The sequence below is a fragment of the Mycolicibacterium doricum genome, from assembly GCF_010728155.1.
GTDB lineage: Bacteria > Actinomycetota > Actinomycetes > Mycobacteriales > Mycobacteriaceae > Mycobacterium > Mycobacterium doricum.
This window is the reverse complement of the sequence record NZ_AP022605.1, coordinates 853,367-909,389: the sequence shown is the minus strand read 5'-3', so window position 1 is coordinate 909,389 and position 56,023 is coordinate 853,367. Positions and strand designations below refer to the sequence as shown.

54 protein-coding genes and 4 pseudogenes are annotated in these 56,023 nt (G+C 68.0%); 22 read left to right on the top strand and 36 right to left on the bottom strand.

Annotated features, from left to right (window positions below; genetic code table 11):
• Positions 1–338: 338 nt before the first annotated feature.
• From G6N07_RS21165 to G6N07_RS04560, 5 genes and pseudogenes are all read right to left on the bottom strand, one after another.
• Positions 339–657 (bottom strand): annotated as a pseudogene (locus tag G6N07_RS21165) (lipase family protein); the annotation flags it as partial.
• Between the two features lie 193 nt (positions 658–850).
• Positions 851–2,329, bottom strand: coding sequence for an adenosylhomocysteinase (gene ahcY, locus G6N07_RS04575; RefSeq protein WP_085190129.1), 1,479 nt, complete (start codon positions 2,327–2,329; stop codon positions 851–853).
• Between the two features lie 43 nt (positions 2,330–2,372).
• A complete protein-coding gene (locus G6N07_RS04570) occupies positions 2,373–3,047 on the bottom strand; it encodes a TetR/AcrR family transcriptional regulator (RefSeq protein WP_085190130.1) in 675 nt (224 codons plus the stop codon).
• Positions 3,044–3,226 (bottom strand): rubredoxin, encoded by a 183-nt coding sequence (locus G6N07_RS04565; RefSeq protein WP_085190132.1) that lies wholly within the window; start codon positions 3,224–3,226, stop codon positions 3,044–3,046. Before G6N07_RS04565 ends, G6N07_RS04570 begins: the two co-directional genes overlap by 4 nt.
• Before the next feature lie 215 nt (positions 3,227–3,441).
• Positions 3,442–4,926: an amino acid permease gene (locus G6N07_RS04560; protein WP_085190134.1), complete on the bottom strand. Its 1,485-nt coding sequence runs from the start codon at positions 4,924–4,926 to the stop codon at positions 3,442–3,444.
• Between the two features lie 74 nt (positions 4,927–5,000).
• On the opposite strand from G6N07_RS04560, the pseudogene G6N07_RS04555 reads away from it, so the two are divergent.
• Positions 5,001–5,576: pseudogene (locus tag G6N07_RS04555) on the top strand (oxidoreductase); the annotation flags it as partial.
• Positions 5,577–5,582: 6 nt separating this feature from the next.
• On the opposite strand, the gene manA reads toward G6N07_RS04555, so the two are convergent.
• From manA to G6N07_RS04535, 4 genes are all read right to left on the bottom strand, one after another.
• Positions 5,583–6,812, bottom strand: a complete 1,230-nt coding sequence (gene manA / locus G6N07_RS04550; RefSeq protein WP_085190136.1) for a mannose-6-phosphate isomerase, class I — start codon at positions 6,810–6,812, stop codon at positions 5,583–5,585.
• A 4-nt stretch (positions 6,813–6,816) separates the two neighbouring features.
• Positions 6,817–7,905: a TobH protein gene (locus tag G6N07_RS04545; RefSeq protein ID WP_085190138.1), complete on the bottom strand. Its 1,089-nt coding sequence runs from the start codon at positions 7,903–7,905 to the stop codon at positions 6,817–6,819.
• Entirely contained in the window at positions 7,902–9,299 is a 1,398-nt protein-coding gene (locus tag G6N07_RS04540) for a phosphomannomutase/phosphoglucomutase (protein WP_085190140.1), read from the bottom strand. Before G6N07_RS04540 ends, G6N07_RS04545 begins: the two co-directional genes overlap by 4 nt.
• 84 nt (positions 9,300–9,383) lie before the next feature.
• Positions 9,384–9,806 (bottom strand): DUF3499 domain-containing protein, encoded by a 423-nt coding sequence (locus G6N07_RS04535; RefSeq protein WP_085190306.1) that lies wholly within the window; start codon positions 9,804–9,806, stop codon positions 9,384–9,386.
• A 133-nt stretch (positions 9,807–9,939) separates the two neighbouring features.
• Between G6N07_RS04535 and G6N07_RS04530 the strand changes: the two genes are divergently transcribed.
• Positions 9,940–10,362: a metallopeptidase family protein gene (locus tag G6N07_RS04530; protein WP_085190304.1), complete on the top strand. Its 423-nt coding sequence runs from the start codon at positions 9,940–9,942 to the stop codon at positions 10,360–10,362.
• 33 nt (positions 10,363–10,395) lie between these two features.
• Here the strand turns inward: G6N07_RS04530 and G6N07_RS04525 are convergent, their stop codons facing one another.
• Positions 10,396–10,683 carry a WhiB family transcriptional regulator gene (locus G6N07_RS04525; protein WP_372507531.1) on the bottom strand — a complete coding sequence of 96 codons (288 nt, stop codon included), beginning with the start codon at positions 10,681–10,683 and terminating at the stop codon, positions 10,396–10,398.
• 417 nt (positions 10,684–11,100) lie between these two features.
• Here G6N07_RS04525 and cofD point away from each other — a divergent pair, with 417 nt between their 5' ends.
• The 3 genes from cofD to G6N07_RS04510 are packed head-to-tail and all read left to right on the top strand — an operon-like array spanning position 11,101 to position 14,011.
• Positions 11,101–12,096 (top strand): 2-phospho-L-lactate transferase, encoded by a 996-nt coding sequence (gene cofD / locus G6N07_RS04520; protein WP_085190144.1) that lies wholly within the window; start codon positions 11,101–11,103, stop codon positions 12,094–12,096.
• A complete protein-coding gene (locus G6N07_RS04515; protein WP_085190146.1) occupies positions 12,093–13,460 on the top strand; it encodes a coenzyme F420-0:L-glutamate ligase in 1,368 nt (455 codons plus the stop codon). Before cofD ends, G6N07_RS04515 begins: the two co-directional genes overlap by 4 nt.
• On the top strand, positions 13,457–14,011 hold the full coding sequence (locus G6N07_RS04510) for an NUDIX hydrolase (protein WP_085190158.1): 555 nt from the start codon (positions 13,457–13,459) through the stop codon (positions 14,009–14,011). Before G6N07_RS04515 ends, G6N07_RS04510 begins: the two co-directional genes overlap by 4 nt.
• Here G6N07_RS04510 and G6N07_RS04505 read toward each other — a convergent pair.
• From G6N07_RS04505 to rfbD, 3 genes are read right to left on the bottom strand one after another with little or no spacing between them, the layout of a single operon-like run.
• Positions 13,993–15,069, bottom strand: a complete 1,077-nt coding sequence (locus G6N07_RS04505) for a mannose-1-phosphate guanylyltransferase ManB (protein WP_085190160.1) — start codon at positions 15,067–15,069, stop codon at positions 13,993–13,995. The genes G6N07_RS04510 and G6N07_RS04505 overlap by 19 nt on opposite strands.
• Before the next feature lie 3 nt (positions 15,070–15,072).
• Positions 15,073–15,972 carry a glycosyltransferase family 2 protein gene (locus G6N07_RS04500; RefSeq protein WP_085190162.1) on the bottom strand — a complete coding sequence of 300 codons (900 nt, stop codon included), beginning with the start codon at positions 15,970–15,972 and terminating at the stop codon, positions 15,073–15,075.
• 46 nt (positions 15,973–16,018) lie between these two features.
• On the bottom strand, positions 16,019–16,894 hold the full coding sequence (gene rfbD / locus G6N07_RS04495; RefSeq protein WP_085190164.1) for a dTDP-4-dehydrorhamnose reductase: 876 nt from the start codon (positions 16,892–16,894) through the stop codon (positions 16,019–16,021).
• Positions 16,895–16,973: 79 nt separating this feature from the next.
• Here rfbD and G6N07_RS04490 point away from each other — a divergent pair, with 79 nt between their 5' ends.
• Together G6N07_RS04490 and G6N07_RS04485 are read left to right on the top strand one after the other, a co-directional pair.
• Positions 16,974–18,443 carry an LCP family protein gene (locus tag G6N07_RS04490; RefSeq protein WP_085190166.1) on the top strand — a complete coding sequence of 490 codons (1,470 nt, stop codon included), beginning with the start codon at positions 16,974–16,976 and terminating at the stop codon, positions 18,441–18,443.
• Positions 18,431–19,162, top strand: coding sequence for a TIGR03089 family protein (locus tag G6N07_RS04485; RefSeq protein WP_085190168.1), 732 nt, complete (start codon positions 18,431–18,433; stop codon positions 19,160–19,162). Before G6N07_RS04490 ends, G6N07_RS04485 begins: the two co-directional genes overlap by 13 nt.
• A 74-nt stretch (positions 19,163–19,236) precedes the next feature.
• Here G6N07_RS04485 and G6N07_RS04480 read toward each other — a convergent pair whose 3' ends face one another.
• The 4 genes from G6N07_RS04480 to G6N07_RS04465 are packed head-to-tail and all read right to left on the bottom strand — an operon-like array spanning position 19,237 to position 22,971.
• The gene (locus G6N07_RS04480; protein WP_085190169.1) at positions 19,237–20,043 is read right to left on the bottom strand and encodes a biotin--[acetyl-CoA-carboxylase] ligase; all 807 of its coding nucleotides are present in this window, start codon (positions 20,041–20,043) and stop codon (positions 19,237–19,239) included.
• Positions 20,044–20,074: 31 nt separating this feature from the next.
• On the bottom strand, positions 20,075–21,241 hold the full coding sequence (locus tag G6N07_RS04475; RefSeq protein ID WP_085190171.1) for an acyl-CoA dehydrogenase: 1,167 nt from the start codon (positions 21,239–21,241) through the stop codon (positions 20,075–20,077).
• 30 nt (positions 21,242–21,271) lie between these two features.
• Positions 21,272–21,832: a 5-(carboxyamino)imidazole ribonucleotide mutase gene (purE, locus tag G6N07_RS04470; RefSeq protein WP_085190173.1), complete on the bottom strand. Its 561-nt coding sequence runs from the start codon at positions 21,830–21,832 to the stop codon at positions 21,272–21,274.
• Positions 21,790–22,971, bottom strand: coding sequence for a 5-(carboxyamino)imidazole ribonucleotide synthase (locus G6N07_RS04465; RefSeq protein ID WP_235849707.1), 1,182 nt, complete (start codon positions 22,969–22,971; stop codon positions 21,790–21,792). The genes purE and G6N07_RS04465 overlap by 43 nt, the downstream gene beginning before the upstream one ends.
• A gap of 141 nt (positions 22,972–23,112) precedes the next feature.
• Here G6N07_RS04465 and G6N07_RS04460 point away from each other — a divergent pair, with 141 nt between their 5' ends.
• On the top strand, positions 23,113–23,790 hold the full coding sequence (locus G6N07_RS04460) for a GtrA family protein (RefSeq protein ID WP_085190310.1): 678 nt from the start codon (positions 23,113–23,115) through the stop codon (positions 23,788–23,790).
• Here the strand turns inward: G6N07_RS04460 and G6N07_RS04455 are convergent.
• Both G6N07_RS04455 and G6N07_RS04450 read right to left on the bottom strand, forming a co-directional pair.
• On the bottom strand, positions 23,745–24,263 hold the full coding sequence (locus G6N07_RS04455) for a PH domain-containing protein (protein ID WP_085190175.1): 519 nt from the start codon (positions 24,261–24,263) through the stop codon (positions 23,745–23,747). The genes G6N07_RS04460 and G6N07_RS04455 overlap by 46 nt on opposite strands.
• A 45-nt stretch (positions 24,264–24,308) precedes the next feature.
• Complete coding sequence (locus G6N07_RS04450; protein ID WP_085190177.1) at positions 24,309–25,799, bottom strand: sugar transferase; 1,491 nt, start codon at positions 25,797–25,799, stop codon at positions 24,309–24,311.
• A gap of 294 nt (positions 25,800–26,093) precedes the next feature.
• On the opposite strand from G6N07_RS04450, the gene G6N07_RS04445 reads away from it, so the two are divergent.
• Genes G6N07_RS04445 through G6N07_RS04425 form a run of 5 tightly spaced genes read left to right on the top strand, consistent with a single transcriptional unit; the run spans position 26,094 to position 30,053 of the window.
• Entirely contained in the window at positions 26,094–27,731 is a 1,638-nt protein-coding gene (locus G6N07_RS04445; RefSeq protein WP_085190179.1) for an acyl-CoA carboxylase subunit beta, read from the top strand.
• Positions 27,732–27,765: 34 nt separating this feature from the next.
• Positions 27,766–28,044 carry an acyl-CoA carboxylase subunit epsilon gene (locus tag G6N07_RS04440; protein WP_085190181.1) on the top strand — a complete coding sequence of 93 codons (279 nt, stop codon included), beginning with the start codon at positions 27,766–27,768 and terminating at the stop codon, positions 28,042–28,044.
• 27 nt (positions 28,045–28,071) lie between these two features.
• The gene (locus tag G6N07_RS04435) at positions 28,072–28,704 is read left to right on the top strand and encodes a Maf family protein (protein ID WP_085190182.1); all 633 of its coding nucleotides are present in this window, start codon (positions 28,072–28,074) and stop codon (positions 28,702–28,704) included.
• 42 nt (positions 28,705–28,746) lie between these two features.
• Complete coding sequence (locus G6N07_RS04430; protein ID WP_085190184.1) at positions 28,747–29,643, top strand: sulfurtransferase; 897 nt, start codon at positions 28,747–28,749, stop codon at positions 29,641–29,643.
• Positions 29,640–30,053 (top strand): SufE family protein, encoded by a 414-nt coding sequence (locus G6N07_RS04425; protein WP_085190186.1) that lies wholly within the window; start codon positions 29,640–29,642, stop codon positions 30,051–30,053. Before G6N07_RS04430 ends, G6N07_RS04425 begins: the two co-directional genes overlap by 4 nt.
• 44 nt (positions 30,054–30,097) lie before the next feature.
• On the opposite strand, the gene G6N07_RS04420 is transcribed toward G6N07_RS04425, so the two are convergent.
• Entirely contained in the window at positions 30,098–30,385 is a 288-nt protein-coding gene (locus G6N07_RS04420) for a hypothetical protein (protein WP_133055530.1), read from the bottom strand.
• Positions 30,386–30,824: 439 nt separating this feature from the next.
• Between G6N07_RS04420 and G6N07_RS04415 the strand changes: the two genes are divergently transcribed.
• Positions 30,825–32,633 (top strand): acetyl/propionyl/methylcrotonyl-CoA carboxylase subunit alpha, encoded by a 1,809-nt coding sequence (locus tag G6N07_RS04415; protein ID WP_085190190.1) that lies wholly within the window; start codon positions 30,825–30,827, stop codon positions 32,631–32,633.
• 822 nt (positions 32,634–33,455) lie between these two features.
• Here the strand turns inward: G6N07_RS04415 and G6N07_RS04410 are convergent.
• Entirely contained in the window at positions 33,456–33,788 is a 333-nt protein-coding gene (locus G6N07_RS04410; protein WP_179959924.1) for a hypothetical protein, read from the bottom strand.
• Between the two features lie 223 nt (positions 33,789–34,011).
• Between G6N07_RS04410 and G6N07_RS04405 the strand changes: the two genes are divergently transcribed.
• The 3 genes from G6N07_RS04405 (at position 34,012) to G6N07_RS04395 (ending at position 35,683) form a co-directional block, all read left to right on the top strand.
• On the top strand, positions 34,012–34,542 hold the full coding sequence (locus G6N07_RS04405; protein WP_085190192.1) for an HD domain-containing protein: 531 nt from the start codon (positions 34,012–34,014) through the stop codon (positions 34,540–34,542).
• Entirely contained in the window at positions 34,539–35,252 is a 714-nt protein-coding gene (locus tag G6N07_RS04400) for a GntR family transcriptional regulator (RefSeq protein WP_085190194.1), read from the top strand. Before G6N07_RS04405 ends, G6N07_RS04400 begins: the two co-directional genes overlap by 4 nt.
• Positions 35,253–35,359: 107 nt before the next feature.
• The gene (locus tag G6N07_RS04395; protein ID WP_085190312.1) at positions 35,360–35,683 is read left to right on the top strand and encodes a hypothetical protein; all 324 of its coding nucleotides are present in this window, start codon (positions 35,360–35,362) and stop codon (positions 35,681–35,683) included.
• 127 nt (positions 35,684–35,810) lie between these two features.
• Here the strand turns inward: G6N07_RS04395 and G6N07_RS04390 are convergent.
• A pseudogene (locus G6N07_RS04390) lies at positions 35,811–37,119 on the bottom strand (ISL3 family transposase).
• A 533-nt stretch (positions 37,120–37,652) separates the two neighbouring features.
• On the opposite strand from G6N07_RS04390, the gene G6N07_RS04375 reads away from it, so the two are divergent.
• Positions 37,653–38,168 (top strand): STAS domain-containing protein, encoded by a 516-nt coding sequence (locus G6N07_RS04375; RefSeq protein WP_235849689.1) that lies wholly within the window; start codon positions 37,653–37,655, stop codon positions 38,166–38,168.
• On the opposite strand, the gene G6N07_RS04370 is transcribed toward G6N07_RS04375, so the two are convergent.
• Together G6N07_RS04370 and G6N07_RS04365 are read right to left on the bottom strand one after the other, a co-directional pair.
• Entirely contained in the window at positions 38,139–38,930 is a 792-nt protein-coding gene (locus G6N07_RS04370) for an RNA polymerase sigma factor SigF (RefSeq protein WP_085190196.1), read from the bottom strand. The genes G6N07_RS04375 and G6N07_RS04370 overlap by 30 nt on opposite strands.
• The gene (locus tag G6N07_RS04365) at positions 38,927–39,361 is read right to left on the bottom strand and encodes an ATP-binding protein (RefSeq protein WP_085190197.1); all 435 of its coding nucleotides are present in this window, start codon (positions 39,359–39,361) and stop codon (positions 38,927–38,929) included. The genes G6N07_RS04370 and G6N07_RS04365 overlap by 4 nt, the downstream gene beginning before the upstream one ends.
• 302 nt (positions 39,362–39,663) lie before the next feature.
• Here G6N07_RS04365 and G6N07_RS04360 point away from each other — a divergent pair.
• Positions 39,664–40,685 (top strand): annotated as a pseudogene (locus G6N07_RS04360) (DNA topoisomerase IB).
• Positions 40,686–41,023: 338 nt separating this feature from the next.
• Here G6N07_RS04360 and G6N07_RS04355 read toward each other — a convergent pair.
• The 8 genes from G6N07_RS04355 to G6N07_RS04320 are packed head-to-tail and all read right to left on the bottom strand — an operon-like array spanning position 41,024 to position 49,852.
• On the bottom strand, positions 41,024–41,977 hold the full coding sequence (locus G6N07_RS04355; protein ID WP_085190199.1) for a glycosyltransferase family 9 protein: 954 nt from the start codon (positions 41,975–41,977) through the stop codon (positions 41,024–41,026).
• The gene (locus G6N07_RS04350) at positions 41,968–42,675 is read right to left on the bottom strand and encodes an SDR family oxidoreductase (RefSeq protein ID WP_085190201.1); all 708 of its coding nucleotides are present in this window, start codon (positions 42,673–42,675) and stop codon (positions 41,968–41,970) included. Before G6N07_RS04350 ends, G6N07_RS04355 begins: the two co-directional genes overlap by 10 nt.
• A gap of 16 nt (positions 42,676–42,691) precedes the next feature.
• Positions 42,692–44,098 carry a PfkB family carbohydrate kinase gene (locus G6N07_RS04345; RefSeq protein WP_085190203.1) on the bottom strand — a complete coding sequence of 469 codons (1,407 nt, stop codon included), beginning with the start codon at positions 44,096–44,098 and terminating at the stop codon, positions 42,692–42,694.
• Entirely contained in the window at positions 44,091–44,678 is a 588-nt protein-coding gene (locus G6N07_RS04340; RefSeq protein WP_085190205.1) for a D-sedoheptulose-7-phosphate isomerase, read from the bottom strand. The genes G6N07_RS04345 and G6N07_RS04340 overlap by 8 nt, the downstream gene beginning before the upstream one ends.
• Entirely contained in the window at positions 44,675–45,694 is a 1,020-nt protein-coding gene (locus G6N07_RS04335; protein WP_085190207.1) for a glycosyltransferase family 9 protein, read from the bottom strand. The genes G6N07_RS04340 and G6N07_RS04335 overlap by 4 nt, the downstream gene beginning before the upstream one ends.
• Entirely contained in the window at positions 45,691–47,196 is a 1,506-nt protein-coding gene (locus G6N07_RS04330; RefSeq protein ID WP_085190209.1) for an HAD-IIIA family hydrolase, read from the bottom strand. The genes G6N07_RS04335 and G6N07_RS04330 overlap by 4 nt, the downstream gene beginning before the upstream one ends.
• Positions 47,193–48,848, bottom strand: coding sequence for a carbamoyltransferase family protein (locus tag G6N07_RS04325; RefSeq protein WP_085190211.1), 1,656 nt, complete (start codon positions 48,846–48,848; stop codon positions 47,193–47,195). Before G6N07_RS04325 ends, G6N07_RS04330 begins: the two co-directional genes overlap by 4 nt.
• 11 nt (positions 48,849–48,859) lie before the next feature.
• Entirely contained in the window at positions 48,860–49,852 is a 993-nt protein-coding gene (locus tag G6N07_RS04320; protein ID WP_372507532.1) for a UDP-glucuronic acid decarboxylase family protein, read from the bottom strand.
• A gap of 73 nt (positions 49,853–49,925) precedes the next feature.
• Here G6N07_RS04320 and G6N07_RS04315 point away from each other — a divergent pair, with 73 nt between their 5' ends.
• On the top strand, positions 49,926–50,810 hold the full coding sequence (locus G6N07_RS04315; RefSeq protein ID WP_085190216.1) for a glycosyltransferase family 2 protein: 885 nt from the start codon (positions 49,926–49,928) through the stop codon (positions 50,808–50,810).
• 5 nt (positions 50,811–50,815) lie between these two features.
• On the opposite strand, the gene G6N07_RS04310 is transcribed toward G6N07_RS04315, so the two are convergent.
• Together G6N07_RS04310 and G6N07_RS04305 are read right to left on the bottom strand one after the other, a co-directional pair.
• On the bottom strand, positions 50,816–52,051 hold the full coding sequence (locus tag G6N07_RS04310) for a glycosyltransferase (RefSeq protein WP_085190316.1): 1,236 nt from the start codon (positions 52,049–52,051) through the stop codon (positions 50,816–50,818).
• Between the two features lie 20 nt (positions 52,052–52,071).
• A complete protein-coding gene (locus tag G6N07_RS04305; protein ID WP_085190218.1) occupies positions 52,072–53,040 on the bottom strand; it encodes a glycosyltransferase in 969 nt (322 codons plus the stop codon).
• A 250-nt stretch (positions 53,041–53,290) separates the two neighbouring features.
• Here G6N07_RS04305 and mbp1 point away from each other — a divergent pair, with 250 nt between their 5' ends.
• Positions 53,291–53,527, top strand: coding sequence for a microaggregate-binding protein 1 (mbp1, locus tag G6N07_RS04300; protein WP_085190220.1), 237 nt, complete (start codon positions 53,291–53,293; stop codon positions 53,525–53,527).
• A 74-nt stretch (positions 53,528–53,601) separates the two neighbouring features.
• Here mbp1 and usfY read toward each other — a convergent pair whose 3' ends face one another.
• Positions 53,602–53,910: a protein UsfY gene (usfY, locus tag G6N07_RS04295; protein ID WP_085190222.1), complete on the bottom strand. Its 309-nt coding sequence runs from the start codon at positions 53,908–53,910 to the stop codon at positions 53,602–53,604.
• 142 nt (positions 53,911–54,052) lie between these two features.
• On the opposite strand from usfY, the gene G6N07_RS04290 reads away from it, so the two are divergent.
• Positions 54,053–54,709 carry a restriction endonuclease gene (locus G6N07_RS04290; RefSeq protein ID WP_179959947.1) on the top strand — a complete coding sequence of 219 codons (657 nt, stop codon included), beginning with the start codon at positions 54,053–54,055 and terminating at the stop codon, positions 54,707–54,709.
• Here the strand turns inward: G6N07_RS04290 and lat are convergent.
• Entirely contained in the window at positions 54,603–55,925 is a 1,323-nt protein-coding gene (lat, locus tag G6N07_RS04285) for an L-lysine 6-transaminase (RefSeq protein ID WP_085190226.1), read from the bottom strand. The two genes, G6N07_RS04290 and lat, sit on opposite strands and share 107 nt — an antisense overlap.
• Between the last annotated feature and the right edge of the window lie 98 nt (positions 55,926–56,023).

Below are 56,023 nucleotides of genomic sequence, written 5' to 3'. Positions count from 1 at the left end.
TTAATGTGGGCCCTCAATACCCCCGGGTTCTGGGCACGAAACGGCGTTCACACACGTCGTAAGATCCGCGTCAGTCACCGGTTCAGAACCGCCCCCCGCAACTCGACGCCGTCGGCACGCCTTCGCACCGGTCGGCGTGTCCACTGCATCGTCGGTTCCCCACCGACGTGCATCGGCAGCGCGTGGTTTATGACCGCCTTGTTCAAGAATGACGGCTGCTCGTTGGTCCGCGCCTCGACATCGGTGCCCTGCGCACACCAGCCAGTCCCGGCCGGGTTGCATCGCGGGCGCCCACGGCCTCAGCGAATCGAATGGTTTGGCGTTGATCGTGTTCAGACCGGGGTGCCGAACCCTCCGTAGTCCGTCATGACGATCGCGAACTCCCGCGCCACCATCGTCGCGATGAACGACTCCTTTTGTGCGGTTCGAAGTATGTTCCGCTGACGGCCACCGGGTTGCCCCGACCGTCGTTGCTGCCGTACATCATTCGCGTACCGTTCGCCATGATCATGCCGACCGCGGCCGGACGGGTTGGCGCATCAGGCACGACGGCTCGGTGCGGATGAGATCGCCGGGACCGCCGGGCGGTAGACGGTTGGGCGGCGTGTAGAACGCCTGGTACTCGTCTTCGGTGATGTACGGGTAATGGTCGTCGATCGTCGGCGGCGGTGCCGGATGCCGATACGGCGATGACGAAGACTCCGAACGGCGAGGAAAACCCGAATCTCCCGACCCATCCGCGATGGGTAACAAACCGGCTCGCATTCGTAACGTCCCCCGTCACGATTGCGGGCGCGGAGAATGGAGAGCCCCGAGGCACACAACGTGTGCCGGGCTCTCCATACGGGTTCTAGTACCGGTAGTGCTCCGGCTTGTACGGGCCTTCCACATCGACGTTGATGTACTCCGCTTGCTCCTTGGTGAGCTTGGTAAGCGTGCCACCGAGCGCCTCGACGTGGATGCGGGCGACCTTCTCGTCGAGGTGCTTCGCCAGTCGATACACCGCGTTGTCGTACTCGTCATTCTTGGTCCACAGCTCGATCTGCGCGATGACCTGGTTGGAGAAGCTGTTGCTCATCACGAACGACGGGTGGCCGGTCGCGTTGCCCAGGTTGAGCAGACGGCCTTCGGACAGCACGATGATCGACTTGCCGTCCTCGAACGTCCACTGGTCGACCTGCGGCTTGATGTTGAGCCGCTTGGCGCCCGAACGCTCCAGCGCGGCCATGTCGATCTCGTTGTCGAAGTGGCCGATGTTGCCGAGGATTGCCTGCTCCTTCATCGCCTTCATGTGATCCAGGGTGATGATGTCCTTGTTGCCGGTCGAGGTGATGACGATGTCGGCGTTGCCGATCGCCTGCTCGACGGTCACCACGTCGAAGCCGTCCATCAGCGCCTGAAGCGCATTGATCGGGTCGATCTCGGTGACCTGCACGCGGGCGCCCTGGCCGGCCAGCGACTCCGCGCAGCCCTTGCCGACGTCGCCGTAACCGCAGATCAGCACCTTCTTACCACCGATCAGCACGTCGGTGCCGCGGTTGATGCCGTCGATCAGCGAGTGGCGGGTGCCGTACTTGTTGTCGAACTTGCTCTTGGTGACCGAGTCGTTGACGTTGATGGCCGGGAACGGCAGCTCGCCGGCTTTCTCGAACTGGTAGAGCCGCAGCACACCGGTGGTGGTCTCCTCGGTGACGCCGTGGACCGACTCGGCGATCTTCGTCCACTTGGTCTTGTCGGTCTCGAACCGCTCACGCAGCAGGCGCAGGAAGATTTTGTACTCGGCGGAGGCTTCAATGTCATCGTGCTCAAGGGACGGGACCACGCCGGCCTTCTCGAACTGGGCGCCGCGCAGCACCAGCATGGTGGCGTCACCACCGTCGTCGAGAATCATGTTGGCCGGTTCGTTCGGCCAGGTCAGCATCTGCTCGGCGGCCCACCAGTACTCCTCGAGCGTCTCGCCCTTCCAGGCAAACACCGGAATGCCCTGCGGCTCCTCGGGGGTGCCGTTCGGGCCCACGACGACGGCCGCCGCGGAGTGGTCCTGGGTGGAGAAGATATTGCACGACGCCCAGCGGACCTCGGCGCCGAGCGCGGTCAAGGTCTCGATCAGCACCGCGGTCTGCACGGTCATGTGCAGCGAACCGGAGATCCGGGCGCCCTTGAGCGGCTGCACGTCGTGGTATTCGCGGCGCAACGCCATCAAGCCCGGCATCTCGTGCTCGGCCAGCCGGATTTCCTTGCGGCCGAATTCGGCCAGCGACAGATCGGCGACCTTGAAGTCGATGCCATTGCGGACATCGACTGTCAACCGCTGCTCAGTGGTGGTCATGTTGGTTTCCTTCTCGTGCGCGCGTCGGAATTACTTAGCTTAGTTACACATAGCCATCGGGGCGGTGCAACTTCGCCAACCGCGGACCCTGCTCGATAACACCGTAGCGCTCCGCGAAGGGTGTCATGAGCCTGGCCAGGTCGCCGGCCACGTCGTGGTCGGCTTCCGGCGGCATCGAGACGTAGCTCATCGCCAGCCGGACGATCGCGCGCGCCAGGATTCCGGCGTCCTCGTCGCTGGCCTCGACCCAGCTGTGCCGGAAGGTCGACGTCAACCGGTCTGAACACCGCGTGACGATCGGCCCACTTTCGGTGGTGATGATCTGCAACAGGTCCGGCTTGGTCTCTCCCGACAGCAGCGAGGTCACCAGCGGATCAGCGGCCGACTCGGTGAAGAAGGCCCGGAACCCCTCCAGGAAGGCCGCGTAGATCTCGCCGACGTTTGTTTCGATAGCGTCGTCGACCGCGTCGACGAGGCGGTCCGCCAGGCGCAGCGCGTACCCCTGGGCCAACCCGTGCCGGGAGCCGAATTCGTTATAGATGGTCTGGCGGCTAATTCCAGCGGCCTTGGCCACGTCGCTCAGCGTGATGGACGACCAGTCGCGGGCGCACAGCAGTTCTCGCATCCCCTCGAGGATCGACTCGCGCAACAGTACCCGCGAAGCCTCGGCGTAGGGCACGCGTGCGCGGGAGATTGCACGCGTGACCCTAGCCGTCATCCCCGGGCGACCTCCACCATCTCGAAATCGGACTTCGCCGCACCGCAGTCCGGGCAGCTCCAGTCGTCGGGGATGTCATCCCAGCGGGTACCCGGGGCGATGCCGTCCTCAGGCCATCCCTTGGCCTCGTCGTACTCGAATCCGCACTGCACGCAGACGAACAACTTGTAGTCCATGATGTTTCCTCTCTATCAGGTTCGGGGGTCAGATGGGTTCGAAGTCAAGCTTCTAGCGCACCGCACAGTCCGGGCAGCCCAGTCGTCGGGATTCCCGCTCCATGACATAGCTCCTGCGAAAGGCTTCCCGCGGCGAGCGAGTCACAAGCCACCTCCGAACGGATCGCACGACGATGCCTTGACCATAGAAGTAATTTTGTCCGCTGTCTAGACACTGCTCATGTCTTTGTAAAATTATCGTTGGCAGCCCGTTCCCGCCGGCCGAGCAGCGAATGCCGACGGCCATAGAGCACGTAGACGACCACGCCGATCGCCATCCAGACGAGGAACCGAATCCACGTCAGGCCGGTCAGGTTCAACATCAGCCACACACAGGCGATGATCGCGGCGATCGGCAGCAGCGGCACGAACGGCACCTTGAACCCACGGTTGAGGTCCGGGCGGGTGCGCCGCAGCGCGATCACCCCGGCTGACACCAGGACGAACGCGAACAGCGTGCCGATGTTGACCATCTCCTCGAGCTTGCCGATCGGGAACACCGTCGCGGCGATCGCCACGACCGCGCCGACGATCAGGGTGATGCGCACCGGCGTGCCGTGCTCACCGGTCTGCGCCAGTGGACGCGGCAACAGTCCGTCGCGTGACATCGCGAAGAGCACCCTCGTCTGACCAAGCATCAGCACGATCACCACGGTCGTGAGACCGGCGAGTGCGCCGATGGAGATGACGGTCGCGGCCCAGTCCACGCCGTTGGCCTCGAAGGCTGTCGCCAGGTTCGCCCCGTCGCCCGCGGCCCGCAGTTCGGTGTAGGAAACCATGCCGGAAAGGACTACGGCGACGGCCACGTACAGGACGGTCACGATCGCCAGCGATGACAGGATTCCGCGGGGCACGTCGCGCTGCGGGTTCTTGGTCTCCTCCGCGGTGGTGGCCACGATGTCGAAGCCGATGAACGCGAAGAACACGATCGACGCACCGGCCAGCAGACCGTACCAGCCGTAGGCGCTGCCCTCCGCACCGGTGATCAAGGAGAACAGTGACTGCTCCGAACCGGTGCCGCCCCCACTGGATTCGGCGGGCGGGATGAACGGAGAGTAGTTGGCCGCTTTGATGAAGAACGACCCGACGATGACCACGAACAGTACCACCGCGACCTTGACGACGGTGATGACGAGGCTGACCTCCGCGGAGAGTTTCGTACCACGGGCCAGCAGCATGGTGACGATGGCGACGATCACCAGTGCTCCCCAGTCCACCTCGAACCCGCCGAAATCGGCGACCCCGCCGCCGAAGCCGAACACCGTGCCCAGATAACTCGACCAGCCCTTGGCCACCACCGCGGCGGCCACCGCGAACTCCAGGATGAGATCCCACCCGATGATCCAGGCGCTGAACTCGCCGAAGGTGGCGTACGAGAACGTGTACGCGCTGCCCGCGACGGGGACCGTCGAGGCGAATTCGGCGTAACATAACGCCGCCAGCCCGCACGCAATCGCGGCGATCACGAACGAGATCGAGATGGCCGGGCCGGTGAGGTTGCCGGCCGTCGAGGCGGTGATGGTGAAGATGCCGGCGCCGATCACCACCGACACGCCGAACACCGTCAGATCCCACCAGCTGAGGTCTTTGCGAAGCCTCGTCCCCGGTTCGTCGGTGTCGGCGATCGACTGCTCGACGGATTTCGTGCGCCATCTGCCGGCCATGACGTTCCCTTTCGGCTGGGTCGCGGTGCGATCAGGGCCTGGATTGGGGGACAGTACCGAAGTACTGTGCACCGATGGGGCGGAGTACTAAACACGCGATCGTCGTCGGAGGCAGCACGCGTGGATGTGCGCAGCACGCGTGCTGCCCGAGTTCTACGACCACGTGACCGTGTACGAACGCGACGACCTACCGGACCGGCCGGCTAACCGCGCCGCAGTGCCGCAGGGTCGCCATGTCCATCTCCTCATGCCGCGCGGCGCCCAGGAGTTCGAGCGCCTTTATCCCGGCCGGCTCGACGGCATGGTTGCCGAGGGTTGCCGATCCTGGAGAACCGCCCCGACTGCATCCACTTCGGCGCGGCGGGACACGTGCTGGGCACCCGGCACACCCTTGCGCGAGGAGTTCACCGCATACGTCCCGAGCCGGCCGCAGCTGGAATGGCAGATCCGCCGGCGCACGATCCGGTTGCCCAGCAGGTCACCGGTGTGCTCCTCGACGCCGAGGGTGACCACGAGAAGGTGGCGGCCGACCTCGCCGTCGACGCCGCCGGTCGCGGCACGCGGCTACCGGCATGGTTGGCGCAATGGGCGTTGCAGCGCCCACCCGCGGACACCGTCGACGTGGGCCGATCTCTTACGCCACCCAGCAGTAACGCTTAGACCCCGACGGTGACGCGGAAGACGGTAGTGGGTGCCGCGGCGAGCAGCTGGATCGGTGCGTCGTCGGCGGCCACCCAGGCCGCCGCACCTCGCTGCAGCGTCAACGTGTCGCCACCCTTGGCGCGCACCTCCGCGCCGCCCTCGGTGCACAGCAGCACCTGGGGGCCGTCGTGCGGTGACGGTGCGTCCACCTCGTGGCCGACGGTGTCACCGTGCAGGCGCAGCACCGAGACCGCGAACTCCGGCGCCGGGGTGCGGTAGTCGAATTCGATTCCCTTCCTGACGGTTGCGGGCCGCAGCACCAGGTCGGGGGTCGGTGTGAAATCGAGTACACGCAACAGTTCGGGGACGTCGACGTGCTTGGGCGTCAACCCGCCACGTAACACGTTGTCGGAGTTGGCCATCACCTCGACACCGACACCGTGCAGGTAGGCGTGCAGATTACCGGCGGGCAGGTAGATCCCCTCCCCCGGACTCAACGTGATGCGATTGAGCAGCATGGCTGCCAGCACTCCGGCGTCCCCGGGATAGCGTTCGCCGAGTTCGAGCACCGTCTTGACCTCGGCCGCGAATTCGGTGTGACCGGATCGGATGTAGTCGATCGCACCGTCGAGCACCGCGGGCACCAGCACGTCGAGATCCGGCTGAGGCGCGGTGATCCACGTGGTGAACAATGCGCGTAGACCGTCGGGTTCTGACTGTCCGTGCAACAGGTTGACGAACGGATCCAATTCGGGCACCCCGAGCGCCCGCATCAACTCGACGGTGCGCGGGACCGGACGGAACCCGGCCAGCGCCTCGAACCGGTCGAGCGCGACGAGCAACTCGGGTTTGTGGCTGCGGTCGCGGTAGTTGCGCATCGGCGCCGACACCGGGATGCCGAGCCGCTCCTCGCGGTCGTAGCCCTCGCGGGCCTGCTGGTCGCTGGGATGAGCCTGCAGCGACAACGGTTCATCGGCCGCGAGTACCTTCACCAGGAACGGCAGCGCCTCGCCGAATCGGTCGATGACTGCGGCGCCCAGCTGGCCGTCGGGGTCGGCGCGCAGCGCGGCGAGCAGCGAGACCTCACCGCCCGCGTCCTGCAGATAGGCCGGATCCCCGGGGTGTGCACCGAACCACAGCTCGGCCTCGGGATGGGCTGTGGGACTCGGCCTTCCGGTGAACTCGGCAATCGCCGTCCGCGAACCCCAGGCATAGGTCCGCACCGCTCCCCTCAGCAGATGCACTTGATCAACCTCGAACCAGTCTCAGGTAGACCGCGGTCATCTCCAACCGCACCGCCAGTTTCGCCAATTGCTGTTCCACCCCCGCGCCGGTCGCAGCCCCTCCTGGCTCCGATCCGTCGGGAACATCTTCGGCGTTGACCACGTCGACGTCGTCGTATCCGCTGACCCGCGCGGTCACCGTCGGGCTCTCGGCATCGGTGGTCAGCACCAACGTCCGCAGGCGCCGCGGCAGCGGCCCGTCGAGTTCCTCGTCGTGGAACAGCGCCGCTCCGGCAGTGCCGTCCCCGGCCGACCCGAACCCGCTTCGCAGCGCCCGCAGGACGTCGCCGAGGCCCACCGCGGTCACGGTTTCCTGCGCGACCCGCAGCAGCACGGCCGCGCCGTGCCGAGCCAGCGCCAGTGTGGTCGCGTCGTCACCTGCGAGGACGACGTCGCGCCCCCAAATGCGGTCCGCCAGCGCCTTCGCCGGGTTGGTGAACAGATCGCGGCCCGCGCTGTTGCGCAGCGCCTCGGCGTCGAGTTGATCGGCGAGTTCGCCGAGATCCACCCGCAGACCGGGGTCCACGACCTGCAGGACGGCCAGGCCGGCGGCGAGATAGCGCGACAACCCGAAGTCGTCCGGCACCCACAGACGAGGTGCGAGCGCGACCGCCCGCCCGGCCGTGGCATCACGCAGTGGTCCTTCGTAGGGCGCGACGACCACGACGCGGGCGCCGCGGCGCACACCTGTTGCGGCCGCCGACACCAGAGCGGGATCGGCCGGATCGTCACCGGCCACCACGATCGCGTCCAGCGCGCCGATCCAGGGCGGCGCCTCGGCCACCGTGACGATCGGAGCGGCGACGACGGCGCCGAACGCGGCGGCCAGCACGGCTCCGGCGGTTTCGGCGGTGCCGCGGCCCGCCACCCAGATCACCGTGCGCGGCGGCTGGCCCGAGCGCAACGACTCGAGCAGGCCCTCGTCGAGCGCGGCCGCCGTGGCGCGCACCTGCGCACCGGCCATCGCGGCCGCCCTCAGCAGACCGTCGCGGTCGGCCGCCAGCAAGGCCTCACCGTCGTCGAGGTCCACCACGGCAGCCGATGATCCGGTCACGTCGACGCCCTGCCCTGTTGCGCGATCTGGGCTTGCACCGTCGCGGAGATCTGCACGACCACCTCGTCGACCTCCTCGGCGGTATGCGCTTCGACGTTGAGGCGCAGCAACGGTTCGGTGTTGGAAGTGCGCAGGTTGAACCATCGACCACCGCCGAGGTCGACCGTCACCCCGTCAAGGTGGTCGATCGAGTGGATGCGGGTGCCGAACGATTCGAGCACCGCCTCCACACACCGCGGCGCGTCGGCGACGGTGAAGTTGATCTCCCCCGACGCCTCGTAGCGTTGGTAGTCGGCCATGAAATCCGACATCGGGCGGTCCTGGTCACCCAGCGCGGCCAGCACGTGCAGGGCGGCGAGCATTCCCGAGTCCGCACCCCAGAAGTCACGAAAGTAGTAGTGCGCCGAGTGTTCCCCGCCGAAGATCGCGCCCGTCTCGGCCATCAGCCCCTTGATGTAGGAATGCCCGACGCGCGAACGGACCGCCGTGCCGCCGCGCTCGGCCACGAGTTCGGGCACCGCGCGTGAGGTGATCAGGTTGTGGATGACCGTCGCGCCGATCTCCCGGCCCAGTTCGCGCCCGGCCACCAACGCGGTCACCGCCGACGGCGAGACGGCCTGCCCCTTCTCGTCGACGACGAAACAGCGGTCGGCGTCACCGTCGAAGGCCAGTCCGATGTCGGCGCCGGTTTGCAGGACGAAGGACTGCAGACCGACCAGGTTGGCGGAGTCCAGTGGGTTGGCCTCGTGGTTGGGGAAGGTGCCGTCGAGTTCGAAGAACAGCGGCAGCAGCGTGATCGACTCGATGGGGCCGAGGACCGCGGGCGTCGTGTGACCGGCCATCCCGTTGCCGGCGTCGACAGCCACGCGAAGGGATCGCCGCCTGGGTATCTCCACTAGAGATCGCAGAAATGCGCCATAGTCGGTCAGCACATCGCGCTCCGATGCGCTGCCGCGGGGACCGTGGTGGGCGGGCACGCCGTCTATGACCTGCTCGGCGATCTGCCCCAGCCCGGTGTCCCGCCCGACCGGTTTGGCGCCGGCGTGGCACAGTTTGATGCCGTTGTAAGCGGCGGGATTGTGGCTCGCGGTGAACATCGCACCGGGACAGTCCAGCAACCCGGAGGCGAAGTAGAGCTGATCGGTCGACGCCAGCCCGATGCGGACGACGTCGAGACCCTGGGCCAGCACACCGTGAGCGAAGGCCTCGGACAACGCCGGCGAACTAGACCGCATGTCGTGACCGATGACGATCTGGTTCGCGCAGTGTGCGACCAGCCGTGCGAAGGCTCCACCGACGTCGGCCACCAACGCCTCGTCGAGTTCCTCGCCAACCAGGCCACGAACGTCATACGCCTTGATGACGCGATGCACCGCCGCAGCCGGCCGAGACATACAACTCCTTGGAATCGGGGACGTTTCCGTCAGCCTATCCGCACCGGAGGATTCGTTCGCGAAGCTATGACGCCCTATTTGGGCCTATTCGGCGGGGTCGGGAAGCACGCGCAGGTGACCGCGCCGGCGGCCGGTCGGTTCGGGCCGCAACACCGGTGGTGCCAGCAACGCTCGACTCTGGGCGCCGCTCGTAGGATCGGAGAACCCGGGGACGACTCCCCCGCTGGCGGGTGCCGCCGAATCGCGTCCTTCTCGGACCGCGTCGGCCAGGGCGACGAGTTCGTCGTCGTCGGAGTGCGATGGCAGTGGCCCGGCGTGCCGGACGAGTTCCCACCCGCGCGGCGCGGTGATCCGGCTGGCGTGGCCCACGCACAGGTCCCACGAGTGCGGTTCGGACACGGTGGCCAGTGGACCGACGACAGCGGTGGAGTCGGAGTAGACGAACGTCAGCGTCGCCACCGCATAGTGGGGGCACCCGGGCCTGCAGCAGCGACGGGGAACATTCACGAACGGAAGGCTATCGCGGGACGAATGCCGCGCGGTGCCGGACACGCGCAGCGGCAGACGCGCCGATAGCCAACCGTTACGATCGGTGACCGTGGCCGAGGGCAACCGCTGGATCTCCCGCCGCGGTCGAGAGATGCGCGGCCCGCTGCTGCCGCCGACGGTGCCTGGGTGGCGCAGCCGAGCCGAGCGGTTCGACATGGCGGTGCTGGAGGCATACGAGCCGATCGAGCGGCGGTGGCAGGACCGGGTGTCCGGATTGGACGTCGCGGTCGACGAGATCCCGCGCATGGCGCCGAAGGATCCCGAGAATGTGCAGTGGCCGCCCGAAGTGGTGGGCGATGGGCCGGTAGCACTGGCCCGGTTGATACCGGCCGGCGTCGATGTCCGCGGCAACTCCACGCGGGCGCGGATCGTCTTGTTCAGGAAGCCGATCGAGCGTCGGGCCAAGGACTCCGACGAACTCGCCGAGCTGTTGCATGAGGTGCTCGTGGCTCAGGTGGCCACATATCTGGGGGTCGAACCCTCCGTCATCGACCCGACGATCGACGACGAGTAAGGCGGGGCACCCAACAGAGGAGCCAGGTTGGGGTCAGATGATGCCGCGTTTGAGGCGACGGCGCTCGCGCTCGGAGAGCCCGCCCCAGATTCCGAAGCGCTCGTCGTGGGCCAGCGCGTAGTCCAGGCACTCGTCCCGGACCTCGCAGCCGTGGCAGATCCGCTTGGCCTCGCGAGTCGACCCACCCTTCTCGGGGAAGAACGCCTCGGGATCGGTCTGAGCGCACAGCGCGCGCTCCTGCCATAGATCGTCGGCGTCCTCCGGCTCGGTGTCGACGTGTTCCGGAACCAGACTCAGCTGAGGCCGACCGATGGCCCCCATCGGTGCGGCTCCCGTGCCGTTCTGTGACGCCCTGCCGACGGAGCCGAGTAGCCGGCTGTCGAACCGCACCACGCGATCGAATTCGCCTTGCTCAAAAGACATTTCCCGCCCCTCCTCACTCAGTGTCGTAGATCCACGTGGCCCCACGAGGTGCTGGAGGGCCGACTCAATTCGAACATGTGATCGAATCTCGGTCTGCGACACCGAAATCGGCTGGCAAACCCGGGAAATGACACTGGTGTGATTACACACCGGTGAAACGCTGCGGTCAAGCGCTGGAACAGGAATTCATACCACCTCGTGACGGTTCCGCGGCGCGTCGGAAATCTCGGCGTGTCCGGCACGTGACCCCGGCATCCGCCCGGCCGCGAGGAGCGGTGCGACCTCGTCGAAGGCGAGCGCCTAGTCTCGTTCGGTGTGAAGGTGACGGTTCTGGTCGGCGGCGTCGGGGGGGCACGCTTTCTGCTCGGCGTGCAGCACCTGCTCGGTCTGGGCCAGTTCGCCCGGGACGGCGAACCGGACTCCGATGGCCACGAGTTGACCGCAGTGGTCAACGTCGGTGACGACACCTGGATGTTCGGGGTGCGGATCTGCCCGGACCTCGACACGTGCATGTACACCCTGGGCGGCGGTATCGACCCCGACCGCGGATGGGGGCACCGCGACGAAACCTGGCATGCCAAGGAGGAACTCGCCGCCTACGGCGTCCAGCCGGACTGGTTCGGACTCGGCGACCGCGACCTGGCCACCCATTTGGTGCGCAGCCAGATGCTGCGCGCAGGATATCCGCTGTCACAGGTCACCGAGGCGTTGTGCGACCGATGGAAACCCGGTGCCCGCCTGCTGCCCGCCAGCGACGACCGCAGCGAAACGCATGTGGTGATCACCGACCCGGACACCGGTGAGCGCCGTGCCATCCACTTCCAGGAGTGGTGGGTCCGATACCGCGCGAAGGTCCCCACCCACAGCTTCGCCGTCGTCGGCGCCGACAAGGCCACCACCGCCCCCGGCGTCACCGCGGCCATCGCCGACGCGGACGTCGTGCTGGTGGCCCCGTCCAACCCGGTGGTCAGCATCGGCTCCATCCTCTCCACCCCCGGCATCCGCGGCGCCCTCCGGTCGACACCGGCCAAGATCATCGGCTACTCGCCGATCGTCGCCGGAAAACCGTTGCGTGGCATGGCCGATGAGTGCCTGTCCGTGATCGGCGTCGCATCCACCTCCGAAGCGGTAGGCCGCCACTACGGCGCCCGGTCCGGCACCGGGATCCTCGATGCATGGCTCGTGCACGAGGGTGACAGCGCGCAGATCGACGGCGTGGAGGTCGCCGAGGTGCCGCTGTTGATGATGGACCCAGCCACCACCGCCGAGATGGTCCGCGCCGGCATCCGATTGGCCGGGGTGCCGCTGTGACCGAAAACGGCGGTTCCTCCGCGGGCACCGAACACGGCTCAGCCACGGTGGTCGAACTCCTGCCGGTGCCCGGGTTGCCGGAGTTCCGGCCCGGCGACGACCTGGCCGCCGCACTGGCGGCCGCCGCACCGTGGCTGCGCGACGGCGATGTCGTGGTGGTCACCAGCAAGGTGGTGTCCAAGTGCGAGGGCCGCATCGTCGCCGCACCGGAGGCACCTGAAGAGCGAGACGCGTTGCGCCGCAGACTGATCGACGCCGAAGCCGTGCGGGTCCTCGCCCGGAAGGGACGCACCTTGATCACGGAGAACGCCATCGGCATCATCCAGGCGGCCGCCGGGGTCGACGGTTCCAACGTCGACACCACCGAACTCGCCCTGCTGCCGGTCGATCCCGACGGGAGCGCCGCGCGCCTACGGACCGGCCTCGCCGAACGACTCGGCGTCACGGTCGGCATCGTGATCACCGACACGATGGGTAGGGCCTGGCGCAACGGTCAGGTCGATGCCGCGATCGGCGCTGCCGGCCTGAGCGTGCTGCACGGATACGCCGGCGCCCGCGACCCGCACGGCAACGAGCTTCAGGTCACCGAAGTCGCCGTCGCCGACGAGATCGCCGCCGCCGCGGACCTGGTCAAGGGCAAGCTCACCGGCATCCCCGTCGCCGTGGTGCGCGGACTGACGTTGACCGACAACGGATCGACGGCGCGCGATCTGCTGCGCCCCGGCGAGGACGACCTGTTCTGGCTGGGCACGGCGGAGGCGATCGCCCGGGGCCGCGCCGAGGCTCAACTGCTGCGCCGCTCGGTACGGCGCTTCAGCGCCGATCCGGTGGCACCTGAGATCGTCGAGGACGCCGTCGCCGAAGCGCTCACCGCTCCCGCGCCGCACCACACCAGGCCAGTCCGCTTTGTCTGGGTGACCGATCCCGCCGTCCGCACCCGGCTGCTCGACCGGATGAAAGACCGCTGGCGCGATGACCTGCTGGCCGATGGCCGGGCCGTAGCCGCCGTCGAACGCCGCCTGAGTCGCGGCGAAATCCTCTACGATGCACCCGAACTCGTCATCCCGTTCCTGGTACCCGACGGTGCGCACGAGTATCCGGACGCGGCCCGAACCGCGGCCGAGCACACCATGTTCACCGTGGCGGTGGGGGCCGCCGTCCAGGCATTCCTCGTCGCACTGGCGGTGCGGGAGGTGGGCAGTTGCTGGATCGGCTCGACGATCTTCGCCGCCGATGTGGTGCGTGAGGAACTGGAGCTGCCCGCGGAATGGGAGCCGATGGGCGCCGTCGCGGTCGGCTATCCCGCCGAACCGCACGGCCCGCGGGAGCCGGTGTCGCCCGACGGACTTCTGGTGCGCCGGTGAGCCTGCATGGGTCCGCGGTACGCATCTTGACCGAATGGGTCGCTCCCGACCCAGCACAGGATTCCCTGCGCCACGCCGTGCTGGCGTTCCTCGCCGCCCGCCCCGACGGCTGCCTGCGCGCCTGCGTGCCCGGCCATGTCACCGCGTCGGCGCTGGTGCTGGACCACACCGGCAGCCACGCGGTGCTCACCCTGCACCCGCGCTTCGGCCGCTGGCTTCAGGTGGGGGGGCACTGCGAAGCCGACGACCAGGACGTCGCCGCCGCCGCACTCCGCGAAGCCACCGAGGAATCCGGCGTCGAGGGGCTGGTGATCGATGCACAGCTCGCGGCCGTGCACGTGCACCCGGTGACCTGCTCGCTGGGCGTGCCCACCCGTCATCTCGACCTGCAGTTCCTGGTGCGCGCGCCGGAGGGTGCACAACTCGCCCGCTCGGAGGAGTCCCTGGATCTGCGGTGGTGGCCGCTCGACGCGCTGCCGGCGGACACGGATTTCGGACTGGCGCAGTTGGCCGCGCAGGCACGAAGGCGGGGTCAGACGTCGGTCGAGTAGCGGATCCCGCCGTCGGGGATCACCACTCCCGGCCACACCCGGGCCCCGCGCAACAACTCGCACCGCGCGCCGATGTCGGCGCCGTCGCCGATCACGGCGTCGCGGATGAGGGCCCGCGGACCGATCCGCGCGCCGAAGCCGATGATGGACCGTTCGATCACCGCACCGGCCCCGACGTCCACGCCGTCGAAGATCACCGCCCCGTCGAGGCGAGCCGCCTTGATCTCTGCGCCGCGGCCCACCACGGTGCCGCCGATCAGCAGCGCACCCGGCGCCACCGACGCACCGTCGTGGACCAGTGACTCACCGCGGTGGCCCGGCAGCGCCGGCGACGGCGCGATGCCGCGAACCAGATCTGCTGAGCCCCGCACGAAGTCCTCGGGGGTCCCCATGTCGCGCCAGTACGTCGCGTCGACATAACCGCACACGCGCAGCCCGTCCGACAACAGGCCGGGGAAGACCTCCCGTTCGACCGAGACGGCGCGGTCTCGCGGGATGCGGTCGATCACCGAGCGTTTGAACACATAGCAGCCCGCGTTGATCTGGTCGGTCGGCGGATCCTGCGTCTTCTCCAGGAACGCGGTCACCACGCCGTCGGCGTCGGTCGGCACGCATCCGAACGCGCGTGGGTCGCCGACCCGGACCAGGTGCAGGGTGACGTCGGCGCCCTTGCTCAAATGACTGTCCAGCAGAGCGCGCAGGTCGCATCCGGACAGCACGTCGCCGTTGAACACCATCGCGGTGTCGTAACGCAGTTTGTCGGCCACGTTGGCGATCGCGCCGCCGGTGCCCAGCGGCTCTGACTCGAACACGTACTCAATCTGCAGGCCCAGCTTCGAACCGTCGCCGAACTCGGTCTCGAAGACGTCCGCCTTGTACGACGTCCCGAGCACCACGTGTTCGATGCCTGCCGCGGCGATGCGGGACAGCAGGTGGGTGAGGAACGCCAACCCGGCCGTCGGGAGCATCGGTTTGGGCGCCGACAGCGTCAGCGGGCGCAGGCGGGTGCCCTGCCCACCCACCAGTACGACGGCGTCGACCTGCGCCGGATTCACCATTGCCTACCCCCCTCTGGCCTGATTTCGCCGAGCTTTGCGCACCACCAGACCTGCTCGCACCGCCAGTGCACTCTTCATGGCTCCCCGCAGCGGCGCCTGCCACCGGCGCGGGTACCGATCAGACAAGAAAGTGTAGGTGCTGCGGTGATGGGCGGCCAGGTTGCGGGCCGGGTCCCGCCCGGTCGAATGCCCCTTGTCGTGCAGGATCTCCGCCGACGGCACGTAGACGTTGAGCCAACCGGCCTTACCGAGGCGATCGCCGAGGTCGACGTCCTCCATGTACATGAAGTACCGCTCGTCGAATCCGCCGATCTGCGCGAACGCCGAGCGGCGCAGCAACAGGCAACTCCCCGACAACCAGCCCACCGGGCGTTCGCTGGGCTCGGCTCGATCCTGGCGGTAGGCCGCGGTCCACGGATTGGACCGCCAGAACGGCCCGACCACCGCATGCATCCCGCCGCGGACGAGGCTGGGCAGGTGGCGCGCCGACGGATACACCGAGCCGTCGGGATCGCGGATCAGCGGACCCAGCGCTCCGGCCCGCGGCCACCTATCCGCCGCCTCCAGCAGCAAATCGATCGACCGGGGGCCCCACTGCACGTCCGGGTTGGCGACGAGCAGGAATTCCGACCGGTCGGGGTCGACACCGCGTGCCGATTCCCGCTCGATCGAGGCGACCGCCCGGTTGATCGCGGTGCCGTAGCCCAGGTTGGCGCCCGTGCGCAGCAGTTGGATGTTCGGATACCGCTGGACCGCCTGCTCCGGCGCACCGTCGGTGGACCCGTTGTCGGCTATCACGACCGAGAGGGGTCGATCGGTGGCGTGCGCCAGCGTGGCAAGGAACCGGTCGAGGTGCGGGCCGGGCGAGTACGTCACCGTGATGACGACCAATTCGTCACTCATCGGGCGACCACCCGTTCACGCAGCACGCGTAGAGGGTAGCGGCACGTCACCGATCCCCGGGCAACGCCGTTTCCAATGCCGCGAGCAGCGCCTTACGCCACGGGCGGAGCGGCGTCAGGCCGCGGGCCGTCGACGCCGCACCGCACAACGCCGAGTACGCGGGCCGGCGCGCCGGGCGCGGGAAGCGGTCGCTGCCGACCGGCCGCACCCGCTCTGGGTCGGCGCCGAGCGTCTCGAAGACCGCGCGGGCCTGGTCGAAGCGGCTGGCCTGACCGTCGTTGGCGGCGTGCAGCAGCGGTCCGCGCACTGCCCCGTCGGCGATCTCGAGCAGCGCGCCGACGAGGTCCAGGGCGCTCGTGGGCGACCCGATCTGGTCGGCCACGACGTCGACGGTGTCCGTACCGAGGGCCTTGCGACGCATCGCGGCGACGAAGTCGGTGCCGTGGGCGCCCTCGTAGACCCATGCGGTGCGCACCACGTGACCATGCGGCAGCACGTCGAGCACCGCCCGTTCTCCGGCGAGTTTGGTGCGCCCGTAGACGCTCAGCGGGTGCGGCGTGTCGTCGATCTCGTAGGGACGCGGCGATGCCCCGCCGAAGTCGCCGCTGAAGACGTAGTCCGTCGACACGTGGACGAGGCCCGCACCGACACGCGCGCAAGCGGTAGCGAGGTTGCCCGGGCCGAGGGCGTTGACCGTATGGGCCAGTTCGGGCTCGGATTCCGCGCGGTCGACGTCGGTGAGGGCCGCGCAGTTGACCACCGTGTCACCGGCGGTGATCAGAGCCCCGACTGCGTCGCGATCGGTGATGTCGCAGTCGGCCGAGGTGAGCGCCACCACCTCACGTCCCTGTCGGTGGGCCTGAGCAGCCAGGATACGCCCGACCATGCCGCCGGCACCGGTGATCACGAGACGTTGCGGCATGCGTGTGAGTTTGACACGCGGCCTGGCGCGCCGACGATCGCTACCCCGTCTGCGCCACCTTCGCCAGTAACCTGGGCTGATGCCCGCTCGAGTCCTTCGTGCCGTCGCCGTGACGGTCGCCCTTGCCGTGGTGCTCGGGACCGGGGTGGCCTGGAGCCGGATCCGGTCGTTCGAGGAGGGCATCAACCACATCAATTCTCCGGCACTCGGCGAAGGCGGCGAGGACGGTGCGATCGACGTGCTGCTGGTGGGGTCCGACAGCCGCACCGACGCCCACGGCAACCCGCTGTCGGGCGACGAGCTGGCCGCCCTGCGCGCCGGCAACGACGTGTCCACCAACACCGACACGATCATCCTGATCCGCATCCCGAACAACGGACAGTCGGCGACGGCCATCTCGATTCCGCGCGATTCCTACGTCCAGGCGCCGGGAATGGGCAGGATGAAGATCAACGGCGTCTACGGCTCAGTGCACCTCGAGAAGCTCAAGGAACTCGTCGAGGGGCAGGGCATGGACCCGGCCGAGGCCGAACCGCTTGCGATCGAAGACGGCCGTGAGGCGTTGATCAAGACAGTCGCGAACCTGACCGGGGTCACCGTCGACCACTACGCCGAGATCGGGCTACTGGGCTTCGCACTGATCACCGACGCCCTCGGCGGTGTCGACGTCTGCCTCAAAGAACCTGTCTACGAACCCCTTTCGGGTGCGGACTTCCCGGCCGGGTGGCAGAAGCTCAATGGTCCGCAGGCGTTGAGCTTCGTGCGTCAGCGCCACGATCTGCCGCGCGGCGATCTCGACCGGGTGACCCGCCAGCAGGCGGTGATGGCATCGCTGGCCCATGAGGTGATCTCGAGCAAGACGCTGTCGAGCCCGGCCACGCTGAGCCGGCTGGAGGCGGCCGTACAGCGGTCGGTGGTGCTCTCCGACGGCTGGGACATCATGGATTTCGTCGACCAGCTGCAGAAGTTGGCTGCCGGAAACGTCGCGTTCGCCACGATTCCGGTGTTGCGTGAGGACGGCTGGAGCGACGACGGCATGCAGAGTGTGGTTCGAGTCGACCCGGCAGCGGTTCAGGAGTGGGTAGCGGGCCTGCTCAACGAACAGGACGAAGGTAAGACCGAGGAGCTCGCATACACCGCGGACAAGACCACCGTCGAGGTCGTCAACGCCACAGACATCAACGGTCTTGCCGCGTCGGTGTCGGCGGTACTGTCACAGAAGGGCTTCACCCCCGGCACGACCGGCAACTACGAGGGCGGCGCCGTCGACGGGAGTCAGGTGCGGGCCGCCAAGGTGGATGACGTTGGCGCGCAATCGGTCTCGGAGGATCTGGGTGGCCTCACCGTCGTGCAGGACGGTTCTGTGGCACCGGGCACGGTTCGGGTCGTGCTCGCCGACGACTACACCGGCCCCGGTTCCGGACTCGACGGCACGGACCCGACGCTGACCGCCGACCCGGTCGAGGCTGGGGCCACCGATCCGGCGGCGCCGCCACCGCCCCCGCAAATCATCACCGCCGGTTCCGACGATCCGGAGTGTGTCAACTGACTGTCACCGCCGCACTGCTGGCACCGTTGTTGGACTCCGATCCCGCCGGGCCGAGCGTCACCTATTACGACGACGCAACCGGTGAACGTATCGAGGTGTCGAACGTGACGCTGGCGAACTGGGCGGCCAAGACCGGCAACCTCCTTCGCGACGAACTCGGCGCCGGGCCTGCGACCAGGGTGGCGATCCTGTTGCCCGCACACTGGCAGACCGCCGCGGTGCTGTTCGGCCTTTGGTGGATCGGCGCCGAGGCCCTTGTGGGCGGCGCCTCCAGCATGGACGGCGCCGACATCGCGCTGTGCACGGCGGACCTCATCGACCAGGCGGACGCGGCGGTGGGTACGGGTGAGATCGCCGTGTTGTCGTTGGACCCGTTCGGCAAGCCGGTCGCCGATCTCCCGGTCGGGCTCACCGACTACGCGACGGCGGTGCGGGTCCACGGCGACCAGATCGTCCCCGAGCGCGCACCGGGCCCGGCGCTCAACGGACGGTCCGTCGACGAGGTGCTGGCCGCCGCCGCCCGAGCCGCCACCGCCGCCGGGCTCCGGGCGCGGGATCGGGTACTGTCCACCGCCGATTGGGCTACGGCCGACGACGTGGTCGGGCGCCTACTCGCGGTCTACACCGTCGGCGGATCCCTGGTGCAGGTCGCGCATCCGGATGCGGCCGCGTTGGAGCGGCGCCGCGCGATGGAGAAGATCACCCGCGACCTCGGTTGAACGCCCACGGGTCATCCAGATCGAGACCATTCCCTTGGTCACCGACCGGACAACCTGACAGTCGTTCGCCGCGGTCAACACCGCGGACGCAGGTGTGCGACGTCACCGGCCGCGACCGTCACGCAGTCGCCGCCACTGACGATGGTCAGCCTGCCGAGATGGTCGATGTCGCTCGCCGTTCCCCGCAGGCGTCGGTCGCCGGGCAGCGTGGCGGTGACCTCCTGACCCAGCGTGACGCTGCGGCGTCGGTAGTCGGCGTCGAGGGCCTCGTCGGCGCCCTCAGCACGGCGCCATCGGGTGATCCGCTCGCCGAGATGACGCAAGACGGCTATGCCGAGATCATTGCGGTCGTGATGGCGGGCACCGAGGAGCGACAGCGACGTCGCGCTCGGGCTGGGCGCCTCGACGTCGCTCATCGTGACGTTCAGCCCGATCCCCAGGATCACCACCGGCTGAGGGGCGGCCACTTCGGCGAGGATCCCGGCCAACTTCTTCTCGCCGACGAGCACGTCGTTCGGCCACTTGAGTCCCGCCTCCACGCCCGACACCTCAGCCACGGCGTCGCGCACCGCCACGCCGGTCAGCAGTGGCAACCAACCCCAGGCATCGGGCCGGACGCCACCGGTATCCACGGCGACCGACATCGTGAGCTGAGATCGCGGGGGAGCGCTCCACTGCCGGCCATGTCTGCCACGACCGGCGCTCTGATACTCCGTGAGCAGGACCCTGCCCCCGACCTCCTCTCCCGCTGCCGCGCACGCCAGGAGATCGGCGTTGGTGGAGCCGGTCTCCTCGACGACATCGAGATCCCGCCATCCGGCGGGGAGTCGCTGGCGCAGCATTGCCGCGTCGAGCGGCGGGCGGAGCGACTCGATGGCCATGGGCTGGAGCCTAGCTGTACCGACCCGTGCCTCAGCGCAGCAGTGCGCGTGACATCACCACGCGCTGAATCTGATTGGTGCCCTCGTAGATCTGGGTGATCTTGGCGTCACGCATGAATCGCTCGACGGGGAAGTCAGCGGTGTAACCGGCTCCGCCGAACAACTGCACCGCGTCGGTGGTGACCTCCATCGCCACGTCGGAGGCAAAGCACTTCGAGGCGGCGGAGATGAACCCGAGATTGCCCTCGCCGCGTTCGGCCCGCGCCGCGGCCGAGTACACCATCAGCCGGGCGGCCTCCACCTTCATCGCCATGTCGGCGAGCATGAACTGCACACCCTGGAAGTCGCTGATCGACGTGCCGAACTGCTTGCGGTCCTTGGTGTAGGCGATCGCCGCGTCCACCGCACCCTGGGCGATGCCGACGGCTTGCGCACCAATGGTCGGCCGGGTGTGGTCGAGCGTCGCCAGCGCGGTCTTGAATCCGGTGCCGGACTCCCCGACCATCCGGTCACCCGGGATGCGGCAGTTCTCGAAGTACAACTCGGTGGTCGGCGAACCCTTGATGCCGAGCTTGCGTTCCTTCGGTCCCACCGTGAAGCCCTCGTCGTCGATGTGCACCATGAACGCCGAGATGCCGTTGGCGCCCTTGTCGGGATCGGTCACCGCCATCACGGTGTACCAGGACGACTTGCCGCCGTTGGTGATCCACGCCTTGGCGCCGTTGAGGATCCAGTCGTCGCCGTCGGCCTTGGCGCGGGTACGCATCGACGCGGCATCGCTTCCCGCCTCACGCTCCGACAGCGCGTAGGAGGCCAGTTGGCCGTCGACGAGGTCGGGCAGCACCTTGGTCTTGAGTTCCTCGGAGCCGCGCAGGATCAGGCCCATGGTGCCGAGCTTGTTGACCGCGGGGATCAGCGAGGCCGACGCGTCCACCCGCGCGACCTCCTCGATGACGATGCAGGCCGCCACCGAATCGGCGCCTTGCCCGCCGTACTCCTCGGGCACGTGCACCGCGTTGAAGCCCGAGGCGTTGAGCGCGTCGAGCGCCTCCTGCGGGAACCGCATCTGCTCGTCGACGTCCGCCGCGTACGGAGCGATCTCCTTCTCCGCGAGTGCGCGGATCGCCGCCCGCAACTCCTGGTGCTCCTCGGGCAACTGAAACACATCGAACGACGGATTACCGGTCCAACCAGCCATCGTGACCCTCCTTGCTACTCGCGGGTAACTCTACCTGCGCTCATCCTCACCGAGTAGCCGACTCCGCAGCGCTTTATCCTTCTCGAGCACCATCTGTTCGAGGTCGGCCTGGAAGCCGACCATGCGGGCACGGAGTGCTGAATCGGCTGCTGCGAGGATCCGCACGGCCAACAGTCCGGCGTTGCGGGCACCGCCGATCGACACCGTGGCCACCGGTACACCGGCAGGCATCTGCACGATCGACAGCAGCGAATCCAGCCCGTCCAGCCGGGCCAGGGGCACCGGCACGCCGATCACCGGCAACGGTGTCGCCGAGGCGACCATCCCCGGCAGATGCGCCGCCCCGCCGGCACCGGCGATGACGACCTCGATTCCACGGTCGGCGGCCGTGCTCGCGTAGTCCAGCATGCGACCGGGGGTTCGGTGCGCGGAGACCACACCGACCTCGAAGGCCACCTCGAATTCTGCGAGCGCTTCGGCGGCGTCGGCCATCACCGACCAGTCGCTGTCGCTGCCCATGATGACCCCCACGCGGGGGGCTGGTGCGTTCACCCCGAGATTCCTTCCCTGACGACGGCGTGCGGATCCCATCCGTCGGTCCACTCCGCGTGGGACAGCCAGTGCGCTGCCCGCTCGGCCCGCTCGCGCAGCACGCCCGGATGGTCACCGGTGAGGTTGACGTGGCCGATCTTGCGGCCCGGCCGCTCTCCCTTGCCGTACAGGTGCACCTTGGCGTCGGGCATCCGGGCAAACAGGTGGTGCACGCGTTCGTCCATCGACATCGCGGGACTGTGAGGTGCGCCGATGACATTGGCCATGACGGTGGCGGGAGCGAGCAACGCGGTGTCCCCGAGGGGATAGTCCAGTACCGCGCGGACGTGCTGTTCGAACTGACTGGTGACCGCGCCGTCCATGCTCCAGTGCCCGGAGTTGTGCGGGCGCATCGCGAGTTCGTTCACCAGCAACCGGCCGTCGGTCGTCTCGAAGAGTTCGACGGCGAGGACCCCGACCACTCCGAGTTCGGCGGCCAGCTTCAGTGCCAGCTGTTGGGCGCTCGAGCCGAGCTCGTCGAACAGCTCCGGCGCAGGCGCCAGCACCACCACGCAGATACCGTCACGCTGGACCGTCTCGACCACCGGCCACGCCGCGCCTTGGCCGAACGGCGACCTGGCCACCAGGGCCGCCAGCTCGCGTCGCATGTCGACACGTTCTTCGGCGATGATCGGCACGCCGTCGGCGAGGTAGCGGGCGGCGACGTCGCGCGCCTCGTCGACGTCGGCGGCGAGCGCCACGCCACGGCCGTCGTACCCGCCGCGGATCGTCTTCAGCACGACCGGGCCGCCGACCTCTGCGGAGAAGGCCGCGACGTCGTCGACGGTGTCGACGGCGGTGTAACGCGGGATCGGCGCTCCCATCGCCTCGAGTCGCCTGCGCATCACCAGCTTGTCCTGGGCGTGCACCAACGCAGCGGGCGGCGGCGCCACGTTCACGCCCTCGGCAACCAGAGTCTCGAGCGCCTCGGTGGGGACGTGTTCGTGGTCGAAGGTCAGCACCGTTGCGCCGGCCGCCGCGCGCCGCAGCGCATCCAGGTCGGTGTGCGATCCGATTACCACGTCGGGCGTCACCTGGGCGGCCGGCTCCTGTGGACCGGTGGCGAGCACGCGCAGGCTCTGGCCGAGCGCGATCGCCGCCTGATGGGTCATCCGGGCGAGCTGGCCTCCGCCGATCATGGCCACCACCGGTGGAGAAGAAGTAGTACTCGGCACGCCGCCTATCGTGTCATGGCCCGGTCCGGCAGATTGACCAGGAATGACGCCGCGATACGGCTGCGATACGACAGGGGCCCCTTCGGTTCCGTAGACTTCTTCCTTGTGTCTTTCGCCGATGCGACGATCAAGCGGCTGCCGCGGCCCATCCGGCCGTACGCAGAGCAGCATCATGAGCTCATCAAGTTCGCCATCGTCGGCGCGACCACGTTCGTCATCGACTCGGTCATCTTCTTCACCCTCAAGCTGACGATTCTGGAGCCCAAGCCGGTGACGGCAAAGATCATCGCCGGAATCGTGGCGGTGATCGCGTCTTACATCCTCAACCGGGAGTGGAGCTTCCGTGATCGCGGTGGACGTGAGCGACATCACGAGGCGCTGTTGTTCTTCGGGTTCAGCGGTGTCGGCGTGTTGCTCAGCATGTTGCCGCTGTACTTCTCGAGCTACGTGCTGGGCCTTCGTGTGCCCGAGGTATCGCTGACGATGGAGAACATCGCCGACTTCGTCTCCGCCTACATTCTCGGCAACCTGCTGCAGATGGCGTTCCGGTTCTGGGCCTTCCGGCGCTGGGTGTTCCCGGAGGAGTTCGGCCGCAACCCCGACAAGGCGCTGGAATCCACCTTGACCAGCGGGGGTTTTGCCGAGGCGATGGAGGACGCCGCCGGGCACCACGCCGATCAACACAACGACGGCACCGTGACACCGTTGCGGCGGTCCCGCCGACGCGCGGAGCTCGATCAGCTCGGTGACTCGTCGAACCCCAGGGTGTCGAAGACTTCGTGATACAGCAGTGAGTGCACGCGCTCCACGCGGGGAATGTCGTGGAATTCCAGTGGACCCTGCGCCGCTGACTCGATGACCAGGGTCCCGGTGCGCCAAATCCGGTCGAGGAGGCCGTGCCGAAACTCGACGCTGTTGATCCGTGCCAGCGGGATGTCGATGCCGGCGCGGGTGAGCAAACCATGCCGGAACATCACCCGCCGATCGGTGATGACGAAATGCGTCGTCCACCAGGCGAGGAACGGCCATACCGTCAGCCAGCCGACGAGCACCAGCCAGATGCCACCGATGACGAGGAAGATGACGTTCTTGGTGGAGGCGTCCCAGGCGAGGGTGTTGACGTACCCGGCCACGAAGGCGGCGGCCGCGCTGGTGCCGAGCAGCACGAGCACCGCGCCGATCAACCGCTTCCAGTGCGGATGCCGGTGCAGGACCACCTGTTCGTCCCTGGCCAGCATGTTTTCCGGATATCCCACGGCAGCACTGTACTCAGGGGCGTGTGCGCGGCGGTGGTGTCAACTTCAGTAGGCGCCGGAGTGGCGCAGCATCGCCTTGACGGTCTTGAAGGCGATCTGCAGGTCGGAGATCATCGACCAGTTCTCCACGTAGAACAGGTCGAGCCGGACCGAATCTTCCCATGACAGATCGGAGCGGCCGCTGACCTGCCACAGACCGGTGATCCCCGGCCGAACCAGCAGCCGGCGCCGGACGTGGTCGTCGTAGGTCTTGACCTCGCTGGCCAGCGGCGGCCGCGGGCCGACGACACTCATGTCGCGCTTGAGCACGTTGATGAACTGCGGCAGCTCGTCGATGCTGTACTTGCGCAACAACCGACCGAGCGGGGTGACCCGCGGATCCTCGCGGATCTTGAACAGGACTCCGCCGTCGCTCTCGTTCAGCGCGGCCAATCCGGGCCGCATCCTGTCCGCACCGTCGACCATGGTGCGGAACTTCACCATCTCGAACGGTCGGCCGTCGAGACCGATGCGCTCGGAGCGGTAGAAAACCGGACCGTGGCTGGTCAACTTGACCGCGACCGCCACGGCGGTCAGGATCGGCGCGCCGAGCAGGAGCACAGACCCGGCGAAGACCATGTCAAAGAGCCGCTTCTGGAACCGTTTCGCGCCGTTGTACTGCGGCTTCTCCACGTGGATCAGCGGAAGCCCGGCGACCGGACGCATCGTCAGGCGCGGGCCGGCGACGTCGACGACCCCGGGTGCGACGAGCAGGTCGATGTCGAGCTTCTCGAGTTCCCAGGAGAGGTCGCGCATACCGCGTCCGTCGAGCCGCTCGGTGGCGGTCACGGCGACAGCGTGGCTCTGGGTCGCGGTCACGGCTCCCACGACGTTGGTCTCGTCACCGAAGATGGGGATCGAGCCGACACCCGGAACCTGGAGCTCGGACATGGCGAAGCCGCTGGGGACGCAGGCGCCGACGACGAGGTATTCCGACTTCGTCTCGCGGGCAAGCGACCTGGTGAGGTCGCGGATGGCGTGCGGGTTGCCGACCACGAGCAGGCGGGTGATGCACCGACCGTACTTCTCCCGCACCGAGGCGACGACGCGGCGGGCGACCCATCGCACGACGATCAGCGCCACCAGGCCGATCGGCAGCGCGATCATCAGGTAACCGCGGGCGATGTTGAGCTTGAACAGCATCGAGATGATCGCCACACCGCCGAAGACGGCCAGGGTCGCCAGCCACACCCGCCGGTACTCTTCGGCGCCCGAACCGATCACCCGCGGGGACCGGGTTCGGTTGATCGACATTGCCAGCATCCAGACGGCGGCGATGATCACCGACAGGATCGAGTAAGACAAGTCCGGGTAGGTGTTGGTCTCCCCGGGTAGGCTGCCGAAACGGAGCCACTGAGCTGCGCCGATAGCCAGCACAACGGCAGCGAGGTCCAAGACGACCAGACGGCGTGCATAGCCCCGCTGCCAGAGTGGCACGCTTCCCGGCTCGACTACGGCCTTTGCTGTGGTACCTAATTGATCGTCCACCGCAGTCATGCGGTCCCCCCCGCGCTCAATTTCCCCTGGCTGACCCTAACGCACGTCACACAAGCATCTCAAGATGATCACGAAACCGCTCGGCGGTCGACCGGTCAATTCGTTAGTTCACGTTTACGTTTGCAGCGCATACGCGGCATTGGCCGGTCGTCAACCGGCGCCGATTGGTTTGCTGGCCCCGGGCGGCGCTTCACTGGGGCGCCACACCGCCCGATCCGGAGAGAAATCATTTCTAAGGGGATTTCTAAGGGGATCGTGAAAGCGCCGGAGAATGGTCGAATAGCATCAACCATCATGACGAGCGTGACTGATCCCTCCGCGCCCTCGGGCGCCCACGAGATCGACATTCACACCACTGCCGGCAAGCTGGCCGACCTGCGCAAGCGGACGCAGGAGGCCCAGCACCCGGTCGGTGAGGCAGCGGTCGAGAAGGTGCACGCCAAGGGCAAGCTGACGGCCCGCGAGCGCATCCTCGCGCTGCTCGACGAGGATTCGTTCGTCGAGCTCGACGCGTTGGCCAAGCACCGCAGCACCAACTTCGGGCTGCAGGCCAACCGGCCGCCAGGCGACGGTGTGGTGACCGGATACGGCACCATCGACGGCCGCGAGGTCTGCATCTTCAGCCAGGATGCCACCGTGTTCGGCGGCAGCCTCGGTGAGGTCTACGGCGAGAAGATCGTCAAGGTGCAGGAACTCGCCATCAAGACGGGCCGTCCGCTCATCGGCATCAACGACGGCGCCGGAGCGCGCATCCAGGAGGGCGTCGTCTCGCTGGGCCTCTACAGCCGCATCTTCCACAACAACATCAAGGCGTCGGGCGTCATCCCGCAGATCTCGCTGATCATGGGCGCCGCGGCCGGCGGCCACGTGTACTCGCCCGCGCTCACCGACTTCGTGATCATGGTCGACAAGACCAGCCAGATGTTCATCACCGGTCCGGACGTCATCAAGACGGTCACCGGTGAAGAGGTGACCATGGAGGAACTCGGCGGCGGCCACACCCACATGGCGAAGTCCGGTCTGGCGCACTACGTCGCCTCCGGCGAGCAGGACGCGTTCGACTACGTCCGGGACCTGCTGTCCTACCTGCCGCCGAACAACTACGCCGATCCGCCGCGCTACCCGTCGCCGGCACCGGCCGGCCCGATCGAGGAGACCCTCACCGACGAGGACCTCGAGCTGGACACGCTGATCCCGGACTCGCCGAACCAGCCGTACGACATGCACGAGGTCATCACGCGCATCCTCGACGACGACGAGTTCCTGGAGATCCAGGAGGGTTACGCGAACAACATCATCGTCGGGTTCGGGCGTATCGACGGCCGCCCGGTGGGCATCGTCGCCAACCAGCCGACCCAGTTCGCCGGCTGCCTCGACATCAACGCCTCGGAGAAGGCCGCGCGGTTCGTCCGGACCTGCGACTGCTTCAACATCCCGATCGTCATGCTCGTCGACGTCCCGGGCTTCCTGCCCGGGACCGAGCAGGAGTACAACGGCATCATTCGCCGCGGCGCGAAGCTGCTCTACGCCTACGGCGAGGCCACGGTCGCCAAGATAACCGTCATCACCCGCAAGGCCTACGGCGGCGCGTACTGCGTCATGGGTTCCAAGGACATGGGCTGCGACGTCAACGTCGCGTGGCCGACGGCGCAGATCGCGGTCATGGGAGCCTCCGGCGCGGTCGGCTTCGTGTACCGCCAGCAGCTCAAAGAGGCCGCCCAGGAAGGCCAGGACGTCGACGCGCTGCGTCTGCAACTACAGCAGGAGTACGAGGACACCCTGGTCAACCCGTACGTGGCCGCGGAGCGCGGATACGTCGACGCGGTCATCCCGCCGTCGCACACCCGCGGTTACATCGGCACCGCGTTGCGCCTGCTGGAGCGCAAGATCACCCAGACGCCACCCAAGAAGCACGGCAACATCCCGCTCTAAGATCTCGCCGTGATCGACCGCTAAGGAGCCGGCCATGTCGCAGGACACCGACATCACCGAGGTCAGCGATCACCGCCAGCTGACCATCGACCTACCCCCCGCCACCGACCCCCACATCCACATCGTGAAGGGGCAGCCGACCGACGAGGAGATCGCCGCGCTGGCCGTGGTGCTCGCCAGCGCAGGCGGCGAGCACGTCGAGCCGGGACCGCAGGAGTTCAACCCGTGGGGCCATCCGGTGGGCAAGCTGCGCTACGACGTCACCAGCTGGCAGCGGGTGACGCTGCTGGAGCGCACCCACATGCGGAGGTGATGAGCGCTTGCGCGAAGAACGTCGAACTTGACCACCCGGGTCGTCCTCGGGTCCGCGTCGACGGGCCGGCTGAAGCTGTTGCGCCAGGCCGGGATCGAACCACTGGTCCTCGTGTCCGGGGTGGACGAGGATGCGATCGTCGCGGCCCTGGGTGCGGCGGCGCCGCCGGACCAGGTGGTGTGCGCCCTGGCCGCGGCCAAGGCCGCCAGCGTCGTGGACGCCCTTCCGGCCGACGTCGCGGCCGACTGCGTGGTCCTCGGGTGCGACTCGATGCTCCTTCTGGACGGCCGCCTGACCGGTAAACCCGGTACGGCGGCGGCCGCGCGCGCGCAATGGCAACTGATGGCAGGACGCAGCGGTGAGCTCTATACCGGCCACTGCGTCATACGGGTCCGCGACGGTGTCACCGAGCGACGCCAGCACGAGGCGGCCGCCACCACGGTCCGCTTCGGCTGCCCATCTCCGGTCGATCTGACCGCCTACCTGGACAGCGGCGAACCGCTCGACGTGGCAGGCGCATTCACGCTCGACGGGCTCGGTGGCTGGTTCCTCGACGGGGTCGACGGCGACCCTTCGAACGTGATTGGGCTGAGCCTTCCGCTGGTACGCCGCATGCTGGAGCGGGTCGACCTGTCGGTTCCCGAGTTGTGGACGCGCTGACCGCGGCCCGGCGCCACGCTGACCGGCGGTAGGCTCATTTGCGTGCCGCTGCCACCTGATCCCAGCCCGAAACTCGCCGACTACGCCCACCCGGAACGGCTGGTCACCGCCGACTGGCTGGCCGGTAATCTCGGCCGCCCCGGTCTGGCCATCGTCGAGTCGGACGAAGACGTCCTGCTCTACGACACCGGCCACATCCCCGGCGCGGTGAAGATCGACTGGCACGTCGACCTCAACGATCCCAATGTCCGCGACTACATCGACGGCAAGCAGTTCGCCGCGCTGATGGACCGCAAGGGCATCAGCCGCGACGACACCGTGGTCATCTACGGGGACAAGAGCAACTGGTGGGCGGCCTACGCGCTGTGGGTCTTCACGTTGTTCGGGCATCCCGACGTGCGGTTGCTCGACGGCGGCCGTGACCTGTGGATCTCGGACGGGCGCGACACCACTCTCGATGTGCCGTCCAAGCAGACCAGTGGCTACCCGGTCGTCGAACGTGACGACGCCCCGATCCGCGCATACCGCGAGGACGTGCTGGAGATCCTGGGCAGGCAGCCGCTCATCGATGTGCGCTCGCCGGCCGAGTACACCGGTGAGCGCACCCACATGCCCGACTACCCGGAAGAGGGTGCGCTGCGCGGCGGGCACATCCCGACCGCGCGGTCGATCCCCTGGAGCAAGGCGGCCCGGGACAACGGTCAGTTCCGCACCAGGGCCGAGCTGGAAGAGCTCTACGGCTTCCTCCGCCCCGGCGACGAGACGGTCGTCTACTGCCGCATCGGTGAGCGGTCCAGCCACACCTGGTTCGTCCTCACCCACCTGCTCGGCCTGCCGGGGGTGCGCAACTATGACGGCTCGTGGACCGAGTGGGGCAACGCAGTACGCGTGCCCGTCGCGGTCGGATCCGATCCGGGAGAGGTTCCGGGGTCGTCATGACGATGCCGGCCGCCCTCGCCGAGGTCGTGTCCGAGTTCCGGGACGTGCAGGGTCAGGACAGGCTCCGACTGCTGCTGGAGTTCGCCGACGACCTGCCCGCGCTGCCGTCGGAGCTCGAAGAGGCGGCGATGGAACCGGTGCCCGAATGCCAGTCGCCGCTGTTCCTGCACGTCGACGCCGCCGACCGCAACCAGGTAAGGCTGTACTTCAGCGCGCCGGCCGAAGCGCCGACCACCCGGGGCTTCGCGGCCATCCTGGCGACTGGGCTCGACGAGCAACCGGCGGACGACATCCTCGGCGTGCCCGACGACTTCTACCTCGAACTGGGGTTGGCCGCGCTGATCAGCCCGCTGCGACTGCGGGGGATGTCGGCGATGCTTGCCCGGATCAAGAACCGGCTGCGGGCTTAACTCCAACACTCTTCGGCAGCCCTGACTACACCCACTCCGTACCACTAAACGTCTGCCAACGGCTCACCCGCTTCGGGCGCCTGCCAGCACACCTTCCACCACTTCCGAACCAGATGCTTTTGGCTCGGCCCCTTGACATCCAACGAATTCAGCACCAAGTCCGGGTCACCAGAGGCTTCGACGACAGCCTCCTGCGCCTCGTCGAGGTGCATGTCGACAACGTCGGGCATCGTCGGCTCTTCCTGCGCCCCGCCGCGGTGGGTCCGGCAACGCTGCTTGCCGCCAAAAAGATCATCGATGCAACACTGATAACCTGTGTCGGATTGCTCCACATACGTCCCCCTTGGCTCCAGGTTCAAGATGTACAGCAACGGTTGCCGGTGTTCTTGTTCTCCCATAGGAAGTCTGATTATTCGGTGCTATAGGACGTAAGCGCCTCGAGGTGAACGGTCACCGCCAGGTGCTGTCGGCTGCCGCTTTGAATAGCAAAGACGCTGCGCTTCGATGAGTCCTTTACATGCTGCAGCGAGCTCCTAGCGTCCACGTATCGATCGACGACGAACCGACCGCCCTGGGCGCAATGACCGTCAGCGCCCCGGCCGACACACCCTCCAGGACAGTGAGGACGACAGTACTTCCAGCGGACGAACTTACTCTCAAGTAACGGCACCGCCTCGCCGAGACCTCAGGTGCGGCGCCTAAACTGCCCGGGATAAGTTCTTAAAGACGTTCTTAAATAAGTGCCCGAAAGGCATACCAGCAGGAGGCGAAGTGGCCAGTCACGCCAGCTCGAAGATCTCCAAGGTGCTTGTCGCCAACCGAGGAGAGATTGCGGTCCGGGTCATCCGGGCGGCGAAGGACGCCGGGTTGCCGAGCGTGGCGGTCTACGCCGAACCCGACGCCGACGCACCGCACGTCCGGCTCGCGGACGAGGCCTTCGCGCTGGGCGGCCAGACCTCGGCCGAGTCCTACCTGGTATTCGAGAAGCTGCTCGACGCGGCGCAGAAGTCGGGGGCGAACGCCATTCACCCCGGTTACGGCTTCCTCAGCGAGAACGCCGACTTCGCCCAGGCCGTCATCGACGCCGGGCTGATCTGGATTGGCCCCAGCCCGCAGTCGATCCGCGACCTCGGCGACAAGGTGACCGCGCGTCACATCGCCGCGCGAGCGCAGGCGCCCCTGGTCCCCGGCACACCGGATCCGGTCAAGGACGCCGATGAGGTCGTGGCGTTCGCCAAGGAGTACGGCGTCCCGGTCGCGATCAAGGCCGCCTTCGGCGGTGGCGGTCGCGGCATGAAGGTCGCGCGCACCATCGCGGAGATCCCCGAGCTGTTCGATTCGGCCACCCGTGAGGCCGTCGCCGCGTTCGGCCGCGGTGAGTGCTTCGTCGAGCGCTACCTCGACAAGCCACGCCATGTCGAAGCGCAGGTCATCGCCGATCAGCACGGCAATGTCGTCGTCGCGGGTACCCGCGACTGCTCGCTGCAGCGCCGCTTTCAGAAATTGGTGGAAGAAGCTCCGGCACCGTTCTTGACCGACGCGCAACGCAAGGAGATCCACGAGTCGGCCAAGCGTATTTGCAAGGAGGCCGGCTACTACGGGGCGGGCACCGTCGAGTACCTCGTCGGCCAGGACGGTCTGATCTCGTTCCTCGAGGTGAACACCCGTCTGCAGGTCGAGCACCCGGTCACCGAGGAGACCTCCGGTATCGACCTGGTCCGTCAGCAGTTTCGCATCGCCAACGGCGAACCGCTCGGCATCACCGAGGACCCGACGCCGCGCGGCCACTCGATCGAGTTCCGCATCAACGGCGAGGACGCCGGACGTGGCTTCCTGCCCGCCCCCGGCCCGGTGACCAAGTTCGAGCCGCCGACCGGCCCCGGCGTTCGCCTGGACTCCGGCGTGGAGTCCGGATCGGTGATCGGCGGTCAGTTCGATTCGATGCTGGCCAAGCTGATCGTCACCGGCGCCACCCGCGAGGAGGCCTTGGAGCGCTCGCGCCGCGCCTTGGCGGAGTTCAACGTCGAAGGACTCGCCACGGTCATCCCGTTCCACCGGGCGGTGGTCAGCGATCCCGCGTTCATCGGTGACGAGGACGGCTTCACCGTGCACACCCGGTGGATCGAAACCGAATGGGACAACACCGTCGATCCGTTCACCGGTAGGGAGCCGATCGACGAAGAGGACACCGCACCACGCCAGACCGTGGTCGTGGAGGTCGGCGGCCGGCGCCTCGAGGTATCGCTGCCGGGCGATCTGGTCCTCGGCACCGGCGGGGGTGCCGCCCCCGCAGGCGTGATCCGCAAGAAGCCCAAGCCGCGTAAGCGTGGCGGGCACGGCGGTGCTGCGACGTCCGGCGACTCGGTCACCGCGCCGATGCAGGGCACCGTCGTCAAGGTCGCGGTCGAAGAGGGTCAGCAGGTGTCCGCCGGGGACCTGGTCGTCGTCCTCGAGGCGATGAAGATGGAGAACCCGGTGACCGCCCACAAGGACGGCGCCATCACCGGACTCGCGGTGGAGGCGGGCGCCGCTGTCACCCAGGGCACCGTACTGGCCGAGATCAAGAGCGACGGCGAGTAACCCCTCCGGCTCGCACCCCGGTGCAGTCGTTCGGTCCGGCCGAACGACTGCACCAAGTCTTTGTGCTGGGCGAAAGCGGTCCCGTCGGCCCCCCGGCGACCCGGTGGTCACGTGCCGTGACGTCGCCGCCAGACCTCGCTTGGACTACCGGATTTTGCTGCGGGCTCTCCCTCCACATGGTGGCAGCTGCCCTCCGAGCACGTACTTCGCCCAATTCGGGAGCCACCGCTGGGCGATGTGCTCTTTACACCGGCAAAGATGAGCCGGACCACGAAAACAAGTCATCGCACCCCAGCCCTTGATCGTTGCCACGCCGCTCGACATACGTGTCGACGTGATCCCGCGCGGTGCGCCTCGTGGCGCTCCGGCAACGAGACCGGCAACCTGGTCGAGGGATAGAGGAGCAGGTATACCATCGGTTTTCGGCCCGGAAACATGTCTAGGGCGAATATGATAGGAGCGGTCCCAATACGTCCGACACCGCGTCTGGTAACGGTTCGACGTCGATCCGAGTTTTGCCGACGCGGCCCATTCGGCCCGCCGAAATGGTGTGGCAGCGAATAACGGCGGGGGACGAGATATTTGCCTCAACGTCATTCTGAGGCGCTAGGTTAACAATGGATATTACCAATTGCCTCTAAGGATCCCCTCAGGTACAGTTTGCTGCGTGCCTGAAGGGTCAGGCAGGGACATGGTCATTGACGGCGGCGCTCCGTCGTCAGGCACCAGGTGACGAGGCGGGTAAGGGACATTCGCCTCACCATCCGAGGGGGAGCGGCCCCGCTTCTTCGGTGCAAGCCGGAGAAGCGGGGCGCCGTTCGGTCAGGGCGCCACTGCGGCGCGAAGCGTTCCGGGCGGCGCGGAGACCGGCACCGAATCGATGTCGTCGAGACCGACCGGGTCCGACACCACCGCGGCCCACGGATATGCATCCCGGGTGCGATGCAGGAAAGCGACCACCTGCTCGAGGTGGCGTGGCTCGTAGTTGTGCCCGCCGCCGATCGTCCACCAGTTGCGAACCAGGCTCTCGGGGTCGAACGACACCGGACGACCGGGCATCACCGAACCGGCCAGCACCAACGCTCCCCCGATGTCCAGACGTGCCACCGCGGCCTCGACCACGTCCGCCGCAACCGGTGAAGTCGATCGCGACATCCACCGGTCCACCCGCGTACGCGGCGAGGTGAATCACCTGGTGACCTCGTCGAATCGCTTCCATGGCGTGAGCGGTGCCGAGTATCCCGCCGCCGACGATGATGATCCGCATGGCCGAGCACCCTCCCGGCTCCGGCGACGGGGCGCCGACGTCGAGATCGTCGACAGCCGAACGAGAGACGTGGATCATTGGTATAGACCAATTGCTTGTTACGCTGGGCGCGTGTCCATCCGCGAGCAGACGGTGACCCTTCTGGACTCCTTGCGTGGGGTGTGGGACGAGTTGGCCGTCGACGAACTCGACCATGCCCTGCAGTCAGCCGCACGCGCGCTCGACGACGACACGGACGACGAGCTGGTCCTCGCGGCAGCACTCCACGACATCGGTCACAGTCCCTTGCTGGTAGCCGATTCCGTAGCGCACGAACGCGTCGCCCGTGAGTGGCTTACCCCGCGGTTCGGCGCCCGTGTGGGCTGGCTGGCCGGCGCTCACGTCGCGGCAAAGCGCTATCTCGCCGCGACCGAACCGGGCTACGCCGGCGCCCTGTCCGACGTGTCGGTGGCGTCGCTGCACCGGCAGGGTGGCGCCGCGGTCGATCCAGGACTGGTCACCCACCGCTGGTGGCCCGACGCCCTCCGGCTGCGACGTTACGACGACGCCGCCAAGGATCCCGGCGCGAGCGGCGTCGACATCGAGACGGTCGTCGTCGTGGCCCAACGTGTCGCCGCCGCAGGCAGGAGTTATTCGTCATGAACACCGACGCGGTACGTGTACCGAAGACCCACCTCGTCCGCACCGAACTCGACGGCCTGCTGACCGGGTCGGATGTCGGCGACCCGGTCCCCTCCGAAAGGGAACTGGCGGTTCGCTTCGGGGTGGCGCGGGAGACCGTGCGCCAGGCTTTGCATGAACTGCTGGTCGAAGGGCGCGTGGAACGCCGCGGCCGCGGCACCGTGGTATCGAGGCCGAAACTGGTGCAACCGCTTTCGCTGAAGTCCTACACCGAGGGGGCGGTGCGGATGGGCCGCACGCCGGGCCGTGTGCTGGTCTCCTGGGTGGACGTCCGCGCCGATGCGGCGATGTCGGCCGCCCTAGGGGTGGCCGTCGGGGCGACAGTGATGCACCTCGAGCGGGTACTGCTGGCCGACGGCGAGCGAATCGGCCTCGAGAGTACCTACCTCAGCGTGCGACGGTTCGGTTGGCTGCGCGACTCCTTCGATCCGGCCACATCGTTGTACGCGGCGATCCGTGCGTCGGGCGTCGAGTTCGGCGCAGCGCTCGAGCGGGTCGAGACGGCGCTACCGTCCCCGCGCGAGGCGGCGCTGCTCGGAACCACCACCGCCATGCCCGTGCTGATGCTCAACAGGCGCACGGTCGACGACGCCGACCACCCGATCGAGGTGGTGCGCGCGTTGTACCGCGGCGATCGGGTGGCCTTCGAGGCGGCGCTCACCGACCGTTGACGGTCGACGACCCGATGGACTCCACCGGGTCGGCGTTGATGGTCTCCGCCGCCGGCCTTGACCAGCTCGCTACAGTTCACCCGACGACAAACCGGGAAGGCGATCACATGGAACCCGTCGAGATCAACGCAGGTGCGTGGTATCTGCGGGCACTGCGCGCCGATCCGTTGATGGACGACCGCCCCGCCCTGGCTGACCTCGGTGAGACCGATCCCGATCACGTCCACGTCGCCGCCGCCGAGTGGATGGCGGACACCCGCTTCCGGTGGGCGGTGTGCGAACCCACCACCGGCGAGTTGTTGGCCGAGGTTGCCCTACGACCGGACACCGGGGAGGTCTCGTCGCGCGCCCGTGCGGGGCACGAGGCGGCCGCCGGCGCCGCGACGGACGCCCTCCGCCGGTTCGCCGCTGCGCTGGATCTGCGGAGTTGACCGATGGCAACAACCTGCGGGGCGCCGCACCGATAATTGCTCTCCGGTGCGTTGCACTGGCGGACCTGATCTTGGTAACGGTTCGGTGGTTTCGCACGGCGGCGCACGAGCAACCATTGGCGGCTCTTCATGAATGACGGTGTAGTTGGGGTTTGAATCCGCCGGTTTCCAGCAGTGATCTGGCGATGTAGTTGGTGAGGTTGCGGAATCCGAGGGCCGATCCGCGGAGGTGCTCGAGACGGCCGTTGATCGCTTCGGTGGGCCCGTTGGAGGTGCCGGGCCGGTCGAAGTAGGCCAAGACGTCGGCGGCCCGCTTTTTGAGTGTGCGTCCGAGGGTGATCACCTCCTGCAGGGCTTGGGGGACGCCGGTGCTCAGCGTGGTGATCAGCGCGGCCATCATGGTGCGGCCGGTCTTGCGGTCGGGGTGTCGGTAGGCGGCCACGGTGCGCTGATACATCGTCCAGGTGGCCTCGACCTCGGCATGAGCGTCGACGGCGAACACGGCGTCGAGCCGGGCCTTCTGTTTGTCGGTGAGCAGATCGGCCCCGGTCTGCAGGGTGCGCCGGCACGCATAGAGCGGGTCGGTCTTGCGGCCCCGGTGCCCACAGGTGGCCAGCTGGACACGGCGCCGGCATTCATCGAGGGCGTTGCCGGCCATCCGGACCACATGGAAGGCGCGGTCCATCACCGTGGCTGCCTCGGGCAGCTCTTCAGCGGTGGCGGTCTTGAACCCGGAAAATCCGTCCATGGCAACGACTTCCACTCGGTCACGCCATTCTTGTGGCCGCTCAGCCAGCCATTGTTGGAACGCTTTCTTGGACCGCCCTTCGACCATGTCGAGCAGCCGTGCCGGGCCGGAGCCGTCACGCACTGGGGTCAGGTCGATGATGACGGTGACGTACTTGTCGCCGCGACGGGTGTGACGCCACACGTGCTCGTCGACGCCGATCACCCGCACACCGTCGAAGCGGGCCGGATCGGCGATGAGTACCCGCTGGCCTTCGGCCAGCACCGCGTTATTGGCGGTGTTCCACGACACCGCCAGTGCTTCAGCGACCCGCGCCACGCTCAAGTGCTGGCAGACAAGGGCTTCCAGCGCCCACTGCACAGCGCGCCGAGACAGCTTGGCCCGCGGTTCGGCGGCCTTGCTGGTGTCTTGGCGCCACATGCGCGCAGCCGGCACACCGGTAGCGGCGCACAGTGACCAGCAAGGTCGTGGGCCGCCACCCGAACGGTTCGTGCGCAAGCTCGCGGGTGACGCTGTCACGCGGGACGCCTTGCTCGCCGCAACGGCGACACCACGAGTCGTCGTCGGTGATCCGGCACGCCAGAAACGCCCGATCGGGTGCCACGCGTTGTCCGGTCACCTGCAGCCCGAGCTCATCGAGGCGGCAGAACGTCGTCAGATCAGGGCACGCGAAGGTAGCGTCAGGCACGTCGAGGTCTTCCAGCTGGGCGGTGTGAGAACTCCCATCATCGGAAGACCTCGACCCCTACCCCGGTAACGACGCGCCGACCACCTCTACACCCTCAACTGCGAAGAGCCCCATTGGCTCTGACGGGCGAGGATTCTCGGCATTCCGAACCGGGTGCCGGCACCGGCAGCGAGCAGCACACCGGTGGCCGACCAGAACTGCGACATACGAACAGCCTCACCCGCGACCGTGAAGCGTCCATTAAGAAATGATCGACAATCTGTCTACGGCACGACTACCGGCGTAGTGTCGGACTCAGGTTGAGTTCACAGCGGGCTACAAGCGTCATCGACGTAGGAGCGGGTCCGACTCGGCCCTGGCACCCAAGGTTTTGAGACAGCAGGGCCGATTTCCTGGCGTGAGCCACAGTATTTCTGGCGTGAGCCACAGTATTTAAGGTGAGCCACAGTATTTGAGTTGAGCCACAGTATTTGAGTTGAGCCACAGGATTTAAGTTGAGCCACAGTATTTAAGTCTTGACTGATGGCGTCGCCATGTCGTCTTCGTTAACCCAGTCGGCATCTTCCCCCGCGGCTGAGATCGGCAACACCGTGCCCACCAACACCGTGCCCACCAACACCGTGCCCACCAACACCGTGCCCACCAACACCGTGCCCACCAACACCGTGACGTGCCACACCGCGCGCTTCGAGGCCGCAGCGCCACTGCCGTCGACCACGGTCGTCACCGCCCACGGAGAACTCGACGCCGTCAACGCCCAACCTCTTGCGGACTTCGCGTTGCAGCGCGCCAACCACGCGCTGGTCCTCGATCTCTCCGAAGTGGAATTCTTCGGTACTGCAGGATTTTCGGCGCTGCACACGCTCAACGTCCGGTCCGGCGCAGACATCGACTGGGTCCTCGTGCCCAGCACCGCGGTCAGCCGCCTGCTTCGGATCTGCGATCCGGACGGCGCACTGCCGCAGTCGGAAACCGTCGATGCGGCGGTCACCGCATTGCATGGTGCGCCACGGCCGTCGCTACTGCAACTGGTCGCGGAGCCGGGTTAGCGACTTGGCGAGCAGCCTGGACACGTGCATCTGCGAGATGCCGACGCGTTCGGCGATCTGGGTCTGGGTGAGGTTCTCGAAGAACCGCAGCAGCAGCACCATGCGCTCGCGCTCGGGAAGCGCCGCCAGCAGAGGTCGCAGCGCCTCGCGGTTTTCGATCTGATCGAGTCCGAGATCCACATCGCCGAGGGTGTCGGCGATCGCGGGGGCGTCCTCGTTCCCGCTGTTGCCCCCGCTGTCGATCGACAGGGTGTTGTAGGAGCTGCCGGCGACCAGGCCCTCGACCACTTCGTCGCGGTCCATGCCCAGTTCCTCGGCGAGCTCGCTGGCTGTCGGCGCGCGACCCAGCCGTTGGGACAGCTCGGCCGTGGCCGAACCCAACCGCAGGTGCAGCTCCTTGAGCCGGCGTGGCACCTTGACCGACCAGCTGTTGTCCCGGAAGTGCCGCCGAACCTCTCCCATGATGGTGGGCACCGCGAAAGAGACGAAATCCGATCCGGCGTCGACGTTGAAGCGGATCACCGCGTTGACGAGACCGACCCGGGCCACCTGGACGAGGTCGTCGCGCGGTTCCCCGCGGCCGTCGAAGCGACGGGCGATGTGATCGGCCAGCGGCAGACAGCGTTCGACGATCCGGTCGCGCTGACGGTGGAACTGGGGTGAGTCCGGGGTGATCCCCTGCAGTTCCCGGAACATCGCGGCCACGTCCGAGTACTCAGAGTTCTGTCGTGGCGACGAACCCTGTCCCGACGATGGCGTCACCGCAGCGAACTCGCTCTTCTCGTCGTCATCGAGATGCCGAATACCTGTCCGTCTTGGAGATCCTGGCCGTCGGAGAAGGTGCGCACCTCGTCGGTCAGCGAACTCAGCACATGCCAGCTGAAGCTGCCCGGAGCCAGGATGTCGCTGTTCTGACAGGTCGTCGACGCGTCGACGACGACCTCGGAATCGTTGGGGTGCACCACGACGACAAGAGTGGACTTCGGCACCGCCGAGCGGATCAGCCGGGTACAGGCTTCGTCGACCGCAAGCCGCAAGTCGGAGACTGCGTCGAAGTCGAGGTCCTCGAAGGTGCCCACCGCGGCGACCAACGTGCGCAGCACTGCGAGATTCTCCAGTGCGGCCGCAACACGCAGCTCCACCGAACGGTCGGCATTGGCCTGCCCGTTGTGCTGAGTTTCGACCTCGGCCATCTGACCTCCCGGCAATATCGAAGCGAGACTACCCCAGCCCATTCGCCGGCTAGCCATCGGCGCTGGCGGAACTCGCAGGTACGTACGTGTGACTGGGTATTCCACCGGGTAACACCCGGTCGTGAAGTTGAATGACGGCGCCGTCGAAACGACGGCGTCCGTGATGCCCGCACCGACGTCGCTGCGACGGCGTCAATGACCGCATTCTGGCGCGCGCCAGCCTCGTGCTCACCATGGTGCGCCTTCCATACCCCTGCGACCGCCGGGGCCAAACCCGTAACCGCGATCACAGGTAGGTGTCGATGCGACTCCGGCGCAGCGTAGTCAGCGGTCCGGGGCTGCGCCGGGTGCGCCGCGGCAAAGGCTTCTCGTATCACGATCACAACGGTGAGGTCATCACCGACAACAAGACCCTCGACCGGATCGACGCTCTGGTGATCCCCCCCGCCTGGAAGAAGGTGTGGATCTGCCCGTATCCCAACGGACACATCCAAGCCGTCGGCACCGACGCCGCCGGCCGTCGTCAGTACCTCTACCACCAGCAGTGGCAGCAGGAGCGCAACGAGGAGAAGTTCGACCGGGTGCTGCAGATGTCGTCGGCCCTGCCCGAGCTGCGGCGGCAGATCGCCGCGGATCTGGGGGGTCGGGGTTGGCAACGCAACCGGGTCCTCGCGCTGGCGCTCCACCTGCTCGACCTCGGGTACTTCCGCGCCGGCGGTGATCAGTACGCCGAGGAGAACAACTCGTTCGGCATCGCGACGCTGCTGCGCGAACACGTCAAGCTCCAACGCCAGGCCGTGGAGTTCGACTATCCCGCCAAGAGCGGCGTGCGTCGCACTCTGGTCATCGACGACCCGGAGGTGGTGAAGTCGGTGCGGGCCCTGCTGCGCCATCCGGACCGGCCCGACCGCCTGCTGGCGTGTCGCAACGGGGACGGGTGGGCCGAGATCCACTCCGACGACCTGAACATCAGGTTCAAGGAATTGGTGGGCGCGGACTACTCGGTGAAGGATCTGCGGACTTGGCACGGCACCGTGCTGGCAGCCGCCGCATTCGTCGACGCCGACCCGCCGGTCAACAAGACCGTGACCAAGCGCGCGGAGTCGGCGGTGATGAAAGAGGTGTCCGAAGCGCTCGGCAACACCCCCGCGGTGGCGCGTGCCTCCTATGTGGATCCGCGGGTGGTCACGCGGGTTACGAATCCGGGTTGACCATCGCGGCCGCCGCCCGCCGGGCCGACCGCGCCACACGTCCCGACGAGCGTCAGGCGGTCCTCGAACGGGCCACCGCACGGCTGATACGGCGGGTCGCCAAGAGTCAATAGCCGCCGCGGATGCCGTTGCCGAACCGGGTCAGCGCACCGACTCGAGGTCTCGGAACTGCGGCCAACCGATACGCTTCGTGCGCCGATGCAGCCGGTGACATCGGCGATGTCAGCCGCCCCGTGGATGGCATGGCTCTCGCGCAGGAACTCTGGACGACCCGAGACCGCGCCGGGCCACAGGAAGCTCGCGGGCGGTCAGGTCGGCGTAGTCGGTGGCCAGTCGACACACCCGGACGTCGTCCACGTCGACGCACGCACTGTCATGGCCACGCTCGGCCGGGCACGGCGCTGGTGAGGCCGACGTAACCGGCGCCGACCACCCCCAACCCGACGCGGAATCACACCCGCTCCTCGAGAAGTGTGCCGACCGCGTCGAGGACGTCGGCCACGGTCAGGGCCAACAGTCCCGGATCTGGTTGCCGGCCCTGCGGATTGCCTACGCTCCCGGCCCACAGTGCAACGTGGGGGCCCGAACCCCTTGGGCCCCAATGGCTCGGCGGGGTGGGGCCGAACAGCAGCACCGAAGGCGCTGCCGTCGCGGTGGCGATGTGGCCGACGCCGGTGTCACCGCAGACCAGCAGGCGGCAGTCGTTGATCAACGCCACCATGCCGAGGAGCCCAACCGTGCCCGCGAGCACCGAGCCGGCCGGGAGCCCCGCGCCTGCCGCCACCGCACGTGCCAGGTCGAGTTCGGTTGAGTCACCGGTGATCACCACTTCGTGGCCGTCGGCGTGCAGGGCTGCGGCGACGGCGGAGAACCGCTCGGGCGGCCAGCGGCGCGCGGGGAACGCCGCCCCGGGATGGATGACCACCACGCCGGTGCGGTCGGGATAGCCGTGCGGCCGGGGAATCGTCAGATCCGCGCGATCACACGATATTCCCGCCCACTCGAGAAGCCTGCACCACCGGTCCACCTCGTGGAGGGCTGCATTCCACGAGGGCCCCTGCATTTCGGGGAAGGCGTCGTGGCGGTGCGTGAGGATGGACCGCGGGTTGACGGCCAGCAGATCACGGGTGCTCTCCGGACCCCTGCCGTGCAGGTTGACTGCCAACGCCGGCGGGGTTCGCACCGGGTGCAGCCGGCCCAGCCCCGGCGTGGGCTCGACCGCGTCGACCGCACCGGTGAGCTTCGCCAGTCCGCAGAAGCGCTCGGGGGTGGCCAGCACGATGTGAGCGTCCGGGTACGCCCGCCGCAGACCCCGCAGCGCTGGCACGCCGGTGAGCAGATCCCCCAGCCCGAGCGCGCGCAACACCAGGATGGTGTCGCTGAGAGCGGGGTCGTTCACGGCCATGACGACTCCGTCGGGGCACACACCACCAACTCCCGCACCTCGCATCCGACGGGTTGGGTCAGCGCGAAGATCACTGTCTCGGCGACGTTCTCGGGCTGGTTGAGCTTGGCATCCGGCGGCGGTTTGTACTGCTCCTCGCGGTTGTCGAAGAACGCGGTGTGCATACCTCCGGGGATCAGGGTGGTCACGCCGACGTCACCGGCCAGCTCGGCGGCCAGCGCCCTGGTGAAGCCGATGACACCGAACTTCGATGCGCAGTAGGCGGTGGCGTCGCTGACCGCCTTGACACCGAGCGTGGACGCGACCGTCACGATGCGGCCGTGAGTGGCCTTCAGATAGGGCAGCGCCGAACGCACGACCGCGGCGGTGCCGAGCAGGTTGACGTGGATGACTCGTTCCCAATCCTTGACCGAGACGTCGTCGAGCTTGCCGCACGCGTCGGTGCCCGCGGCGGTGAACACCCCGTGCAGTTGGCCGTCGACCCGCTCGGCGAGTTCGCGCACCGCGGCGTCGACCGCGCCGGTGTCGGCGAGGTCGCACTGTGCGAACGCCACCTCCCCGCCGAACTCGGCGGGTAGTGGGTTCACGTCGATCACCAAAGGTGTACCCCCATGCTGCCGTATGGCTTTCACGGTGGCGGCCCCGAGTCCGGATGCGCCACCGGTGACGAGGATGTTGCCGAGCTTCTGTGAGGTCATGCCTGGTCCTTTCGGGTCACGACCGCGCCGCATGGGTCAGGTTGGCCGCCGCGATCAGGTTGGATGAGGAGTAGCCGGCGACGGTGGGCAGCAGCACCACCTCACCTCCGTGCCTGCGCACGACGCCGGCTTCGGGCAGATCGTTCTCGGTGTAGTCGCCGCCCTTGACCCAGATGTCGGGCCTGAGCCGTTCGAGCGCCGCCTGGGGTGAGGTCTCGTCGAAGATCGCGACCGCGTCGACGCACGCCAGCGCGGCCAGCACCCGGGCACGGTCCTCGGCGGCCATCACCGGGCGGCTGGGGCCCTTGAGCGCGCGGACGGAGTCGTCGGAGTTCAGCAACACCACCAAGGCGTCGCCGAGTTGACGGGCCTGGTGCAGCAGCCGCACATGACCGGTGTGCAGCAGGTCAAAGCATCCTCCGGTGGCCACCAGCGTGCCGCCCCGCCTGCGCAGGCGGTCGCGGACTTCGGTGATATCGCCGGTGAGTGCGCTCGATTGAGTTACGCCGCGGCGGGTTTCGCCCACCGCGACGGCGCGCGACACCCCGACGGCGCCGCCGGTGGCCACGAAGCGGCTCGCCGATTCGACGGCCGCGGTCACCGCTGCCGCGGCGGCGTCGCCGGCACCGAACGCCTGGGTCGCCGCGACGGCGAACCGGTCACCGGCCCCGCAGGTGTCCCGTCGGCCGGTGGCTACCCCCGCCGAAGCGGGCACCGCGATGTGCACGCTGCCCGCCTCGCTGGCCAGCACCGCTCCCCCGGCGCCGAGCGTGACGCACACCGCGTGGGCCCGCCACCGCTGGCGCAGCCGTTCGGCGGAGTGGGCGTCACTGTCGCCGCGTTCGGAGAAACGTTGCGCCTCGGACTGATTCGGTGTCACCAGCCAGCACCCGGGAACCGGGGCCGCGCCCTGCGGATGCGGGTCCCACACCACCGGCACCCGCTCGACCACCTCGGTGAGCAGTTGCCGCACACCGGGATGCGCACACACGCCGCGGCCGTAGTCGGCCACACACACCGCCCGTGCCTGCTGCACGACCTCGGCCGCCTCGTCGGGCAGGTCACCGCCCGCCGCGGTGCCGTCACCGTGGTCAAGCCGCAGCATCGACTGTCCCCCGGCGCGGATCCTCGTCTTGCACACCGTGCTTCCGGTGAGCGGCAGCCCGACCACCCGCACCCCGGTCTCCTCGAGCAGCGACACCAACGAGTGTCCGTCGGCGTCGTCGGCCAGCGCGGTCACCAGGACGACGTCGCGGTCGGCACGTGTGGCAAGCACAGCGGCCAGGCCGGCGCCGCCTGGACGGTGCCAGACCCGTTCGGCGTCGACCACGGGCACCGGTGCCTCGGGACTCAGCCGGGTGGCGGTGCCCTCGATGTCGACGTCGAGCATCGAGTCGCCGATGATGACGAGGGGTTCAGCCATGGGACGCTCCGGAAAGGTCGTCACTGCCGATCAGGACGTCGTCGAGGGCGATGCACAGCGCGTGGACGAGGAGCAGATGGATTTCCTGCACGGTCGCCGGGCTGTCCGCTTCCACACAGATCGCGTCGTCACACATGGCCGCCAACGGGTTCGGCGCCGGTCCGGTCAGTGCCCACGACGTCAGCCCCAGTTCGTGGCCGGCCTTGACCGCCCCCAGGATGTTGGGGCTGGTGCCGCTGGTCGACAACGCGACCAGCACGTCGCCGGGGCGGCCGTGTGCGCGCACCCCGCGGGCGAACACCTCCGCGATGCCGTAGTCGTTCCCGATCGCGGTCAGGGCGGAGGTATCGGCGTGTAAAGAGATGGCCGACATCGGCACCCGTTCGTCATGGAACCGTCCGACGAGTTCGGCGGTCAAGTGCTGCGCCTCGGCGGCGCTGCCGCCGTTGCCACAGGCCAGCAATCGGCCACCGGCCGGCAGCACTTCGGCGAGGTGGCGGCCCCACCTGGTGATCCGGGGCGCCTCAACGCCGATTCGGTCCACCGCCTGCGCAAGTGCGGAGATATGTATCTCGATCATGGCTCTCCTCCCAATCGATGGACCGCGGTGAGCAATTCGGTGTCGGTGATGCCGTTCAGGCATGGGTGGCCCGGCACGGGGCAGGTGCGGGCGCGGGTGAGCCGGCAGGGTGCATCCTGGTCGCCGAGACGAATGACATTGCGCCCGTAGGGGGCCCACTGCGACGGCGGCACGACCGGCGCGAACAGCGACACCACCGGCACGCCGACGGCGGCCGCCAGGTGTGCGGGCCCGGTGTTGGGCACGACAACCACCCGGGCCGCCGCGTAGAGCGCGGCCAGTGTGGGCAGTGTGGTGCGGCCACCGAGGTCGACGGCAACGTCCGCGGCGACGCAGGCCGTGAGATCCTTCTCAGCCGCGTCCCCGGTGACCACGACCCGGTGTCCTGCGGCGGTGAGTGCGGCGACCATCTCGGCGCTGCGCTGCGCGCTCGGGCAGCGGGCGGGTACCGCGGCGCCCGGGTGGAACACCACATACGGCCCGTCCTCCGCCAGCTCGGCGAGCTCGCCGCTCAGCGGTGCGGGCGGTCGTACCCGCAGCGCACCGTCGTCACCGGCGGGCAGTGCGCAGCCGCCCGCCTCAGCCAGCGACAGTGCCCGCTCCGGTTCGGGGACGCCAGGTTGGACGTGGTGGCGGAGATCTAGCAGCGTGCCCGGATAGTCCGCACTGATCGCACCCACCCACGGCACGCACGCCATCCGAAGGATCAGCGCGAGCGGCAGCGGCGACTGGTGGAACGACGTGAAGACGAACGCGCGGTCCGGCCGGATGTCTCGCAGTTGCTTGATCAGCGATTCGACGTGGCCCGCGGTCAACTCGGCCGAATCGAAATCGACCCACGGCGCCTGCCATTCGACGATTTCGTCGACACCGGGCAACAGCTCCGCGGCGGCCCGGCCACGGGGTCCCGCCAGGAACGTCACCGAATCGTGGTGGTCGGCGACCGCCCGCACGGCCGGCCCGGTGATCAACACGTCACCGGCACTGTCCAGCCGAGCCACCAACGCCTTTGTCATCGGGCATCCCTCAGGACCATCTCCACCGCATCGGTCAGCGTCGCGGCCACCCGTGCCCGTTCCCGTGCCTGCGACACCTCTTGGGGCCGCGTCCGTTTCGTCGGAACGAGCACCGCATCGGCGCGGGCCGACAGCGCCGCATTGACGTCACCGCCGGTGTCTCCGATCATTACGCACCGGGCCGGGTCGACTCCCAGCGCCTCGGCCGCTGCCTGCACCATGCCGGGCGCCGGTTTACGGCAGCGGCAGCCGTCGTCGTTGTCGTGGACGCAGATCTGCCACGAGTGGAACGGTCCGAGTTCGGCGTCGACGCGCGCGTTGACGGCCGCGAGTTCATCGTCGGTGATCAATCCCTTGGCGACGCCGGACTGGTTGGTCACCACGGCGAGCAGCAAGCCGCGGTCGCGGAGTTTGGCCAGCGCGTCCACGGCGCCGGGCATCGGTTTCACGCCTGCCGGATCGCTGAGGTAGGGGCCGTCTTCGATGATGGTGTCGTCACGGTCCAGCAGTACCGCCAGCGGTGGGTCCCGCCGCGCGTTGCGGAACTGCCACTCGCCACGCAGCCGGTGGTAGACGGCCGCCGGCGGGATCAGCGCGCTCGTGAGGAGCATGCGGCCTGCCTCCGCGAGCGTGCGGGGACCCGAGAGGAACCGGCGGGCGGCGAACTCGAGTGTCAGTGCCGACCATACGGTGGCGCCGTAGGTCGCCGTCCTGTGTTGACCGGTGAGCGCGCCGACCGCGGCGACGGCGGCCGCGGCCGTCGTCGCCGCGTGCGCCGGCATCCTGCCCCGTCCTTCGCCGACCGCGTCCCGCCAACGTCTGCCGTGTTTGCGCCGCATCAGCGCGTTATCCCGATTGCCGATCTGCGCCCGCACACTGCTCATCAGCGTCGACCGGGCGACGGGGTGGCTGGAGGGCCTGGCGCCCTGGACGATCGTGTTGCCGCACATGGTGATCCGCAACGCGATGTCGGAGTCCTCCCGATAGGCGCGGGGGAACCGCTCGTCGAATCCGCCGACCTCGACCAGGACGTCGCGCCGGTAGGCCATGTCCGCGGTGATCCACCGCGCGTCCGCCAGCCGCAGGGTGCGCTTCTCGTCGTCGGTCGCCCGTCGTCCCTCGGTGACGGGAACCTCGAGCACCGCCTGGGTGCCGGCAGCACCGGTGGCGTCGGCGCCGCGCAGGTCCGCCGCCAAGGCCGCGAGCCACCCGGGAGGCGCCACCACGTCGTCGTCGACGAAGCACACCCAGCGGGTGGTCGTGGCGCGCCAGCCGGTGTTGCGTGCCGCCGCCGGGCCGCGGCCGCCGCTGCGCAGCACGGTCACCGGAAGACTGCTGTCGACCTGCAGGGCGGGGGCCCTACCCGGGCGGTCGTCGACGACCACCACCAACTCAGGCGACGGCCCGTGCTGGTCCTCGAGCGCCCTCAGCAGCCGGTACAGCGACTCCCGGCCGATGGTCGGGACGACGATCGAGAACGATGCGGTCTTGGCCTCGGTCACCCGGGCCTCCGCACCAGGAACGGCCCGATCGCCAGCACATCGATGGGGCTGCTGCCGAAGCACTCGAGGGCATCGCGCGGGCTGTCCACCATCGGACGGCCCGCGGTGTTGAAGCTGGTGTTGACGACGACCGGTACGCCCGTTCGCTGCGCGAACCGGCTGATGGCGGCGTGCAGCAGCGGCTGACTGTCGTCGACGGTCTGGATCCGCGCGGTGTTGTCGACGTGAGTGACCGCGGGGATGCGGGAGCGCCACGGTTCGGCGACCTCGTGTACGAACAGCATGTAGCGGCTGGGGATCGGTCCGCCGGAGAAGATCTCGGCGGCCCGCTCGGCGAGCACCATGGGCGCCACGGGTCGGAACTGTTCGCGGCCCTTGACGGTGTTGAGCCGCTCCAGGTTCTCGATGCGCCGGGGGTCGGCGAGCAGTGATCGGTTGCCCAGCGCGCGCGGTCCGAACTCCGCCCGGCCCTGGAACCAGCCGATGAGCTTGTCGTCGGCAAGGGCATCGCCGACGGCGGCGGCGTAGTCCTCCGGACGTTCGAACGGCACGGCCGCCTCGCGCAGCGTCGTCTCGATCTCCTCGTCGGAAAAACCCCGGCCCAGCGCCGCCGACTGCATCGGCCTGATCGGTTCTCCGGCCTCACCGGCCAGCGACAGCGCGGCACCCAGCGCCGTGCCGGAATCCCCGGCGGCCGGTTGCACCCACACGTTGTCGAATCCCCCGCGGGCGAAGATCTTCGAGTTGGCGACGCAGTTGAGCGCCACTCCACCGGCCATACACAGGTTGGGGGAGTCAGTGCGCTCGCGTAGCCAGCCGACCACCTCCAGCAGCACCTCCTCCACCACCTGCTGCACGCTGCACGCCAAGTCCGCGTGTTCGGGTTCGGGTCGGTCCAGCGCATGGCCCTTGCCCGCGCCGGCGCGGCGCTTGGGAGTGAAGGACTCCCAGTCGATCGGTTCGGTCCGGAACCCGCCGTCGCCGGTGGCGTAGACGTGTTCGCGCAACCGATCGGCGAATCGCGGCGTGCCGTAGGACGCCATCGCCATCACCTTGTACTCGTCGCTGGAGCGGGCGAACCCGAGGTGTTCGGTGAGTTCCTCGTAGAACAGTCCGAGCGAATGCGGCAGCGATTGGGTGGCCAGCACGTCGATCTTCTGGTCGCGGTAGGCGCCTGACAGCATGGAGGCCCGCTCACCGCGGCCGTCGACCACCAGCACGGCACAGTCCGGATGCGGTGAGGCCAGAGCACTCGACGCCGCATGCGCCACGTGATGTCGGACGTGCCGAACGATGCTCGGGTCGAGTCCGGGCAGCGCCGACTGCAGAAATCTTGGTGCCCGTTCGGCGTAGAGCGTGCGTAGATACTCCCAGTCCCGGTCCAGCCCGGCCATACCCGCGGTCGACTCGTCCATCAGGCCGGGGTCGTACGAGTACCCGACGGCGTCGAGGTCGGCCGCCGTCAGCCCGGCCTGTTCCAGGCACCAGCGGGCCGACTGCACCGGCATCTCCCAGGTGGAGAACGGAACCGCCTGCTTACCGTGTTTGCGGCGGGAGAACCGTTCCTCCTCGGCGGCCGCGACGATTTCGCCGTCCACCACGAGGGCGGCGGCCGGATCGTGAAACACCGCGTTGATGCCGAGAATCCGCATCCGTCGCTCCCCTAACTCGCTGTCTTCGCCTGCGCTACTGCGTATTCCGGTACCACTTCCGCTGACCGGAACCACTCGATCGTGTGGGCCAACCCGTTCCGGTAGGGTACCTTCGGCTCCCATCCGAGGTGCTCGCGCGCCACCGCGATGTCCGGACACCGCCGCTGGGGGTCGTCCTCGACGGCGGGCAGGAACTCGATGGCCGACTCGGCGGAGGTGAGGTCCCGGATGAGTTCGGCGACATGCTGCACCGTCACCTCGTGCGGGTTGCCGAGGTTCACCGGACCGGGATATGCCGAACGGCCGAGCGCGAGCAGGCCTTCGACCGTATCGTGGACGAAGCACAGCGACCGGGTCTGACGTCCCGACCCGGTCACGGTGATCGGCTCACCGGCGAGCGCCTGACGGATGAACGTCGGCACCATCCGGCCGTCGTGGGACCGCATCCTCGGCCCATAGGTGTTGAAGATGCGTGCCACGCCGACATCGGTACCGTACTCGCGGCGGTGCGCAAACGTGAGCGCCTCGGCGTACCGCTTCGCTTCGTCGTATACACTGCGCGGTCCGACGGGATTGACGTTGCCCCAATAGGTTTCGATCTGCGGGTGCTCGAGTGGGTCACCGTAGACCTCACTGGTCGACGCCAGCACCAGCCGCGCGCCGTGACGTTCGGCGACATCGAGCGCATTGGCCGTGCCCATCGCTCCGGTGTGCAGCGTGTGCACCGGCAACCGCAGATAGTCGGCCGGTGAGGCGGGCGAGGCAAGGTGGAACACGACGTCGACCGGTTCGTGAAACGCAGGACCGCTCAAGGGTTCGGTGATGTCGTGTCGAACGAACCGGTATCCCGGACAGTCTCGCAACAGGTGCTCCGCGTTGGGTGCGCTGGTCGACAGATCATCGACGGACACGACTTCGGCCCCGCCCGCCAGCAGCCGTTCACACAGGTGGCCGCCGACGAACCCGCAGCCACCGAGCACCAGGACCCGGCTCATCTCATGCACCACGCCGAAATACCCCCGAAGTAGTAGGAGAAACGCTGTTTGTGCCGCGGCCCGCAGGGTACGGACAGCGACCATGGGACAACGGAATTCGCCGCGAACCACGTTCGTGATCGCCAGCCGGGACCGAGCCGGCGAGCTGACGTCCGTCGTGACCCGTCTGCTCGACACCACCGAGTGCCCGATCACGGTGGTGGACAACCAGTCCCGCGATGACTCGGTCGCGGCGGTCAAGCGGATCGCGGCTCGCGCAGGCGGCCGGGTACGGCTTGTCGCGCTCGACAGCAACCGCGGCGCGGTCGGCCGCAATGTCGGCGTCGCGGCCAGCACCACCCCCTATGTGGCCTTCTGCGACGACGATTCGTGGTGGCAGCCGGACGCGACAGTGATCGCCGAGCAGACCTTCGACGCCTACCCGAGTGTCTGTCTGCTCGCAGCTCGCACCATCGTGCTGCCCCGTGACGAGGAAGACCATTTCAGCAGGATGCTTGCCGAGAGTCCCCTCGGGCATCCACCCCATCTGCCCGGCCCGACGATCCTCGGGTTCATGTCGTGTGCGGCGATCGTGCGCAAGACCGCCTTCGAGCAGGCCGGTGGCTTCTCCGACATCCTGCACTTTCGCGGCGAGGAGATGCTCCTGGCAGTCGACATGGCGACGCTGGGCTGGGACCTGTGCTACTGCCCCGCGCTGGTGGCGATGCACCAGCCGTCGCAGGTACGGGCCACCACCGCAGCGCAGGCGGCCCGCGTCATGCGCAACGATGTGCTGACCACGTGGCTGCGCCGCCCCGCCGGCCACTGCCTGCGGGCCACCGGCACACTGCTCACCGCGACGCTGCGCGGTCCCGAACATGCCAGCGCAGCGAGAGAAGCAGTCATGCGCCTGCCGGCGGTGCTGCGCGGACGCCGTCGTCTGCCCGACCGGATCGAGCGGGCGCTCGAGCTGCTGGAATCCCGATGACGCCCTCATACCGATGACGCGGTCGTCGCGGACGTCTCGGATTCGTGCGGCTCGTAAGCCGTCGGCATCAGCCGGTCGTAGATGCGCAGCGTGTCGGCGGCGACGCGGTCCCACGAATACCGGGCCCTGGCACGGTCCCGGCCGGCGGCGCCGAGGCTCTGCCTGAGGAAGTCGTCGTGCAGCAAGACGTTGATCGCGTCGGCGACCTCCCCCGGACGCTTCGGGGTGACCAGTCGCCCGGTGACGTCGTGGACGACGGTGTCGAGCATCCCGCCGACCGCGGTGGCCACCACGGGCACGCCGCACGCCATCGCCTCCAGCGGCACGATGCCGAACGGTTCGTACCACGGGGTGCAGGCCACCACGTCGGCCGATCGCAGCAGCGCGGGCATGTCCGCACGCGCCACCGCGCCCTGGAAGATCAAGCGGTCACTGACGTCGAGGCGCTCGGCGAGTTCACGCAGCCTGCGGGCCTCGGGATCCGCTTCCACCTCGCTGCGGTCGGGCCCGCCCACCAACACGAGTTCGGCGTCCGGGATCGCGGGCAGCGCACGGACCACCACGTCCAAACCCTTACGCGCAACGAATCTTCCGACGCTGACGATGCGGTGCCGCGCACTGCGTTCGGCACGCGGGCCGTCCGGCGTGAACAAGTCGAGGTCCACCCCGCACGGCACCACCGAGATGCGGTTGCGCGACCGACCCAGCCGCATGAGCTCGAACACCTCGTCGGTGCACGTGGCCGCCACCCAGGTGGCGGTGCGAGCCACCATCGCCTCCAGCTTCAGCCGATCCTGCGGGCTGGTGTCCTGGGCGCCCTGGTGGCGGCGTTTGACCACACCGAGGGCATGAAAGGTCTGCACGGCCGGTAGATCGAGATGCCGGGCGGCCAACTGGGTGGCGATACCGGACATCCAGAAGTGCGCGTGGGCCACATCCGGCCGATCGGCACTCCACTGCTGGTCGAGGTACTGCGCGAACGGCCCCATGTGGACCAGGAGTTGGTCTTTCGGCAGTTGGCGAGCGGGACCGGCGGGCACGTGCACCACGGTGTAACCCTGTGCCGTGGTGACGCGTTCGGGCAGGTCGGGATCATCGCGGCGGGTATAGACGGTGACGTCGTGGCCGCGGCGCGCCATTGCGGCCGACAGTTCGGCCACATGGACGTTCTGACCGCCGGCGTCCACACCGCCGAGCGCTGCCAACGGGCTGGCATGCTCAGAAACCATTGCGATCTTCATCGGGTTCCTTTCCCGCGACGTCATCTGCAGCAGTGGTCGATCAACCGGTCCCAATCGCGCAGGAACCGGTCGAGCGAAAAATGCGCCATCGCGAAATCCCGCGCCGCCTTTCCCGCGGCACCGGCCGCGGGCGGATCGGACACGAATCTCTCCAGGGCCGATGCCAGCGTCTCGACATCGGCACTCACCACGCCCGCCTCGGCGGGCACCACCAGGGGGACCATCGTGGAGCCGACAGCCACCACAGGCATCCCGAGGAACATCGCCTCCAGCAGGGAAAGCCCGAGCGAAGTCCAGCGCGCGGTGTGCAGGAACACCCGACGCCGCGCCACCTCCTGCCACAGTCGGGGCCCGGGCACATCCCCTCGCGCGCGGACACCGCGCCAGTTCCGGTCGGCCAGCGCCGGTGTCCCGATTCCCCACACGTCGATCGGCACCCGCTCGCCCAGCGGCACCAGCAGGTCGGCGCCGACCGTCCGCCACCGCCGCAGCGGTTCGTTGATCATCGTCGCCGCCGCGGCTACCTCACCGCTGTAGCTAGGTCCAGGATCGGCGATGCCATGGGTGATGACCAGCGTCGGCGCCTTACCGTTGTCCCACATCAGGCGGTTGAAATCGGTGACGTGGACGACGGGGATGTCGTCGCGGTCGGCCAGCGGGTGGACGCTGTCGACCGCCAACGGTCGTGGCGCGTTGTGTTCGACGAACACGGCCGCAACGTCCACGCCCGGACGGCGCCCGGTCCACCGCTCGGTCAGTTCGATCTCCTCGGGGCGCTGCAGGACCACCAGATCGATGTCCTCGTCGCGCAGGCCATCCACCTCGATCTCCCGGGCACGCGGCCAGCCGCGGCCGAGCAACCCGCGGCCGTCGGCGTCTCGCGCCGCGTTGACGGGGACCAGATACCGGTGGCGGCCCGACACCAGCGCCTGCATCCAGGAGCCGTGGATGTGCCACGCCAAGATCGAGTGCTCCCCTCCGGACGACATGAGACCGACGTACCCGAGGCACTTGTCGGCAAACCTCGAGCGTTAGAGATTTCGCTTTACGTCATCCACCGTCTTCGCTAAATGGATACCACCTTCCCTGACCTGTCGGTTGCAGTTTGACCGCGCCACGGTGGGTCGGTCGCGACCTCGCCCCCATCGGCGGCGGTGAGACGCTGCCCGGGGGAACGGTTTAGTGATCACCAGATCGGGCACCCAGTGAGCGCGTGTACGAACTAGGCGAAAGGTGAGTATGACCGAGAAGAACAGTGGCCCCGAAGAAGGCATCAAGGGCGTCGTCGAGGACGTCAAGGGCAAGGCCAAGGAAGGTGTCGGCACGGTCACCGGCCGCGACGACCTGGTCCGTGAGGGCAAGGCCCAACAGGACAAAGCCGACGCTCAGCAGGACGCGGCCCGTAAAGAGGCCGAGGCGGAATCGGCCCGCGGCGGCGCGAAGGCCGCCGAGGAGCGTCAGAAGAGCGAGCAGTAACTCAGGGCCGGTAATTGGACCGGTAATTCAAGGCAAAGAGAAAGGCCCAGCCGCCCGGCTGGGCCTTTCTCGTGTCAGTGGGACGGCCGCTGACGTTCGGCGTCGGGATGCTCCGCATGCCAACGGTCTTCGATGCTCTTCACTCGGCGGTGCTCGATCATGAACCAGGCGCCGGCCACCACGAACATCACCGCGGAGATGCATCCGAGGATCACGCCCACCGTGTGGTTGGCGGTGGCGTGCGCCGCCAGGGCGGCGACGAACGACACGAGCGCAACTCCGAGAAGGATCAGCGCCGGCATGTTCTTGGTGTCCTTCATCGTCTCACCGGCATGCGGACGAAACGTCCGTGCGTGGTCGACGGGGTCTTCTGGGCTTTTCATCGGTAGTCCTCCTTCGGCACCACTACACCTACCCGGTGCCCGGTCTGGCGAAACGGGACGTCATCGGTGGTCGCGGGCGGGCGGTAAGCCTCCCGTCGATGTGTCGCGGCGACACGTCGGCAGTCGGCCGTACGATCCGGCCGTGACCCGCAATAGTCGGCTCAAGCTCTACGGCGCGCTGGGCGCCGCGTCGGGCTGGAGCGCTCACCTGGTCGGCTGGCCGCCCGCACTCGTCGTGGCGCTCGCCGTGGCGGTGCCTGCCCTCGCCGGCGCCGCGCCCCGGTTCGTCCTCGGCGTGATCTCGGGAGCCGCGGCATCCCGGGTACCCGAAGGAGAGATGTCCGGCACGGAGTTCGAGGACCACATCGCACACATCGTCCGCGCCTGCGGTGTTCCGGTGATCATGACCCCGCGGACCGGCGACTGGGGCGTCGACCTCATCGTCGGCCGGCGCCCCAACCGCGTGGCCGTGCAATGCAAGCGCCAATCGCGGCCCGTCGGCACGAGCGCCGTGCAGGAGGTGGTCGCCGGTGCGCCGATGCAGGACTGCGCGCGGACCATGGTCGTCACCAACAACGAGTTCACCCCTGCTGCACATAAACTCGCCGAACGTCACGGGTGCGAGCTGGTCGGACGACAGGAGATGGCGCGGCTCCGTTCGACGATCCGCCGACTCACCGAGGGCGCCGACGTCAGCGCACGGCCTCGCGAACCGCATCCACCGCTGCGTCGAGTTCCACCCGGGACACCGTCAACGCCGGACGGAACCGCACCGAATCCGCCCCGCTCGCCAGCATGATCACCCGCCGCTCCCACAGACGGCGGATCAGGGCGTCGCGCTGGGCCTGGGTCGGGAGGCTGAATGCGCACATCAACCCGCGGCCCCGCACGTCGCACACCACCCCCGGGAACTCGACTGCAAGCTGTCCAAGCCGGGCCTGCAGATAGCCGCCCGCATGCGCTGCGCGCGCGAGCAGGCCGTCGGCCTCGATTACTTCCAGGATGCGCCGGGCGCGCACCATGTCGGCGAGGTTGCCGCCCCAGGTCGAGTTGATGCGCGAGCTGACAGCGAACACGTTGTCGGCCACCTCGTCGACGCGCCGACCCGCCATCACGCCGCACACCTGAGTCTTCTTACCGAAGGCCACCACGTCGGGGGCGACACCCAGCTGCTGATACGCCCATGGCGTTCCGGTGATCCCGCAGCCGGTCTGCACCTCGTCGAGGATCAGCAACGCGTCGAACTCGTCGCACAGCGCCCGCATCGCGATGAAGAACTCCGGCCGGAAATGCCGGTCGCCGCCTTCACCTTGGATCGGTTCGGCGATGAAGCAGGCGATGTCGTGCGGGTACGCCTCGAACGCCGCGCGTGCCTGTCGCAACGACTCCTCCTCGAGCGCCGTCATATCGGCTCCCGGGCGAATGAACGGGGCGTCGATGCGCGGCCAGTCGAACTTCGGGAACCGTCCCACCTTGTTCGGGTCAGTGTTGGTCAGGGACAGCGTGTAGCCGCTGCGGCCGTGGAACGCGCCGCGCAGGTGCATCACGCGGGTACCGAGAGCCGGGTCGAGACCGCGGCATTCGTTGAGCCGGCTCTTCCAGTCGAAGGCGACCTTGAGCGCGTTCTCCACCGCAAGGGCACCACCGTCGACGAAGAACAGGTGCGGCAGCAGCGGGTCACCCAGCACCCGCGCGAACGTCTCGACGAACTGCGCCATGGGCACCGAATAGACATCGGAGTTACTGGGTTTGTTCACGGCGGCCCGGGCGAGTTCGGCGCGGAATCCGTCGTCGGCGGCCAGAGCGGGATGGTTCATGCCGAGGGCCGACGACGCGAAGAAGGTGAACATGTCGAGGTAGCGCTCACCGGTGCGGGCATCGACCAGATACGAGCCCGCCGACCGGTCGAGGTCCAGCACGATGTCGAGGCCGTCGGCGAGAATGCTACGGGCCAGTACGGCGTGCACCCGGGCCGGTGTGACCGCAGCATCGATACGTGTCAACATATCGGTCATACGGCTACCGTACCGAAAATTTTCCCGCCACACCGCCTTGCCAGGGCAGAGCTTCCTTCTGACGCGTGCGTGTGCGGTGGTGCGGGCGCGGCACCGGG

Bases quoted from the DNA above. Each gene is read 5' to 3' on its own strand.
- G6N07_RS04425 (WP_085190186.1), top strand. From the start codon at position 29,640: ATGACGATGCCGGCCGCCCTCGCCGAGGTCGTGTCCGAGTTCCGGGAC.
- G6N07_RS04475 (WP_085190171.1), bottom strand. From the start codon at position 21,241: ATGGCTGGTTGGACCGGTAATCCGTCGTTCGATGTGTTTCAGTTGCCC.
- G6N07_RS04400 (WP_085190194.1), top strand. From the start codon at position 34,539: ATGAACACCGACGCGGTACGTGTACCGAAGACCCACCTCGTCCGCACC.
- G6N07_RS04490 (WP_085190166.1), top strand. From the start codon at position 16,974: ATGCCCGCTCGAGTCCTTCGTGCCGTCGCCGTGACGGTCGCCCTTGCC.
- G6N07_RS04525 (WP_372507531.1), bottom strand. From the start codon at position 10,683: ATGGGGGCCATCGGTCGGCCTCAGCTGAGTCTGGTTCCGGAACACGTC.
- G6N07_RS04465 (WP_235849707.1), bottom strand. From the start codon at position 22,971: ATGATCGGCGGAGGCCAGCTCGCCCGGATGACCCATCAGGCGGCGATC.
- purE (WP_085190173.1), bottom strand. From the start codon at position 21,832: ATGGGATCCGCACGCCGTCGTCAGGGAAGGAATCTCGGGGTGAACGCA.
- G6N07_RS04505 (WP_085190160.1), bottom strand. From the start codon at position 15,069: ATGGTGAATCCGGCGCAGGTCGACGCCGTCGTACTGGTGGGTGGGCAG.
- mbp1 (WP_085190220.1), top strand. From the start codon at position 53,291: ATGACCGAGAAGAACAGTGGCCCCGAAGAAGGCATCAAGGGCGTCGTC.
- G6N07_RS04500 (WP_085190162.1), bottom strand. From the start codon at position 15,972: ATGAGTGACGAATTGGTCGTCATCACGGTGACGTACTCGCCCGGCCCG.
- G6N07_RS04305 (WP_085190218.1), bottom strand. From the start codon at position 53,040: ATGTCGTCCGGAGGGGAGCACTCGATCTTGGCGTGGCACATCCACGGC.
- rfbD (WP_085190164.1), bottom strand. From the start codon at position 16,894: ATGCCGCAACGTCTCGTGATCACCGGTGCCGGCGGCATGGTCGGGCGT.
- G6N07_RS04450 (WP_085190177.1), bottom strand. From the start codon at position 25,799: ATGACTGCGGTGGACGATCAATTAGGTACCACAGCAAAGGCCGTAGTC.
- G6N07_RS04310 (WP_085190316.1), bottom strand. From the start codon at position 52,051: ATGAAGATCGCAATGGTTTCTGAGCATGCCAGCCCGTTGGCAGCGCTC.
- G6N07_RS04340 (WP_085190205.1), bottom strand. From the start codon at position 44,678: ATGATCGAGATACATATCTCCGCACTTGCGCAGGCGGTGGACCGAATC.
- G6N07_RS04335 (WP_085190207.1), bottom strand. From the start codon at position 45,694: ATGACAAAGGCGTTGGTGGCTCGGCTGGACAGTGCCGGTGACGTGTTG.
- G6N07_RS04375 (WP_235849689.1), top strand. From the start codon at position 37,653: ATGTCGTCTTCGTTAACCCAGTCGGCATCTTCCCCCGCGGCTGAGATC.
- lat (WP_085190226.1), bottom strand. From the start codon at position 55,925: ATGACCGATATGTTGACACGTATCGATGCTGCGGTCACACCGGCCCGG.
- G6N07_RS04355 (WP_085190199.1), bottom strand. From the start codon at position 41,977: ATGGCCGTGAACGACCCCGCTCTCAGCGACACCATCCTGGTGTTGCGC.
- G6N07_RS04345 (WP_085190203.1), bottom strand. From the start codon at position 44,098: ATGGCTGAACCCCTCGTCATCATCGGCGACTCGATGCTCGACGTCGAC.
- G6N07_RS04325 (WP_085190211.1), bottom strand. From the start codon at position 48,848: ATGCGGATTCTCGGCATCAACGCGGTGTTTCACGATCCGGCCGCCGCC.
- G6N07_RS04315 (WP_085190216.1), top strand. From the start codon at position 49,926: ATGGGACAACGGAATTCGCCGCGAACCACGTTCGTGATCGCCAGCCGG.
- G6N07_RS04350 (WP_085190201.1), bottom strand. From the start codon at position 42,675: ATGACCTCACAGAAGCTCGGCAACATCCTCGTCACCGGTGGCGCATCC.
- G6N07_RS04365 (WP_085190197.1), bottom strand. From the start codon at position 39,361: ATGGCCGAGGTCGAAACTCAGCACAACGGGCAGGCCAATGCCGACCGT.
- G6N07_RS04570 (WP_085190130.1), bottom strand. From the start codon at position 3,047: ATGACGGCTAGGGTCACGCGTGCAATCTCCCGCGCACGCGTGCCCTAC.
- G6N07_RS04480 (WP_085190169.1), bottom strand. From the start codon at position 20,043: ATGGCCATCGAGTCGCTCCGCCCGCCGCTCGACGCGGCAATGCTGCGC.
- ahcY (WP_085190129.1), bottom strand. From the start codon at position 2,329: ATGACCACCACTGAGCAGCGGTTGACAGTCGATGTCCGCAATGGCATC.
- G6N07_RS04560 (WP_085190134.1), bottom strand. From the start codon at position 4,926: ATGGCCGGCAGATGGCGCACGAAATCCGTCGAGCAGTCGATCGCCGAC.
- G6N07_RS04530 (WP_085190304.1), top strand. From the start codon at position 9,940: ATGCGCGGCCCGCTGCTGCCGCCGACGGTGCCTGGGTGGCGCAGCCGA.
- G6N07_RS04445 (WP_085190179.1), top strand. From the start codon at position 26,094: ATGACGAGCGTGACTGATCCCTCCGCGCCCTCGGGCGCCCACGAGATC.
- usfY (WP_085190222.1), bottom strand. From the start codon at position 53,910: ATGAAAAGCCCAGAAGACCCCGTCGACCACGCACGGACGTTTCGTCCG.
- G6N07_RS04440 (WP_085190181.1), top strand. From the start codon at position 27,766: ATGTCGCAGGACACCGACATCACCGAGGTCAGCGATCACCGCCAGCTG.
- G6N07_RS04540 (WP_085190140.1), bottom strand. From the start codon at position 9,299: ATGTCTCGGCCGGCTGCGGCGGTGCATCGCGTCATCAAGGCGTATGAC.
- G6N07_RS04410 (WP_179959924.1), bottom strand. From the start codon at position 33,788: ATGTCGCGATCGACTTCACCGGTTGCGGCGGACGTGGTCGAGGCCGCG.
- G6N07_RS04395 (WP_085190312.1), top strand. From the start codon at position 35,360: ATGGAACCCGTCGAGATCAACGCAGGTGCGTGGTATCTGCGGGCACTG.